Raw genomic sequence first — 57,671 nt, forward strand, 5'->3', positions numbered from 1 at the left:
ATCAATGATACTGTCGGCTGTGCGTCTCTGGGTAAATGTTTGAGAATTTGTAGCTCTACATCCATTGCCCTGCCTACCTTGTAGAGATTCAAGAGATTTGTTTCTTTATTCTAATTCTCGGAGAGTGACAGAAGAGGGATATGTCCGTTACGAATAAACAAGTCTTGTTCGCCTGTAAATAAAGCTGCCGGACGCGGATCGATAAATACGACACCAGGCTTACCAATTAAGGTTTTGACGCGATCTAGGGAAACGCGAATTGCTGGGTTATCCTCGACGGTGAATTGCCCTAACTCATATCGGGGAAAGGCTTTAGTCGTGGGGAGTTGCGCGGCTTTATATTGGTTAAATCCCCCGTCCAGAATTGCCACATTCGCAGCCCGTCCGCTGCGTTCCAACAGGTAGGCAACCATTGTGGCACCGAGTAAATCTGGGCCGTCGGAGTAAATTAAAACGTTGCTGTTGTTGGTGACTCCCGCCTGGGTAAACAGGGATTGTAATTTCGACGTTTCCCAGTATTGGATGGGCAATTGTCCGTTAGGGCCGCGAAAGGTGTTATCGGCAATGTGAACGGCGTTGGGAATATGACCGTTGATGTAATCAAGGGGATTGATTCGCACATCTAAGATCCGCAGATTCGGGTCTTGTTGATGTTGGGCAACCCAAGCGGGCGAAACAAATTGAATGCGTGCTGGGGTTGTCGCTTGGGCGTGGAAGAAGGGAGAGAGCGGAATGACAATGGCGAAGGCGAGTAAAGAGGCAAAAAATGCAAACCACTTCGATTGCCAAAACTGGATTCCTTTAAACAGACGGGGCGCGTGTCTCGGTTTAATTCTCATGCTGAGTATCCTTCAAGGTGCAAAACTTGTAGCTGTTGCAGGACGATGGGTTGCCTCATGGTTTTCGGGGCTTGTGAGGCAGACCCAACTTTAATCTACGGTAAGTCAATCGGGATATGTAATTTCTTTGAAGCTCATCATGACATACTTACGCGATCGCGGCAATCTAAAAACACCGAAATTTCGGTAAAGATTTCGGATATTTTCTTTTAAGGCTTGTCAGATAAGGATTTGAGCCTATAAATCGCGTCAGGATTTCCTAATTTCTTCGGTTTCCCTCTTGTCCTTTACTAAATTCTACGGTAAGTTGATCGGCATATCGTATTTATCGCTGCATGAACCGCCCCTAACCTGATGTTCTAGGGGGGTCAAACTTCTGTTTCATGAATTTCAAGGATTTAAGATGGCAATCGTCATTAAGAACATTTCCAAGCATTTTGGTAGCTTTCGCGCCCTGGACAGTGTGAACTTAGAGATTGAGGCGGGGTCTTTAGTCGCGCTCTTAGGCCCGTCTGGGTCGGGAAAATCTACGTTACTGCGCTTAATTGCAGGCTTGGAAACCCCGGATACTGGAGCCATTTGGCTGCGCGATCGCAATGTCACCTATCAGAACGTGCAAGAGCGGAATATTGGGTTTGTCTTTCAGCACTACGCCCTGTTTAAGCATCTAACGGTGCGTAAAAACATCGCCTTTGGACTGGAGATTAACAAAGTTCCGCCCAGAGAAGTCAAAGCCAGAGTCGAAGAACTCCTCGATCTGATTCAATTAACCGGATTAGGCGATCGCTATCCCTCGCAACTCTCCGGCGGACAAAGACAACGGGTTGCGCTGGCGAGAGCTTTAGCTTCTCAACCGCAAGTTCTCTTACTCGATGAACCCTTCGGCGCGTTGGATGCCAAAGTCCGCAAGGATCTGCGGGCCTGGTTGCGGCGCTTGCACCAACAAGTCCACGTCACCACCATCTTTGTCACCCACGATCAACAAGAAGCAATGGAAGTGGCGGATGAGATTGTGGTGATGAACAAAGGACGCATTGAACAAGTGGGAACCCCCGATGAAATTTACGATTCCCCCGCAACGCCGTTTGTCATGAGTTTTATTGGCCCGGTGAATGTTTTACCCAGCAATTTACGCTTATTTCGGGTCAATGGTGACGCTTCACCCGACGGTAATTCTCAAGTGTTCTTTCGTCCCCACGATCTGTTGATTGAAACCTCCCCCAATGCTGCGGGTACTGCGGCCAAAATTGGCTATCTGGTTAACCTGGGTTGGCAAATTGAAGCTGAATTGATTTTGGAAGGGGGTTATACCTTGCAAGCGATTCTGAGCCGTCCCCAGTTTGAAAAACTCAAGCTCAAAACGGGTCAACAAGTTTACATAACGCCAAAAGCGGTTAAATCTTTTCCCCAAACCCATCAATTAGCGGCCGTGGGTCTTTAAAATCTCTATTTTGCTCTTCCTCCATGCAAACTTCTATTTCTACACCGTTGCAGATTCAAACTCTCCTCCCCCAATCCTTTTCTCGTCGTTCGTTAATTCCCCTGTATCACCAAAGAGCCTGGAAAATTGAGGTTGGTATTGTCCGCACTCTAACTTGGCTAGAGGATGGGACGGTTGTCCCCCTGGGAATTTGGGGCAGCGAGGATATTGTTGGGGGTAGCTTATCTCAAACCAGTCCTTATCAAATTGAAGCCTTAACAGATGTAAAAGTTAGGCCGCTCTTGCTCAAAGATTGGCAGCCCTCCCAAGAGATGTTTTTAAATTATCTGCAACATACGCAAGAATTAATGATGATTCGCTCCAACCGTAGGGCGGAAGATACTTTATTAAAACTGTTGAATTGGCTGGCCAATAAGTTTGGCTCGGAAGTGGGAAATGGTTATTTAATTAACTGCAAGTTAACGCATCAAGACCTAGCGGAGTTTAGCGGTTTAACGCGGGTAACGGTGACGCGCATTTTAAGCCAACTCGAACAGCAAGGCCTGATTCATCGCACGTCTCGCCAGTTGGTTGTCATCAAAGATGAGGAGGTTTGGCACTATCAGATTTAGGAGGCGATCCAAAACTGCCAAGCCAGCGCCAGAACAATCGCCGCGATCGCGCCAATTAGGGTATTAATGATATTGACGACTTCATTGGTCAACCAACTCACCTGAGTTTGCAAGGTGGCCCCAATCAGGCTTTCTAGGTTCGTGGCGATCAACGCCGCCACCAGACAGAATAGAACGCCGCCCCCGGTAATTAAACCTGCTCCCCAGCCGACGAGCGCGATCGCCGCAGAACCCGCAACCCCGGCTAGCGTCCCTTCCAAACTCACCGCCCCTTCTGTGCCACGGGCAACCGGCTGTAAGGTGGTAATTAGAAACGTCCGCTTCCCGTAAGCTTTGCCCACCTCGCTCGCGCAGGTATCCGAGAGTTTGGTACTGAAACTCGCCACATAACCTAATAGCAATAAACTTAAGATTTGGGGAGTATTCGCCGTTGGAATTAAGGTGCCTAGCGCGCATAAGGCAGCCGTTAGCGCCGATCCCCAGACATTTTCCGGCCCTCTGGCCCCCGATCGCTTTTCGGCAATGCCTGCGGCTTCCTTCTCGGCCATCCCAATGCGGGTAACGCCGGAACCCACGATAAAATAGAATGCCACCACTAAATAGCCCGGCCATCCCAAGGTTCCCCAGATGATTACCCCCAAGATCCAAGCATGGAGATATCCCGCTGGGGTGAGTAACTTTTTGGGGACTAAAGCCGCAATACCGAGTAAGAGGGTATTGAGAATTGCGCCAAAAGGCCAAGGATTGAGCGACAAAATCAGAGATAGCATGATATATAGTGAATCGCTAGCCTATTTTTAGCATTAGCGACGAACAACTCACAATCATTAATTTATAAAAACCATGACTTCTGTTATTTTTCACCTAGCTATTCCGATTAACAACATAGAAACCGCTAGAGACTTTTATGTGGATGGCTTGGGATGCGAAGTGGGGCGAGAATCCCGCCATGCCATGATCCTCAATCTCTACGGGCATCAACTGGTAGCCCACATGACTAGCGATCCGCTGGTGCCGCAAAAGGGCATTTATCCGCGTCACTTTGGGTTGATCTTTCCGCGAGAGTCTGAGTGGGAACAGATGCTGCACAGAGCCATTGATAACCAACTGATGTTTTACGAACAACCCAAGCACCGTTTTCCGGGTCAAGTTGCCGAACACCGCACCTTCTTTTTACAAGATCCGTTTTACAATCTGATGGAGATGAAGTTCTATCGCCATGCAGACGCTATCTTTGGCGGGCGGGAACTGGCAGAAGTGGGCGATCGCTAATCCTCGGCTGCTAGCGGTTCGATCTCTAAAGCGCCTGTGGGTGTAAAGCGAACCTCAAACCAAGCCACCTCGGAATAAGGCGCGGGGTTGGGCGAAACCAACTGCGCCAAGGGGGTTTGTTCTCGATATTCCGTGGCGGCAGCATCCATTGGGCGATCGCGCACAATTTCGCCGTCGGGAGTGACTGCTACACCATAAACTAACGGTTGGTTAGCAGTCATTTCAGCTTCCCAAGCTTTATCGAGGCGTTCGTAAAGGCTGGCTTGCAGTTGCCGAAGCTGCGATCGCTCTGTTATCCGCCGGACATTCTCTTCTTCGACATTAGGTAAAGCGATCCGGTTGCGCCGCAATCTCAGGAACAAAGCCGCCAGGATCGCATTGACGATGAACCCTGCAATAACCTCAATCCCCACTAGGGTATAGGGTGCGACGGGAAGTTGGGGGACAATCATCAGCAGTAAAAAGCCCAGGCGCAATAGATTTCCGGCTAATAGGGCAAGCGGCGGAACGAAAATCCATTGCCAAGCGTTTCGCACCCGTTTTCGCAGAATCAGCCACTGGGCTAGCCCTAACCAAATATAGGCGATCGCGCCGAACAATCCCCCAATAGCCGGACGCCAAGCCAAAGCCACCAAGGAACTGATTACAAAGCCACCCGCCGTATTAAATATCCACAATGTCTTTAACCGATAGCGGCGCAGGATAAACCATTGGGCCGTTCCGATTAAGCTGCCGCGAATTAAGCTGTAGAAGAACTCTCGGAAAATCAGATTAAACGAGACAATCGGAAAATTATACTGAATTAAAGCGGCAAGCAGTCCTCCAACCATCCAAGCCAGCGTTGTTAGGAGGGTAAACTGCCAGAAAAAGGCGCGACGGCGATTTTCAGGGACTAAGGGTAAAAAAGAGGCAGAAGAAGAATCGCTCACAAGTTACTTTGGAGGGCGTTAGCTACTGCTTTTAAAGCTACAGGATGTCTGACCATCATGGCATGAGCCACCACAGAAAGGCGGATTTGTTCGCCGACTGCTACCTGGGAACTACTTCCTGGAACGATAATAAAGTCGTAGGGCGTCCACAGGGATGTAAATTGGACTTGATTGAGAATTTCAATATCCTGGTTTAAGTCTTGCAGAAAAGGACTGCCCGGTCGCATTTGAAAGCAAGCTTTGAGGGGTAAAGCATAGGCCATCCAAGTGCCATTATGCGGTGAGGCGATGGTGATGAAGCGTTCAACGCGATCGATCCCTCCAAGACGCTGCACGTAGTAACGGCTAACCAACCCCCCCATACTTAATCCTACTAAGTCGATTTTTTGCTCTGGGGGGAAGGTTCTATCGACATACTCAACGATCTGCGAGGCTAATCGTTCTATACCTAACGTTGCATTCGCCGGGTTGAGATCGAAGCGATGCACTTGCCAGTGGTGTTGGGTGAGATAGGCGTGCAGGCGATTAAATACCTTGCTCTTGATAAAGATACCGTGGACTAACAGGACGGGGTTGGGGGGTTTTTGCATGGTTCTGTCTGAGGGGTTCGGCTAGCACTTGGGCAACTTGGGCAATGCAGCGCGGGTCAGTTAACATCCAACTATGCAGGAGTATGGGTAGGATAATTTCTCGACCCACCGATATGCAAGAGCTATGGGCAGGGACGATCATCAGGTCGTAGGGCGTCCAAATTGAGGTAAAGTCAATTTTGTCTAAAATATGAATATCGCGCTTGAGGTCATTCAAGAAGCGGCTATTGGGACGCATTTGCTGACACCCGATGTTGTGTCTGGCATAACCCACCCAACTGCCGCAGTGGGGCGAGGAGATGGTGACAAAGCGCTGAACGCGTTGAATTCCGCCGAGGCGCTGCACGTAATAGCGGCTGATGATGCCCCCCATGCTGAAACCGACCAGATCGAAGGGTTGGTTTTCTTTGAAGGTTAAGGAGACATAATCAGCAATTTGTTGAGCCAGACGATCGAGTCCAATTTCGCCGTTGCTGGGCGTTAAACTCAGACTGTGAACGTCCCAACCTTGACGGCTGAGTTGCTGGGACATGGTTTGAAAGACGAGGGCGGTATCGTCAATTCCGTGAATTAAGATAACCGGATTTGGCTGAATGGATTTCATACAGGGATGGTTGTGTTTGAGCGAGATGGAGAGGTAACAGCTTTAAATTAGGCGATCGCGCCCCAGGCGATTTCGCACGCTATGACAGCTTACGGGCTGGCTTGTGCGATCGTCGTTACACTTCCTGAATCAATTGTAAACAATTGCAAATTAACCGCGAGGGTTTACTTGATTTCAACAACGAATTAATCGGGGTTCTAGGCTTTTTTGCCTGCAAACAATTAAAATTTGTTAAGAAATATCGATAAATCTTGCATCTTTCCCCCGGAGAATTTCATAATTGACCCTGCGTGCCGCGTTTCATGCAAAGGCGATCGTTAAGATAATCGAAAGAAAAATTTCTTAGGAGCATTAGTATTATGGGCTTTATCAAAAAACTGTTCGGTGGAATTTTAGGCTTCCTGCAAGGTCTATTTGGAGGCAAAAAGAGCGAAGCACCTGCGGTTAAACCGGCAAAAAGTAACGGGTACTTCCTAGAATTTGACGATTCTGCCAATGGCAAATCCCCAGAAGCCAAACCGGCAGCACCCGCGAAAGAACCTGTCGCCGTCGGCGCGCCTGCAAAAGCAGCCCCCGAACCCGCAGCAGAACCCGCCAAAGCGGAAAAAACTGAATCGGCCTCTGCTAGCAAAAAGACCTCCATTAAGGCAAAGAAAGCCCAAAGCAGTTCGGCAAACGCCCAACCCGCAGAAGTGAAGCAACCCGAAGCGCAACCTCAACCCGTTGCTGCCGCAACGAAAACCAAAGTTTCCAAAATCGAAACCCCCTCTACCTTTGCCCCAACCTACGTTAGCCCAACAGTTGCGAGCGCTAGCCGTCGCCGTCCCGGACCGAGCATGAACCCCTTTATGGAAATGGCTCGTCAAGTCAAAACCCCGAAAGCTAGAGCGTAGAATCCTTTTTCAGGAATAGAGGCGTGCTGAGGCACGCCTTTATTGTTTTAAGCTGGAGTCTGCAACGACTGGTTTCGCAAAAAGACTAGCCCGCTGTATAGCTGAAAAGCCGGGTCCCAGTCGGTTTCGGCCCGACGCGAAAGCCGAATATGAGAATCAAATCCTCCTAAAAAATGGGTGGTATCGACCACTGTTTTGGATTGTTCTAGTACCATCTCGCCAAAGACCGTAAAATCTGACCAGGTTGGCGTCTGGGCTAAGGGTTGATTAAGCTGCTGGAGCAGGTGATTCCAGTTCAGCCGGTTGCTCTGTTGGTTAAGAGCCTGGGAGGTGGCGAGTGCAGTTATCCCTTCTTGGTATTGGTAGCTACTTTCGCACAGGCGCAAAATGCAATTGCGACTGGGTAAATGGAGGTCGTGAATTTGAATATAATCTTGCGTTTTCTCTTTACGTTCTTGGCGGCCGCGAAAATCAAGATCGATCACAGACTCAAAAATCGGCAGCCTACCCTCTACACGTTGCGCCACATCTGACCAGTTAAAGGTTAAAGTCCCCACCTGATTCGCTTCATCTTGACAAATAACGGTAGGTTGGGGGGACAAGGCGGAGAAATACTGGACTTGAAAGACGCGAATTCGCGCAATATCCGCTAGCGTACCCAAAAACAGGCAATTCCGACATCTTGCAATTCTTGAGCATAAACTTGCAACTCGCCAATAGAACCGAGGCGATGCAGCCGCCAGAAACGAGCGGGAAGCTGTCTTTGGGCGGTGTAGGCGTCTATATTCATTAAACGGGCGAAGTTTTGCACGATTTTGGTTCGCATTTCGCCGCTGACGGGTTCTAAGATCAGCAAGCCCGGTTTATTATTATCGGGGATGGCTTTCGCTTGGGCGATCGCAGTTTCTCGCTGTTGCTTAATCCGATTTTCTAAACGTTGCAAACCCGTTCTAGCTTGGGTGGCAATTCGAGTATTCAATGTGGGTTGGCGCAGCAGTTGACGATACACATCCTCTGCTAGCTCAAATTTCCCGGTTTCTTCGTACAAACGTCCAACATACAAGCGTCCCCAGAGATTTTGGGGTTCTTGTTTCAATAGCTTTTTGATCAGATTTGCCGCCGTTTTATAATCTTGGCGTTCAAATGCACTGGCAATTTGTTCAAGCATAAGCGCGTGTTAACGCATTGTTCTTTATTCTCGCGCTTGTTGAGACTCTAGAACACCTGTCACAAGGGATAAGGCAACAATGGGGGCGGTAATGGCGCGGAGAATGCGCGATCCTAGGGTAACGGGTTGAAAGCCTGTTGCGATCGCCATTTCTACTTCTGCTGCACTCCATCCGCCTTCTGGGCCAATCGCAATCTGAATAGCAGATGGCCTAGAATCAGCAGCAACCGCCGTTAATAGGTGGGGCCAGGTACCGCGAGCAACCGCGATAAACGAACGAGTATCGGGGCGATGAGCGAGGCTTTTGGCAAAGGGGATGGGTTCGAGAATAGGGGGAATGGTTTGACGTTCCGACTGTTCGGCGGCTTCTGTGGCAATGCGTCGCCAGCGTTCGAGTTTTTGCGGACTGGGTTTGAGCAAGCTGCGATCGCTGATGACAGGCATCATACAACTGACGCCCAATTCCGTACAAGCCCGCACCACATCATCAAAGCCATTTTTGGGCAACGCCAGAATCAGGCTAACATCTAGGGGTAACTCGGTTTGCAGGATGTAGGGTTCGAGAATTGTCGCCGTTGCGCCCTCTTGCAGCGCCGCTAACCAGGCTTGACCCTGACCGTTAAGGAGGATAATGCGATCGCCAGTTTGCAAGCGTAGAACCCGTCTGAGATAGTGCTGTTGGGACGCGCTCAAGCTAACTTGTTCATTTTGCAATTGAGTGGGGGCGATCGCAAGGCGTTGCAAGCTCATGAAAATTTAGGGTAAATTCGCGATAACCGCAGGTCAACTTCTTCCCTAGACTAGAGCAATTCTCTTCTAGAGCAAAGTGCTGAGTGGGTTCAAGAGTGCTGAGTGTAAAGTCGTGAGTGCTGAGTGGGTTCAAAAGTGCTGAGTGTAAAGTGCTGAGTGCTGAGTGGGTTCAAGAGTGCTGAGTGCTGAGTTAAAACCGAGTGAGTCTCATTCTTTGAACAGTTCAGTCTGTCCTAAGCTGTTAACTGCTTAAATTGGGAAGCAGAAAAATATGAAGCCTTTGTAGTGCGAGTATCTTGCTCGCTAACAGTACCCAATTTAAATGCTGAACAGCTTAACCTTACTGAGTACAGCTATAGAGCGCAAAGTTCTCAGGGGGTCAGAGTTTCCAGAGTTTGCACAGATTGGGCGACGAGTCGGGTAAAATTCTCTTGGGATTCTTGCCAGAACTGAGAAAAATGGTAGCTGCTGGCCCGATAAACGGGGAGATGATCGAACCAGACAATCAGGAGAACCAGCGAATAAAAGCAGCGATGGACTAAGTTCGTCAACCTTTGAGATAAGATGGAGCGATTTTGACGAATTTGCTGGAGAAGAAAGACCTGAAAATGCGTGTGGGCTAACTCATCTTTTTGAATTTGCTGGCACAGGGCATTCAGTAAAGGCGATCGCGTGGCTTTTCCTAAAGCTTTATAATAGACCAGCGCGACCAATTCAGCCGTTAATAACATAATGACGGCTATTTCTAGATCCGTTAACTTTCGCAAGCGCCGAAATAGACTATCCGTCCAATCTTTCTTTGCCCAAACAATCCCCTGCTGCTGCATAAATCGCCCTAAATCTCTGGCGTGACGCTGCTCTTCTCCAATAAATCGTTTAATCGTTTCAACAAAAGAGCGATCGCCGCAGCGGGTTGCATAATCTCGCGCTAATTTCATTAAATGCGCGCCTTCGGAACTTTCACCCAACTGAAACTTTTGAATCGATCGCGAAATCGCCTGCTTTTCTTTCTCCGTCAGTTGATAGCGATCTTGCCAAGGTAACGCCTGAAGATGGTTTTGGTTCCAACCAAAATAATCGTGCCAATTGAGTATAGTATTCCCTGAAACAGAACGGCTAGCGTCCTGCTCTGCTAAAGTAGGATTCATACTGAGGAAAGCTTGGATGATGGACTAAAAAGGGATTCACAAGCCCATCTAGAGAATCCAGAAATCCTAGTCAATGAAATTTGTCACCTTGTACCGATCGATGAGCCAATCATTAGTAGTTCGGACTGGATCGCTAATCGTTTCTGTATTATTTATTGTGGTTGCGATCCTTTTAGCGGGGGCTTCTCCCCTAGAAGTCGCTACTGCAATGTGGAATGGGGCTTTCGGTACCCCCAATCAATTCGCCCGTCTTCTGGCTACCCTTGCACCCTTGTTACTCTGTGCTTGCGGTTTAGTGTTTACCTTCGCCACAGGCTTATATAACTTAGGGATAGAAGGACAGATAATTGCAGGTGCGATCGCCACCACCTTCATCTTACGGCTGACCCAAGAGATCCTACCCGCCCCCCTGGTTATCTTACTCGGACTGGGGGCTGGAATTGCAGGCGGCCTGATTTGGGGTTTACTCATCGGCTTTCTCAACGTTTACGCCAGAGTTAACGAGATTTTCGCCGGACTGGGTTTAAACTTCGTCGCCCAAGGGTTAGCCTTATATCTCATTTTCGGTCCTTGGAAGCGTCCCGGCGTTGCATCCATGAGTGGAACCGAATTATTCAACCGCAATTTGTGGCTACCCAATTTTGGCAATACCGAAGCTAGTCCTATTGCGTTACTGCTGGCTGTAGTGGGCTTAGTTGTCACCCTCAGCGTGATGCGGGGGACTTACTTTGGCTTGCAGTTACAGGCGGTGGGGCGAAACTTGCGGGCTTCCTACATTCAAGGCATTCCAGCAATTGAGTATCTGATGAGTAGCTTTGCCCTTTGCGGAATCTTTGCTGGGTTAGCAGGGGCGTTGCAAGTCTTAGCCGTGTTTCATCGTCTGATTCCCAATATCTCCAGTAACTTAGGCTTTTTGGCGTTGCTGGTGGTGATGTTGGTGAACTTTAATCCCCTGGGGTTATTACCCGTTGCTTTCTTCTTTAGTGCCTTAAATATTGGCAGCCTGCAACTCCCCTTAAGCCTCCAACTAGAATCTTCCCTAGCAGGTGTCATTCAGGGAACGCTGGTGTTATTTGCCCTTTTAGGTCAAAGTTTAAGCGATCGCCTCCCCAAAACGACCCCCGGTAGAATTTGAAGCTTCAAAATCTTCCAACCTGATAGAATCCGCTACAAAACTCAGGCTTCGTCCTAGTCTCTATGGAAACTGCACAACTGATTGCCATTTAGCCACTGCGATCGCCACCGCTACTCCTCTGGTTTACGCTGCAATTGGCGAAACGATTACCGAAAAAGCAGGCGTCATTAACCTGTCTGCGGAAGGAACCATCATGCTATCAGCGATGGTGGCCTTTGCGATCGCCCAAACCACCAACAACCTCTTCCTGGGCTTTGCGGGGGCTGCCACAATGGGCGCTCTAATCGCCCTGATCGTCGCTTTCAGCACCATTACCCTCAAACAATCCCAAATTGCAATCGGCTTCGTTCTCGCCCTGCTGTGCAGCGATTTATCGACCTTTTTAGGCAACCCCTTCGTCAGAATTCCGGGTCCCACCGTACCGAGTTGGAGAATTCCCCTATTGCAAGATATCCCCATTCTCGGCCCGCTTCTGTTTCGCAGCGACCTCTTAGTGTATTCCAGTTTTGCGTTAATTTTCTTGAGTTGGTTCTTTTTCTATCGCACCCGCAACGGCTTACTTTTACGGGCGATTGGCGAACAACCCGCCGCCGCTTTTGCTAGGGGTGCCAATGTGATTTTCCTGCGCTACTTCTATACGCTATTCGGAGGGGCTTTAATGGGGATTGCCGGGGCTGCTTTTTCCCTAGACTTTAAAGCAGGCTGGAGCTATCGTCACACGGCAGGTTATGGTTGGATTGCGCTCGCAATTGTGATTTTTGGCGGTTGGAATCCTTTAAAAGTAGCACTAGGGGCTTATTTATTTGGGATTCTGCAATCTTTAGCCAGTCTTGCTCAAAGTGCCATTCCTCAGATTCCCACCCAGGTTTTCTCCGTCGCCCCATTTGTGCTAATGATTCTTGTATTAGCCCTAACAGGAGGAGATTGGATCGATCGCTTGCTTGCGCCTCTCCCCCTAAGCTGGCGGCGTCCCCTCGCCCAAGCCTTGCAAGCCACGCCCCCTGCTTCTTTAGGCAAAGCGTTTGAACAGGATTAGGGAAGATTTTCCCATCCCTGGTGCAAGGCAAGAACGGCAGCAGAAGTGCGATCGCGAACTCCTAATTTTTGTAGAATCGCATGAACGTGAACCCTTACTGTCCCGATGGCAATGTGCAAAGTTTCAGCAATTTCTTGGTTATTTTTACCGGCTGCAATCAAAGCCAGAATTTCCTGTTCCCGGCGCGTGAGAGTATGGATTAAGCTTACGTCAACCTCTGGTACGGGAATGACTTGACGCGACATCACCGCCCGAATTTCTGCCGTTACGGTGCGATCCCACCAGGAAGCCCCCGCCGCCACCGAACGCAAGGCTAAAATTAAAGCTTCCGCTTCAATCCCTTTGAGGCAATAACCCGAAGCCCCCGCTGCAATTAAGCGTTCGATTAAAGTCTTTTGGGAATGGGAAGTCAGAATCAAAATAGGAATTTGGGGATGTTGTTGTTTAATCTGGCGACAGGCTTCAACGCCGCCAATTCCGGGAAGTCCCACATCTAATAAGACGACATCGGGTTGATAGTGCTGGGTGAATTCAATGGCGGTTTCCCCATCGACGGCTTCTGCAATAATTTCAATTCCGGCTTCCGTTTGCAAGCGCGTTTGCAAACCTAAACGAAAGAGTTCGTCGTCTTCTACCAATAAAACTCGCAGGTTTGCCATTTCAACCTTCATCAAACTGAAGACAATAGGGGTGAAATTGCGGGTAGACGAAACGCAAATAGCGCTCCGGTGGGCTGGCGATTTTCTGCCCAAATGATTCCTTCATGGGCTTGAACAATCTGTCGAGTTAAGTATAAGCCTAAACCCGATCCTTTGGCTTGGCGATCGCTATGACCTTGGTAAAATCGCTCAAACAGGAGCGGGATCTCGTCGGCACTCATCCCTGGCCCGCGATCGCCAACTTTAACAACGTGGGTGCTACCATCGGATTCGAGGATAATTTCGACTTTACTCCCGCGCGGGGCATGGTTGATGGCATTAGCGATTAAGTTAGCAAAGACGCGCTGAAGTTGCAAGGAGTCGCCCTTTGTCCAGAAGTGTTGGCGAAAATCGGATGCTCCATAATTGAGAACTATGTAGACGTTGCGCGATCGCCCTAATTCGGTTAAAGTTGCGATCGCTTCATCGGCGAGGGTTGCTAAGTTGACGGCTGAGAGATTGAGATGCAAGCCTTCGGTATCGTTGCGATAGACATCGAGTAAGGTTTCAACTAATTGCACGGAGGAACTGTGGGATTTCTGCATCATCCCTAAAACGCGCTGTTGTATGGGGGTAATGTCGCCAAATTGCCCTTTTTCAAAGGATTTTAAGGTTTCAATAGCACCAAGAAGGGGCGTTTTTAAATCGTGGGTGAGGGTGGAAACAAAGTTTTCGCGAATGCTGGCGAGTTGGGCTTGGGCTTGGAGTTGCGCTTGCTGGCGGGCGATGGCTTCTTCGTAGCGACGATTGCGATCGCTTAACCAGGCAGTCACAATTAATGCTAAGGTCGCGATTAACCGATTGGCAAGGGTCGGTACGGCAGAAAGGTGAACTTCTGGAACCCATAAGTTCAGCAATGTCAGAAAGACGGCTAATAAGGTGACTTGATAAGCGGTAATGCGTTTTAGCCGAGAATGCACCAGTAAAATAATGCCGCTGTAAAGGTAGCCAAAAACATACTCGGAAGGGGTTAAATATTCTAAGGCAATGACGATCAAACATAAGCCTGTCACGATTATTTGGGCTTGCCAGACGGAAGGATTAAACCGCTTATCCTGTTTCATGAAATTTTCCCTTTGTTTACTCTTGGCGAAGCAATCATTTATCAAAGCTTATGCGATTTAACTTGTCATTTTACTTTGGGTTACGAGATTAATCTGCAAGCTCTTTTATTCAATAATCTATACAAAAAGTTTAGCTTCTATATCTCTAAGTATAGATAGAGAATTTATTCAAAATAGATTGCCCGATCGATGGCAAACCTTGGCGCTTCGTTAACAATATAGAAGTCATTAAATGCTTCAGATCTCTCAAGCAGAGACTTTCTAGAATCTTTTGACCTAAGAATGCCATTTTATGCCCGATAAACTTCTATGTTTTTAAACCTTTTATCGATTGGAATCGTGTTACTGATTTTAGTCGCAATCTTTGCGCCATTTGGAGGGTACATGGCACGGGTTTTTCAAGGCGAGAAAACCTGGCTAGACCCCCTCATGAGTCCTCTAGAGTCCGGATTTTTACAGCTTTTCGGGATTCGTCCCCATCGGAGTATGACTGGGTGGCAGTACGCCCGCGCCGTGCTATATAGCAATCTGGCAATGGGGATTTTTGTATTTCTGATTCTGATGTTTCAAGGCTTTCTTCCCCTCAATCCGACCGGCTTAACGGCCCCTAGTTGGGATTTAGCCTTGCACACCACAATCTCGTTTGTCACCAACACCAACCAACAACATTATTCAGGCGAAACCACCTATACCTATGCCTCGCAAATGTGGGGATTGGGATATTTAATGTTTACTTCGGCAGCGACCGGAATTGCAGTTGCGATCGCCTTTATTCGCGGCTTAAGCGGCAAACCTCTGGGCAACTTCTATCTTGACCTCACCCTGGCAATTACTCGCATCCTCTTACCAATTTCCCTAGTCGGGGCAATTGTTCTGCTAGGGCTGGGCGTCCCGGAAACCTTAGCGGGGCCTGCGATCGCCACAACCTTAGAAGGTCAAACTCAGTATATCGCTCGCGGCCCGGTTGCCCACTTTGAAATCATCAAAGAACTCGGAGAAAACGGGGGTGGCTTCTTTGGGATTAACTCCGCCCATCCTTACGAGAACCCCAACAACCTCACCAACCTGATTGAAAACGTCATTATGCTGTGCATCCCCGTAGGGCTAATTTATACCTATGGCGCGATCGCAGGCAACAAAAAACAAGGATGGCTGATTTTCTGGATGGTGTGGATTCTGTTTGCCATCTTAGTCGGAATCAGCGCGATCGCCGAATATCAAGGCAACCCCGAAATTAACGCCCTCCTCGGTTCCTCCCAACCCAACCTTGAAGGCAAAGAAACCCGCTTTGGCTGGGCTTTAACCGCCCTGTGGGCCGTCAGCACCACCGGAACCATGTGCGGTGCAGTCAACGGAATGCACGACTCCCTGATGCCCCTCGGCGGCTTTTCCACCCTATCGAACCTCTTCTTGCAAATTGTTTGGGGAGGTCAAGGCACCGGAACCGCCTACCTATTCGTATACCTGATTTTAACCGTCTTCCTCACCGGATTAATGGTAGGGCGTACCCCAGAACTATTCGGCCGCAAAATTGAAAAACGCGAAATCGTCCTTGCTAGCATTATCCTCCTGGTTCACCCGATCGCCATCTTAATTCCGGGTGCCATTACCCTCGCCTTCCCCGAAACCCTCGCCGGAATTACCAACCCAGGCTTTCACGGCCTCTCGCAAGTCGTCTACGAATACGCCTCCGCCGCCGCCAATAACGGTTCCGGCTTTGAAGGTCTTGATGACGATACCCTCTGGTGGAACCTCAGCACTAGTTTTAGCTTGCTTGCAGGTCGCTATATCCCGATTATTGCCCTGCTGCTGCTAGCCGATAGCCTCTCGCGCAAGCAACCCGTCCCTGAAACTCCAGGAACCTTGCGAACCGATAGCATCCTCTTCACCAGCGTCACGGCAGGGGCCATCATCATTCTCGGCGCTTTAACCTTTTTCCCCGTCCTCACCCTTGGCCCCATTGCGGAAGGCTTTCAACTCGCCACAGGTCTATAACCCATGAATACCAAAAAACGACATAAACCCCAAGTTGACACCACCGGATTGTATCAACGAGCGATTCGCCAAGCCTTTGTTAAACTCCATCCCCGCCAGATGGCCAAAAATCCCGTCATGTTTCTGGTGTGGGTGGGAACGCTGATTTGCGCGCTTTTAACCCTGTTTCCCGCCCTATTTGGCCCGGTTCCCGGAGAAAACCCACGGCTATTTAATGGCTTAGTCACCGTCATTTTGCTGTTTACCCTGCTGTTTGCCAACTTTGCTGAAGCCGTCGCCGAAGGACGCGGAAAAGCCCAAGCCGACTCCTTGCGGGCCACCAAGGCTGATACAAAAGCCTGCAAAGTCCTCGATGATGGGGACACTCAATTCGTGAGTTCCACAGAACTCCGTCAAGGCGACCTGATTAAAGTTGTGGCAGGTGAAATGATTCCCGTCGATGGAGAAGTCATCGATGGGGTTGCTTCAGTTGACGAGTCAGCCATTACTGGAGAGTCGGCCCCGGTTTTAAAAGAACCGGGTTCCGATATGGCCAGTTCCGTGACGGGGGGAACGCGCATTGTCTCCGATGAACTGGTGATTCGCGTCACCGCAGACCCCGGAAAAGGTTTCCTCGACCGGATGATTGCCTTAGTTGAAGGGGCCCAGAGAACAAAAACCCCCAATGAAATTGCCCTAACGGTTCTTTTGGCCGTACTAACCCAAGTTTTCTTAATTGTGGTGGTAACTTTACCCCCATTTGCCGATTACGTGCAAAACCCGGTGGGAGTAGTGATACTGATTGCTTTACTGGTGGCATTGATTCCGACAACAATTGGCGGATTGCTGAGTGCTATTGGGATTGCGGGGATGGATAGGGTTGCCCAGTTTAATGTGGTGGCGACTTCAGGGCGGGCGGTGGAAGCCTGCGGAGATGTGAATACCCTCGTTTTAGATAAGACCGGAACCATTACTCTAGGGAACCGCTTGGCGGAGGAGTTTATCCCCGTTAACGGTTATTCGCTGCAAGAGGTGGCGAATGTGGCCTTAGCCGCCAGTCTTTTTGACCAAACGCCAGAGGGCAAGTCTATTGTCCGTTTGGCTGAAAAGATGAATGCTCAGTTAAATTTTGGCAGAAACGCCGCCGAAGGGGTGGAGTTTTCCGCAAGAACGCGGATGAGTGGCACAAATTTACCGGATGGGGGAGAAGTTCGCAAAGGGGCGGTGGATGCGATTAAGGGGTTTGTCCGTTCCCGTGGCGGCCAGTTATGCCCAGAATTGGATGCTGCTTACGAAAGCGTTTCTCATCTGGGGGGAACGCCTTTGGCGGTTGCCTATGAAAGCGAAATTTATGGGGTGATTTATCTTAAGGACATAATTAAGCCGGGAATGCGCGAACGCTTCGATCAGTTACGCCGCATGGGGGTTCGGACGGTGATGCTGACGGGGGATAACCGGATTACGGCGCGAGTGATTGCGAAAGAAGCCGGGGTGGATGATTTTATTGCCGAAGCGACCCCGGAGGATAAGATTCAGGCGATTAAGGACGAACAAGCCCAAGGGAAGTTAGTAGCAATGACGGGGGATGGCACTAATGACGCCCCGGCTTTAGCCCAAGCCAATGTCGGGTTAGCAATGAATTCGGGAACTCAGGCGGCGAAGGAAGCGGCGAATATGGTGGATTTGGATTCTGACCCCACGAAGCTGATCGATTTGGTGACGATTGGCAAGCAGTTGTTGATTACTCGCGGGGCGTTAACGACGTTTTCGTTAGCGAATGATATTGCTAAGTATTTCGCGATTTTACCCGCGATGTTTGCCGGGGTGGGGATTGGCAGTCTCAATATTATGGGTCTTGCTAGCGCCCAATCGGCGGTGTTATCAGCCCTGCTTTATAACGCTTTGATTATTCCGGCGTTGATTCCCTTGGCGTTAAAAGGAGTCAAGTTTAGACCGTTAAGCGCTAATCAGTTACTTCAGCGCAATATTTTGATCTACGGCTTGGGAGGTGCGATCGCGCCCTTTATTGCCATTAAGTTACTCGATGTTTTGATTGCAGCCGTAGGACTGGCGTAAATCTTGGAGGCGAACTCAACTATGCAGTTATTGAATTTTCGAGAACTCCGCAAGCCCAAATCCTTTGCAATGCAGTTATTTTTAGCGATGTGCTTGAATGGGGCGATCGCGCTATCGTCTACGCAGCAACGGGCGATGAGGTGACGCGCCGCGCTGCCTATGCCTTGGGCTTTTTGGGGTTCGTTGTTTTGGGGCTATCGATTTATTTATGGGTTGCGATCCTTCAACCCGAACGTTTTTAACAAGGTCAGGATTTTTAACCATGAGAGAATTTTTAATCGGTCTTAAAGCCACTGTGGTGTTTTGGGTTTTGACTGCTTTGATTTATCCGTTCATCATTATTGGGCTTGGCTTCCTATTGCCCTATCAAGCCAATGGCAGTTTAATTCAAAACGACCAAGGGCAAATCGTGGGTTCGGCATTGATTGGACAAACCTTTCAGGCTGATAACTACTTTTGGAGTCGCCCTTCTGCGATCGCCTACAGCGAAACCGCCGAAGCCGGGCCGACAGGACTGTCTGGGGCCAGTAATTTAGCCCCTGGCAACCCAGAACTGATTGAACGAGTACAAGCCGATATCCAGCGCTTAGGGGCGGCTCAAATTCAACCCGCTGCGGATTTAATCTACACTTCTGGATCGGGTCTAGATCCGCATATTAGCCCGGATGCTGCGATCGGACAAATCGATCGAGTTTCCCAAGCCCGAAATCTGCCCCCCAATCAACTGACTTCTTTGATTGAGGAATACACAGAAGGTCGATTTTTAGGAATCTTTGGCGAACCTGGGGTCAATGTTTTGCAGTTAAATTTAGCCTTGGATCGCCTCCGTTAGAACTGCTTTCGGAGGTTGGGTTTTTCTATCTTTTTCCCCAACCTCCCCACATAGAGGCGATCGCATTTTATCTATCTTTCTACCCAACCTTGTATATGGGTCAATTTTTATGATTAACAACGCCACCTACCTGACTTCGCGACGGGGTAAGCATAAAATCTTCGTTGGGATGGCTCCGGGTGTGGGTAAAACGTTTAAGATGCTTGAGGAAGCTCATCTCCTTAAACAAGAAGGAATTGATGTGGCCATTGGTTTGCTAGAAACGCATGGGCGTAAGGAAACCGCAGAGAAAGCAGAAGGCTTAGAAATTATTCCCAGAAAAGAAATGATTCGCGGGGAAAAGTCTTTAACCGAGATGGATGTTAATGCCATCCTGAACCGTCAACCCCAACTGGTTTTAGTAGATGAATTGGCGCACACCAATATTCCGGGCGATGGGCGCGAAAAGCGATATCAAGATGTAGAAGCAATTTTAGATGCCGGAATTGATGTCTACTCTACGGTTAATATTCAACATCTAGAAAGTCTCAATGATATTGTGGCGCGGATTACAGGGGTAGTGGTGCGCGAACGCATTCCCGATCGGGTTTTAGATGAAGCCGATGAAGTGGTTGTAGTTGATGTGACTCCAGAAACCCTTGAGGAAAGATTGCGCGAGGGTAAGATTTACGCGCCTCATAAGATTCAACAAGCCCTAAGTAATTTCTTTCAGCGCCGTCATTTAGTAGCGCTGCGAGAGTTAGCCCTGCGCGAGGTGGCAGATAATCTCGAAGAAGTTGCGATCGCCACTACGCCTGCTGGAGAAGTCTGCAATATTCAAGAACGGGTGTTAGTGTGCGTTTCGACTTATCCCAACTCTTTGCAATTATTGCGGCGAGGGGCGCGACTTGCGAGTTATATGAATGCCCCTTTGTTTGTAGTGTTTGTGGCAAATCCCGATCGCTTTTTGACGAGGGCTGAAACCTTGCATATCGAGAATTGCGAACGGTTGACGGGGGAATTTGAAGGCAAATTTATTCGACTCGATCGAGTAGATGTGGTGAAGGCGATCGCCCAGGTGGCGACGCAGTACCGCGCGACTCAAGTGGTTGTTGGTACAACCCGGCGTTCTCGCTGGCAGGTTTTGCTGCAAGGTTCGTTTATTGAGAAGTTAATGCGATCGCTGGCAAATATCGATCTGCACGTCATTGCAACGGATCGAGACAAAGGCTGAAGCGACAATCAACTCTGGGATAGACTTGAGGTTATTTCGTTTGATAGATAGGTTTGCGAGTGCAGGATTGATATTCTTAAATTGTTAGAGCGAACAGATTCAAACACACAAAGAAAAACCTAATTACAGGAGACAGATATGGATATTATTGCTTGGTTAGTTCTCGGTTTAATTGCAGGTGCTTTAGCAAAACTCATCTACCCCGGTCATCAAGGTGGCGGAATTATCGCAACGATTGGTTTAGGGATTCTTGGCGCGCTGCTGGGCGGTTGGTTAGGACAAACCTTCTTAGGGACAGGTGGAGCCGCAGCCGCAGGTGTTCTCAGCATTCCTAGCATCATTTTTGCAGTGTTAGGCGCTATGTTGCTGATCTTCATTTGGGGCTTGTTGACTCGCCGTACAGCTTAATCCTCAATTGTAGAGTTCACGCGGATGAGACAACTGAATCTAGCAATTGTGGGGGCGATGATAGAGCATCGCTCCTCTTTATCTCTAGGGCTACTCTTTGGTAGAAAACATTTGCCAGGTAACGCCCACTGCTGCCCCTGCACCCGCTAGTAAACCCACGCTCATTCCTTCAACAGTTTTCAGGATGGGGTCTTGGGTTAAACACTCATTGCTCGGTTGCACGGCACTAAAGCATTGGTTAATTTCTGCTTGGCTTGAAGCTGCGCCTAGGAGAACGCCTGCTGCACTGCAACTGAGAACAAAGATCCAAAAACGGTTCATTTTTCTATCCATAGATAGATGTTTTCTTGATTAAGAAAGAGGTGATGAATTCCGTTCAATTGTGCGATTTTATCCTCGTTCTCGACAATCGTATTTATACGGAAATTAAGAGGTCGTAAAATATGAAGCCCATTGACCTCGCTAGAGCGATCGCGATTTGGGAATGGAACAACCTAAATGATTAGAGGATTGTTGACTTTCGCTCTGGTTGGCCCGGCAAAACACCCCCCAAGCGTGGCGCGATCGCCCTCCGTCCCTTCAAGGGAAAATAGGGCATTATTTTATACTTATCCCCCCAATAAAGAACGGTGCAAACCGCTAGGCTAGCGGTAAATCAATTAAAAATTCAGCCCCTTGTCCTGGTGCGGAGAGACACTGCAAACGCCCGCCGTGACGTTCCTCAACAATTTGGCGAGAAATCGATAAACCTAAACCCGTTCCCGTTCCAACCGCCTTAGTGGTAAACAGACGATTGAAGATTTTTTGCAAGACTTCCGGAGTCATCCCCGGCCCATTATCCTGAATCCGAATGGTGACATAGGGTTGAAGCGAACCTGTTTCCGGTTGCCAGAGGGCTGTGCTAATCGCGATCGTGCTGGGGCGAGTATGATTTTGTTCGTAAGTCCGCGTTTGGCAGAATTCATCAATCGCCTCAATCGCATTAGCAATAATATTCATAAACACCTGATTGAGTTGGCCGGGATAGCAATACACTTCTGGTAGGGGGCCATAGTTTTTCAAAATTGCGATCGCAGGGCGCACCTCATTCGCCTTCAGACGATGCTTGAGAATCATCAACGTGCTATCTAGCCCCTCGTGGAGATCGAACGCCACCTTATGGGTTGTATCCGCCCGCGAAAAGGTTCGCAGAGAAGCGCTAATTTGATAGATGCGTTCCGTCCCCTCCGTCATCGAAGAAATCAGCTTTGGTAAATCCTCCGCTAGGTAATCGATCTCAATCTCTTCAGATAAATCCACAATATCCTCTCCAGGCTGAGGAAACTGTATTTGATAGAGTCGCAACAGTTCCAACAATTGCTCGATATATTCTGAGGCATACTTTAAATTACCCGAAATAAATCCCACCGGATTATTGATTTCATGGGCAATTCCAGCCACTAGCTGCCCTAGGGTAGACATTTTCTCGCTTTGCACCAGTTGTAATTGCGCCTCTTCTAAGTCTCGCAAAGACGCTTCTAGTTGGGTTGCTTTCTGGCGTTCCCGCAATTCTGAGTTTTGCAAGGTTTGGTAAAGACGGGCATTTTCTAGAGAAATCGCCGCTTGCGAACATAATAGTTGCAAAATCTCCAAGCGGCTTCCTAGAGTTTCATTTTGCGGATCGCTGGCAAATGCCCCCTCAATTAAGTTATTTTCCAAGTAGAGCATCCCCAAAAGCTCGCCTTGTTTGAGGATCGGAGTACACAGCAGCGATCGCGGTTGGTGCAGTTGAATGTAAGGATCGTGACTAAACTGAGCATCCTCTGTGGCATTCTGCAAAACTACCGATTCGTGAGTTCTAGCCACGTAATAAACCACAGAATGAGGTAAAGCCTGAGTTTCGCTGACTGGCATCGACTCTAACACCCTCACCTCAGACATTTCCACAGAACCCGCCGCCTCAATTAGCAATTCTCCCTCTCGTTCGAGAATTAAAAAGCCAAACTGCGCCCCTGCACTTTCTAGCACAATTTTCATGAGTTGATTTAACAGCTTCTCTAGGACAATTTCGCTCGATAATGCCTGAGAAGCTTTCATCACTGCTGCTAAATCTAGAACTACCCCTGAATTGGTTGTGGTTGAAAAATGGGTTGAGTTGAGGGTGGCATGAACGGCAGGGGCGGGGGAAAATACAGTTGCTAGTAATTGGGGATATTGTCTTTGTAGTAAGCCTAGCTTGGATTGTGCCCCCCAACACTGATACCCATGATAGGCATCGCGTAAATAGACTTGAGCAAGTCTATCTTTGCCAAGTTCTAATAGAAATCGGGCGGTGAGTTCGTTGGCTAGGGCTTCATTGTAGCTAAATTCAGGATCTTTAGCGGCTGCGATCGCGCGATCGTAAAGATCGATTGTCTCTATCCCTTTTTCAGAAATTCGCCCGATTTCTGCTTCTACTAAAAGGTATTTATCGAGACAGTTTTCAGGACAATTTTCTGCCCAAAGTTGAAGCTGTTTTTGATTCTCGATCAGAACTTGCCAAGATTGGCATTGCTCGGCTTCAGTCTGCTGTCGGTACAGGGCAATAAGGCATAGAGACTGATAAAAGTTATAGTTGATTAAGGCAATACTTCCAGAAATATAATCTAAATAGGGCTGGGCTTTTGCCAAGCAATCTAAAGCCAATTGAAACCGATCGTAAATATACAGGGTTTGAGATTTCAGAATTAAATAAGTACAGTTTGCAAACAAGCAAGAGAGGGCTGATTCTTCCGATAAATAATCAGCTTCTGAAATCAAGTCGGTATCGAAATTTAATTCATCTTCGCTGGCACCACTCAGGTTATAAGTTACTAAGTAAGTTGCAAGTAAGGTCGTTTTTGACCAATGATTTTGGGTGGTTTCGGCAAAGTGCAGATAATTGGGAATTTGTTGTAGAATTTTGCCTAGCGTCTCGCCTTGATAAAATTGATTAAAGACTTTCCACATTAAAATGTAGCCAGCCCATTGAAATTGTCCCGATTCTAAGCCAGCATGATAGAAACTTTCGTTTAAAGATTGAATATAACGAATTGGCTTTGTCCAAGAAAAGACCCAATTACAATTCGCCCCACTCTGGCATTTTTGGGAGAGATTATGATATTTTTCGGCCACCTGTAAGGAGAGTTCGGCAAAGGCGGTTCCCAGTTGATAATCTTGGCGATAAACACCTAAAATCACGCCATAGTTTGAATAGGCTGCTGACGCTTCTGGTAAATGTCCGTACTGAAGCAGTAAATGAACCACTTTAGCGCTAACAAACAGCCACAGTTCTTGATTGTAAACATAGAGAGCAGCGTCAATATTGGCGAGTAAGCTGAGAATAATCTTATGTTCGGGTTGCGCGACATCTGGAGATTTAATTAAGGAGGTAACGCTTTTACCTTCTAACAATCGATCGATTTTGGCCATCTCTTGCTCAAATTCTGCTTTAAGATGACGTTCGGGTAGATCGATACCGACTAAAGATAAAGCTTTTTTACCAGCTTGAATCGCTGCTTCACCATCTCCTTTCAAGGTGTATTGTACAATTAGCAATCGGCAAATTTCAGCTTTTTCTAGTAAGGTTTTTGCTCGTTGTAAAATCAATTGAATCAGCGCTTCAGATTTTTCAAAGCAACCATTCAAATATTCGGCTTCAGCCCACTCTTTATATAAGGCTAGGGTTAATTTATAGTAGTTTTTCCAGCAATCTTCAGGAAGGCAGTTAGCCCCATTTTGACTGTAGATTAAGGTGGCAGCATAGGCAGCAGAAATCTTAGCTTTTTGAGCTGCTTCTAAGTTCAATTGAGCCAGTTGAATTTTCTCGACTTCAGAACTCGCTAAAGTTTGTCCTAAATTGAGGTGATCGACAATTTGAAATAATAAGTCTGGCGGCGCATTGACGGGTGTATTTGTCAATAGTCGCTGTCCTATTTGCCAATGAACTTTTTGCTTTTTAGTATCCTCAATTAAAGTATAAGCCGCTTGTTGAACGCGATCGTGTAAAAATTTATAGGATAGAATAATAGGTTGAGATGCAAAGAGATCGCGATCGGGTAATTCTAAATCGGAAAGGGGTTGAATGAGGTGAGTTTCGATAGCAGGAAGTAACTGTTGAAATAGAAAGGAACTCTCTTGCTGGCAGATGGAAGAGAGGGTGTTGAGTTCAAAGCGATCGCCAATACAAGCGGCAAGTTTTATAATCTTCTGAGTTGCATCGGGAAGTCGCTGCAAACTCTGAATGGTTAGTTCAATCACATTATCGGCGATATCTCGCGCTTTAATCTGTTCAATATCCCAATTCCAACCGCTTCTTACATCAAAACTGAGCAATTTTTCAGCATAGAGATTTTTGAGAAATTCACTCACAAAAAATGCATTCCCATGCGTTTTTTCCATCACCAAGTTTGCGAGTGGTTCAACCTGTTCTAGCGCTGCGTGCAAGGTGTCTGAAATTAGCTCTCTCACGTGCTCAAATGCCAGAGAATTCAGATGAATCTGACTAATTCTAACCTGTTGTTTTTGCAGCGTTTCTATGAGCGAACTAAGGGGATGTGTTGCCGATACTTCGTTATCTCGATAGGCTCCAATCAAGAATAAGTATTGACTGTCTTCTTGAGACAAAATTGATTCTAATAATTTTAGAGTTGCTAAATCTGCCCATTGCAGATCGTCAATAAATAGAACTAAGGGATGCTCTTTTTGAGCAAACACTCGAATAAAGTTTTGACAGGTTAAATTAAACCGATTTTGGGCTTCTATCCCGCCTAATTCCTGAATTTTGGGCTGTTCGCCAACAATGAGTTCTAATTCAGGAATCACCTCAATCATTACTTGACCATTAGAACCAAAGGCGGTGAGTAACTTTTCTCGCCAAACTTGTAATTCTTCTGGACTTTCACTGAGAATTTGACGAACTAGGGATTGAAAAGCTGAGACTAAAGCAGAGTAGGGAAGGTTGCGCTGGAGTTGATCGAATTTTCCTGCAATAAAATATCCACGTTGCTGCGTAATCGGTTTGTAAATCTCTTGAACTAAGGAAGATTTACCCACTCCAGAGTAACCCGAAATCAAAAAGAGTTCTGAAGCCCCTTGACTGGTTCGTTCAAAGGTGGAAAGTAGGGTTTGAATTTCGGCGGTTCGACCGTACAGTTTTTGCGGAATTTGAAATTTATCTGTAAAATCGTATTGACCGGGAGTAAAGGCAATAATTGTGCCATTTTTCTCGACTTGCTGCCAGCATTCTGCTAAATCTGTATAAATTCCCCAAGCACTTTGATAGCGGTCTTCAGCATTTTTTGCTAACAACTTCATGACAATATCAGAAACGATCTGGGGGACTTCAGGATTGATTTGAGACAAGGAAACAGGCTGTTTGGCGATATGACAATGCACCCACTCCATTGCATCCGTTGCCACAAACAGCGGACTTCCGCTAAAGAGTTCGTAAAGGGTTGCGCCCAGGGAATAAAAATCAGTCCGATAATCGAGAAAACGATTCATTCGCCCCGTTTGTTCGGGCGACATATAGGGAAGCGTTCCTTCTAAACTGAGGGGGGGTTTAAGTGCAGGATTTTCTAGGCTGAGAGCAGTAGAAATCCCAAAATCAATCAGTTTAAGGGTATGGGTAACGCCGTTGTAAACGATATTAGAAGGATTAATATCCTTGTGAATGACTTGGTGGGTGTGAATATCGGCGAGCGTTCTTGCCAGTTCTAGAGCTACTTTTAAAAGTTGAACGATGCTTAAGGTTTGCCCTTCTACAAAATGCCTGAGCGATTCACCGCCAAAATCTTCAAAGACGATCGCTAAGGTATTCTTAACCTTAATTAGCTCGTAGGTAGCGATCGCGCCTGTTGCAGAGAGCGATCGCGTAATCTCATATTCTTGCTTATAGCGAGTCAGTTCTGCCGGGGTGGGGTAATCTCGTTTAAGGAGCTTTAGCACAACCGGCAAGTTATCGCTTTGGCGGAGTCCCCGATAAACAACAGACGCATCTCCCTCAGAAATTTTGGTGAGGATCTGGTAGTTTGCAAGAGCTTTCATTGCAGCATAGAGAAAAAAAGAGCCAGCCAGTTGCCTAACCGAGAATCATGCAGCAGAGAACAGCCGCAAGCCTAAAAACGCCCCAATTCCATCGCTCGCTTAGTTTTACGACCTTAGATAGAAGAGGGTTGTAATCCTTGTTACCTCTTGAGATAGAGATTAAGAGAGACTTTCTCTGAAACTTGCCTGCACCCCAATCGCTCAAGTTCAAGCCTGCTCTCGTACCCATGATACCGATCCGATCGAATCAGCGTAAACTGAGGAAATCTCGGTTTTTTACGTTTTTTTAAGCAATGCTCTAAATTAGAAACCAGTAGAGCCTTAAACCTTTTTGGCTTTCCACGAGTCTAAACGATTATCAGGCAACACGAGAGATTTTATGAGGCAACTCAGTCAAGTTCATCCGTGGCTGCAACATCCACCGCATCTTAGCATTTGGAAATCTGCTAGCTTATCCCTATTGCTGCTGACCCTAACCGGATGCGGTTGGCTGCCGCGCCAACAAGCAGACGCTCAACCCAGGCCCCCCCAAGGCGGTGCGGCCCAAGGCACCCCTTCTGTAGAAGTGGCGATCGCGCGCGCTGAGTCCCTCAGACCCCCCTTAGAATATACGGGGACAACCGAACCCCTCCAGCGCGTCTCGGTGCGATCGCAAACCGAAGGTCAACTCCTCAACCTCAGCGCCGATATTGGCGACACCGTGAGTCGCGGCGACTTACTGGCGCAAATCGATAGTACCCTGAGTACCTCCGAAGTCACTCAAGCCGAAGCCGAACTTGCTGCCCGTTCCCTAGAAGTTGCCCAAGCCCAAACCCAAGTCAGCGAAGTGCGATCGCGTCTCGAACAAGCCCGTCTAGAACTGCAACAAGCTCAAAACGACGCCGAACGCCAGCAGCAGCTTTTTCGTCAAGGGGCCGTCTCTCAACAGCAAGCTGAAGTTGCCCAAACCGAAGCCCGCACCCGCCAGCAAGTGGTGCGTTCCTTAGAAGAACAAGTCCGCACCCAACAACAAGCCGTTAGCGTCGCCCAAGAAAGAGTTGCCGCCCAAAGAGCGATCGTTAACCAAGCCCAAGAACGCCAAAGCTTTGCCCAACTCACCTCGCCCCTATCGGGAGCCGTTTTAGAGCGAATCCTCGAACCCGGAAACCTCGTGCGCCCCGGAGACGAAATCCTCAGACTCGGCGACTTCAGCCAAGTCAAAGTTGCCGTACAAATCTCCGAACTCGAACTTAGCAACATCCGCACGGGGCAGTCCGTAGAAGTTCGCCTCGACGCCTTCCCCAACAACACCTTTAACGGCGTCGTCAGCCGCATTTCCCCCGCCGCCGATCCCGTCGGTCGTCTCGTCCCGGTTGAAGTCACCATCCCCAATGATAATAATCGCCTGGGTAGCGGTTTGCTGGCCCGCGTCCGCTTTATTGCCGACGATCGCGATAGCCTGATTGTCCCCCAAAGCGCCCTCTCTAAAGGCGACAATGGAGGCCAGAGCAGGGGGCGAGGTTCAGCCCCCTGCTTTAACCCAGGCGAACAAGCCACCGTCTTTATCCTAGAATCGACCGGAGAGGCCCAAACCGTCAGCGCCCGTACCGTCACCCTCGGTCAACAAATTGACGATCGCATTGAAATTCGCTCCGGTTTGCAGCCCGGAGAGCGGTTCGTCCGTCGCAGCAGCCGCCCCTTAGAAGATGGGGAGGCAGTGAGATTAAGCATTTTGTCAGAACAATGATCTCTAGTCCCGGTGTCGTCTGGCACGGGAACTGATGACGAATGAGAATGCCTGTCCTATGACTCGCGAGCGATCGCCCATGACTACCAACAACAAAACTGTCCCCAAGCCTAAAGCCAGCATCAGTGCTACAGCCATTCGCCGCCATATCGGCACCCTGATGATTACCCTGGCGATTATTGCGATCGGCGTATTCTACGTCAATCGATTGCCCGTCGATTTGCTGCCCGCGATTACCTATCCTCGGATTGGGGTACGCCTCAGCGCGCCGGGAATTTCGCCCGAAGTGGCCGTCGATGAAATTACTCGCCCCTTAGAAGAAGCCCTCTCCGCAACTGAAGGGGTGATTCAGGTTTATTCTCAAACCCGCGAAGGACAAGTCAGCGTCGATCTATACTTTGAACCGGGGGGCAATATTGACCAGGCATTAAACGAAGCCACCGCCGCTTTTAACCGTTCTCGCGGTCGCTTGCCCGATACGATTGAAGACCCGCGCCTGTTTAAGGTCGATCCGTCTCAACTGCCGGTTTATGAGTTTGCCCTCACCTCAGACACCTTGCGCGGCGTGGATTTGCGGGTATTTGCCGACGAAGAACTGGCTAGAGAACTCAATGTCGTACCGGGGGTTGCCTCGGTGGATGTGTCGGGAGGCGTGCGCGAAGAAGTCCGGGTGAATTTGGATCTCAACCGGATGCAATCTTTGGGCGTCAGCATCAATCAGGTGTTGAATACCTTGCGATCGCGCAACACGGATATCTCCGGCGGACGCTTGCGAGAAGCGGAATCTGAACCCCTTACCCGTACCGTTGGCCGCTTTAGCAGCGCGGCAGAAATTCGCGACCTCTCTTTTGACGTGGCAACCGCTAGCGGCGACTCTGGCCCGACCCGGCGCGTCTTTTTGCGCGATTTTGCTCAAGTCGTGGATGGCACCGAAGACGAACGGGTTCTGGTTTCCCTCAACGGTCAAAGCGCCGTTAAAGTTAGCATCCAAAAGCAGCCAGACGCTAATACGATTGAGGTGGTTGAGGGCGTGAAGCGGCAGATCGAAACCCTGAGACGATCGGGTCTGCTCTTAGACGATATCACCCTAATTACTACCCTCGATGAATCGCGCTTTATCCAAAACTCGATTAATAACGTGGTGATGGCAGGTTTAACCGGATCGGCTTTAGCGGCGATCGCGGTTTTGATGTTCCTCGGTTCCCTGCGTCAAACTCTAATTATCCTCATTGCCATTCCCCTCGCAACGATGACCGCCGTTATCCTCATGGGGGTGTTTGGATTATCGATTAATATATTCAGTTTGGGCGGTCTAGCGCTGGGCGTGGGGATTGTCGTAGACAACTCCATCGTCATGCTAGAGAACATTGTCGATGGCGTGGAAAAAATGCCGCATCGCAATGGCAATCGTTCGCGCAATACTCAACAAATTATTCAGCAATCGGAACATAGCGCCCAAGAACTCGAATCGGCGCTTTTAGCCTCCACCACGACGAACCTCGTGGCGGTGATGCCCTTCTTGCTGATTGGCGGGTTTATTGCCTTACTGTTTAATGAGTTAATTCTGACCATTAGTTTTGCCGTCGCCGCCTCCCTCGTCATTGGGATTACCGTCGTTCCGGCTTTAACTTCCCGCCTGCTGGCCGTCTCTTGGTCTAGCCGCATCCGCGAGTTTTGGGCGTTGCGCGAATTTAATCGCCGCTTTGAACAAGCCACCGCCGGTTATGCCTGGTTCTTAAGGCAGGTGTTGCGCTGGCGGCTGTTGGCGATCGCCCTCGCCTTTGTTATCCTCGGTGGCGGTAGCTTCCTGATGGTGGGGCATATTCCCCAAGAAATTCTGCCGCGCATCAATACGGGACAAGCGCGTCTGATTGCTCAATTTCCCCCCGGTACGGACTTAAATACCAACCGCACCGTGATGGCAGAGATTGACCGCATTCTCCAAGAACAGCCAGAAACGGAGTATGTCTTCTCCACCGTTGGCGGCTTCTTGTTTGGGGCGAATACCAACGAAAACCTCCTCCGCGCTAGCAGTACCATTACCCTAAAACCCGGAACCAACGTCGCGGCGTTTGCAGAACGCGTCACCCCGGAGTTTAACCAACTTAACTTAATCGACACCCGCATCCGCTTAGTTCCCGAATCCGTTCGGGGTCTAATTCTGAATAACTCTCCCGTTCGGGGGGCAGAAATTGACCTGGCGCTGCAAGGAAACGATAGCCAAAGCTTGCGAGAAGCCGAACGCCTGGTGATGAGGGCATTAGATGAGAATGTTACCTTAGCGCGATTCCGACCGGATGGCGACCCCAACCAACCAGAGGTGCAAATTCTCCCCGACTGGGAACGACTCGCCCAGGTGGGATTAACCGCGCAGGATATTGGCGATACTCTCGCAACGGCTATCCAAGGTTCAACGCCCACCCAATTGCAACGGGGCAACCGCTTAATCAATATTCGGGTACAGTTGCAAGATGGGGCCGTGCGCCAAGTCCAACAATTACAACGCCTACCTTTATTTGCGGCTAACCGCCAACAAATTCGCCTAGGGGATGTCTCCCGGATTGAACCCGGACAAGCGCCTGGAGAAATTCGGCGGATTAATCAGCGTCAAGTTGCCTTAATTGCTGGAAACTTAGTAGAAGGGGCAAGCTTAGGGGATGCGATCGCGCAAATGGAAAATGCGATCGCGCCTCTCGATTTACCTGAAGGCGTTTCAATTCTCCCCAGTTCTTCAGCCCAAGCTACCCAAGAGTTACAGAGTGCGTTAAGAGTGTTAGGAGGGTTAGCGGCGTTCCTCGTGTTTGTGGTCATGGCCGTGCAGTATAACTCCTTAATCGATCCGCTGGTGATTATGCTGACGGTTCCCTTAGCCTTAGCTGGGGGGATTTTTGGTCTATTTATCACCCAAACGGCGATCGGTGCTACGGTGATTGTCGGCGCAGTCCTGTTGGTAGGGATTGTGGTCAACAACGCGATTATTATGGTGGAGTTGGCCAACCAGATTTACGAACAAGCTGGGGGTGAATCAGCCAGTCGCCTGTCAGCGATTCTTAAAGCTGCCCCCCAACGCCTCCGCCCAATTATGATGACGACCATTACCACGGTTTTAGGTCTATTCCCCCTCGCGTTAGGGGTGGGTGAAGGGTCAGAATTTCTGCAACCGCTAGGCGTGGTTGTCTTTTCAGGTCTTTCTCTAGCAACCCTGCTGACGTTGTTTATTATTCCCTGTTTCTACGTCCTCCTCCACGAACTCTTCGGCGGTGGCGGGCCTAAGACACTCAAGGGTCAAATTCACCAAATCAAATCTCTGCGAACTCGCGAAACGACCAAGGTAGAAGCCAAATAATACCCGGTTTGGGGCTAGTTTTAAGGCGAGGGGCTTCAACTCCCCTCGCCTTAATTTATGGTCTAATGCTTGGTTGACTGACAAAACTCCCAAAACCTTGATTCTTTGGTAGGTTGGGTTAGCCTTAGCGTAACCCAACGAAACCGCTAAAAGATTTGTCAGTCAATTAGGGTCTAATGCATATCGTAGCCAAACACATTGGGGTCAACTTCCCCTAGGGCGACATCGGCTAATCCATATTCTGCCCAACGTCGATCCACCATTGCTGCAACATCTGCATCGGATTTTAACGGTGCGCCCCATTCATGTTGGGTTTCTGGATAAACTTTAGTGGTGGCATCAATGCCCATTCTGCCGCCTAAACCGATTTTTTCGCTAGCAAAATCTAGGGTATCAAAGGGCGTTTCGGGCAAGATAAAGACATCTCGACAGGGGTCTACCTTAGAAGAAATTGCCCAAACCACTTGACGCGGATCGCGGATGTTAATCTCTTTATCCACGACAATCACAAACTTGGTATAGGTGAATTGCGGTAACGCACTCCAAAAAGCCAGGGCGGCGCGACGGGCTTGTCCGGGATAAGCTTTATCAATGGAGACGATCGCCGCTTTGTAACTTAGCGCTTCCATTGGTAGGAAGAAATCAACAATTTCCGAGACTTGTTGGCGCAGAATGGGGGTATAAATGCGGTTAAGCGCGATCGCCATCATCGCTTCTTCCTTGGGAGGCCGACCGCTAAAGGTGGTGAGATAGATTGGATCTTGACGATGGGTCATGCAGTGGAAGCGAACTAACGGCGAATCTTCCACGCCGCCGTAATATCCCATGTGATCGCCAAACGGCCCATCGGGTAATACCTCCCCTGGGGTAATCGTCCCTTCTAAGACAATTTCTGAGTCTGCGGGAACCTCTAAATCCACCGTTTTGCATTTTGCGAGGTTAACGCCAGAACCGCCATATAAGCCCGCAAATAGCCATTCTGAGAGGTCTACAGGAATTGGGGTAGCAGCGGCCATAATAATTAAGGGGTCTACGCCCAGCGCGATCGCCACTTCTAACTTTTTCCCCCGTTCCGCCGCTTTCCGCAAGTGCCTCGCCCCCCCACGCACGGATAGCCAATGCACGGTCATGGTATTTTTGGATTGCAATTGCAAGCGGTACACCCCAACGTTGGGAATTCCCGTTTCGCAATCCTTGGTAATCACTAAACCGAGGGTGATAATCTTGCCTGCATCCCCACAATACGGGCGAATCATGGGAATCGTATTCAAGTCTAACTCTTCCCCTTGACTGACCGTTTGCTGACAGGCCGGAAAAAAGTCTCGTCCCGGTTTCGCCTTCACCACATCAAACAAGACCTTACCAAAATCAATCGCTTGGGACAGCTTTTTCGGAGGTTTGGGTTGCTGTAACATTCCCAACTTTTTCCCCAGTTCTTCGAGTTCCTGGGGATGTTGCATATTCATCGCCCAACAGATCCGTTCTACTGTCCCCATCAGGTTAACGGCTACGGGGAAGGGCGATCCTTTGACATTCTCAAAGATTAATCCAGGGCCGCCTGCTTGCAACATCCGGTTAGAAATCTCAGCAATTTCTAAGTCGGGATCGACCAAAGCCTTGATACGCTTCAGTTGTCCGCGTTCTTCTAAAAGTTTGATAAATCCCCGTAAGTCTCTGGCCATGATCTTAAACAATGATGAAGTCACTGCCTTTATTATGGGCTGAACCGCCACAGGTCAGGAAAGGGGCGATCGCGCGTTGTATTGAAAAATGCTGACGATCGCGATCGAAGTCAGTATCATTAACTACATCCTGGCTTCAGGACTTATCATCAAGAGAAGGAAAGAATGAAACAAAGAACGCTGATTGGATTGATGTTAGGTTACACCGTTTTGGGAACCTCCATTTCAAAAGTAGCGGCCCAAACTGCTGCACCTAAAAGCGATACCTACACCAATAGTCAATGTCAAAGAAATCAAAATCTCCCGCAACGCGATCGCTTTACCGTCTTCTATCAAGAAGAATTTGTCGCCCAAAACCAACGCCACTGGCTCTATGCTAGCCGTGCTTTAGATGGCAGTGCAATCTTCTGTCTTTCTCGCCCCAATTTTGAGCAACCGCGCCTATTGAGGTTTAGGGAAATTCAAAATCAGTTTACCGAGAATGTTCGCCGCGATCGCCGCCAAAATACTAGCTTTGTCATCACGATCCGCAATGGAAACGGAATGAATGTCCCGATCAATGCTTATCGGCTAGATTTGGCAAATCCCGCAGAAGCTAAAATTCTTTCCCTCTCAGTTCTCCAAAGAAACGCAGTCTTAAAAGATGGCGATCCTCGCCTTTCTTCTGACGGGAGTTTATACCACACCCATACCTTTACCGGACAAGCCAATCAATCTATTTCTCTTAATCTGCAAAGTCGATCCTTCGATCATTATGTTGCAGTTTTCGATCCCAATGGTCAAAAAATTGCGGAAAGCTATGGCAGAAGAAGCGATGATTTCAGGAGAAATAGAATCTCCGATCTCGTTATCAATCTACCAACCGCTGGTCGCTATCAAGTGGTTGTCAATGGAAGCGATCGCACTAGCGAAGGCGAGTATAGCCTCAACATTAATCGCAATTAGCAACTGTCCTTAAACCGATTTGAAGATCGGGTGTCCTCTCGGTGGGTACTCTTCCTCTTCTTACTCTACATCACACCCCGGAGGATAAATGAAACTCAAACATTTTTTGACGATATTCAGCTTGGCTTTGTTAATTGGATTTCCATCAATTAGGATTAATAAAGCTGCAAATCCCCCAATTGAAAATTTACCCGACGGGATTTATCTTTATGGTGAAACTGCCGAACCCAATCAAGCTGGAGAGCATTACATTGTCTTTCGTAAATCTAACGATCGGTTAATGGGACTCAGTTATTACAGAAATACCAGCGAATACTTTTGCTTTAGTGGAGTAGTGACAGGAAATGTCCTAAGTAATGTCACTTTCTCTGAAACATCTGTACCCGATCCCGACCGTCCTCTCACCGTTTCATTATCGACTGGACATTCCTGGGATCTCAGCAAATTTATACCTGTTAATGGTACTGATAGCCAAGTGAATGCTGAGACGGAAATTGAACGTTGCACTCAATTGTTACAGGGTTCTGTCACCCAATGATACTCTAACTGGAATTCAGTAGGGCTGAGGGCGATCGCTACAATAAAAACACCGCTTGCAATTTCGCGAGGCTTGTCATGACTCCGCAGACTTCCACCGCAGAAAAAACTGAGATTATCTACCCCTCCAGCGACGGACAGCCAATGGCCGACAGTACCATTCAATACCAGTGGATTATTAAAATACAAGGGGGCATTGATGCCCTATTTCGCGAAGATCCCAACGTCTTCGTCGCAGGTGACTTGCTATGGTATCCCGTGGAAGGTAGGCCCGATATCTGCCAAGCACCCGATACAATGGTAGTCTTTGGTAGACCTAAAGGCGATAGGCGTTCTTACCTCCAGTGGCGAGAAGATAACATTACTCCCCAAGTCGTCTTTGAAATTCGTTCCCACAGCGACTCGCAGCGCAAACTCGATAAAAAATTGCCTTCTACAACCGCTACCCCGTTGAAGAATATTACCTCTACGATCCAGAGGATCGCGAGTTAAGGGGATGGTTGCGAACCGAAGGACTTTTAGAAGTCATCGATCCCATTCAAGGTTGGGTAAGCCCTCGCTTAGGCGTTCGCTTTGAGTTAGGCGAGGATGGCTTAGAATTATATCGTCCGGATGGACAGCGGTTTTTGTCTTATCTAGAATTAGACGAACAGCGTCAATCTTTCGCACAACGCGCCGAACAGGAAGCGCAACGCGCCGAACGGTTAGCGGCTAAACTGCGAGAATTGAATATCGATCCCGATAGTCTTTAACGTCTAGAAAGGTGGCGTCGCGCCAGTTGGGGCAAGAGTGTAACCTAAGATACAAATATCTAAGGTGAACTTGCGCGATTCTCTTGCCATAATGAGGAACAACGACTCGATTAGAAGCCAACAGTGCGATCGCCATCTTCATCCAAGATGCAATGTCCTAAATGTCAGTCTACAGAAACTCGGAAAAATGGTCGCGTCAGCGGTAAGCAGCGATACTACTGTAAAAGCTGTCAGCGTTCCTTTCTCCAGGCTGAACTTCTCCCGGTATCAGCATCTATCCAAAATTCTCTCCCCTTGGAACCCGATATTCAAGCCAATGTCTTACCACTCATTGAATATCTTCTTAAACTTCAACCTTCTGAAGGAATTGAAACAACCGTTCGCCAAGTTCTCCAAGCCCTCCATTATTTAAATTCTTTAGATACGCATTCCTGTTCTAACCATTCCTCTCACCCAGAACCTCAAGGACTTTCCTTACTCCTTCTCGATGCAGAGAATATTAAATTCGATCCTCATTTAGAAACCTTTCTCGCCCAGCTTTCCCCTTATCCCCTTAACGTTAAAATTGCCTTTGCAAATTGGAAAAACACCGCAGGCGATAGCGAGTTATACGAACGGGGATATCAGATGATTCACGTTCCTTTAGGGAAAAATAGTGCTGATGCTCAAATGCTAGCAATGGGTTCTGCCATTCGTCTGCATTATCCTCAAGTGAAAGAAGCGTTTATCTGTTCTTCTGATTGGTTGCTGAATCATTTGTGCAACGAACTGCAAAATCAAGGCTTAACCGTTTATCGAGTTCGCCGAGAAGACGATAATTTTAGAATTGAAAATCGCCAAACTGGAGAAGTTCGCTATTATTCAACAACGTATAATGTTGAAGTTCCCACTCCGCTTGATTTAATGCAGAGTATTGAACAATTGATTCAAGCCGAACATCAATCCCTAACAGAACGCTTGGTACAATTGTCAACAGTCATGAATTTAGTTCAACAAAGAGCCGCAATTGAGAAACAGGAAAAAGCCCGAATCTCTCCTAGTCTTGATGGATTATCATCAGCAGACAAGCCTATAGAGTCCCAGTCATTACCCGAACCCCCGCCCGAAAATATTGTTCATCCAGAGATTAAAACGCGTGCAGAATTAGAGAAAGCCCTAATTAAAATTGTGGCAAATCTCACAGCAGAATCGCCAGGACAATACATTAGTATCTCTAAGCTAAGTAGCGAGTTTCATCAGCAGTACGGAAAAACCTACAAAGAAATGAGCGGAACTCTAGGAATCAAAAATAAATTCCTCAATTTCCTCCAGGCTTGCAGCGCTTTAATTATCAAAAAACAGGGTACGGTTTACGAGGTTGCAATTCGCCTAAATGAAGTTGCTCAAAACAATGGTGATTCTGCATAAAAAATATATAGGCTTTCCTGACTTTGTAGAGAACGTCCCTACTCTATTCATAGATATCCTAACTGCCTTGGCGGTTGCTATATCTCTATGTCGTCTGTATATCCTCCTCAAAGCCGATCTGTTATTCTCAAAAATTAGGGTACGTCGGTTTCGTTAACAAGCTGTAAAATACTGTTGCATAAAGGTTCTGATATCCAAAAGCCAGCATCATTAATCAGCGCCTTCAATAAAGGTTTTACTTCAGCGATCAATCCCTGGCTTTTTGCTTCAACTAAAACACCTAAAATTCCTATGTATCGGAGGTTCAGCTTGGTTGCTACTAGCCTACCACGACGTTCATCAATCAAAACTCGATCGGATTGGATTTCAACTGCTAAGGCGATCGCTTCTGCTTCTCCAATATCTAGTTCATTACTTAGGGCTTCCACAAGCGTGCGATCGCTAACAGCACGAGTTTGAATCCAGTCAAAAGTTTGTACTTCAGTCGCACCTGCAACCGGAAAATTAGGATCGGTAAGTTCTCGATAAACAGCTTCAGGGATCAGAACTGTTCCGTACAGTTGATGAAGAAGATGAAGATAATTGATTGCAGCAAGGTTATTGATAGGCGATGTGTCACTGACAATAATCACAATCTGCCTATCTCCCGCAGATTTTGAATGTCCTGTTCAAAATCTTCTACCCCATAATGTACCGGAATGTGGCGGCTAGCCAGTAGGTGTTGAAATGCGACGCGATGCATCCCTGCAAATCGACTAGCTTGAGCAAGGGTAAGCTTGTCCCTTTGAAAGAGCATGACAGCAATTTCTTGACGCATTTCAGCCTCAGTCATGCGAGTTACGGTTAAAATTTCGTCAGGGACAACAACACTCATGTATTAATCTCTCGCTACTTTTACTATTTTATGATTCTGAGTCAGCAAATGCCTATGTTCCGCCCGAACTCGATAACACGGCGTTGGTACAGATAGTCGCGTAGGTTGGGGTGAGGTACGAAACCCAACACAACCCTTGCTGCTGTTGGGTTTCGCAAGGCTCAACCCAACCTACCACAGCTAGATAGAAATAGATTTATTCACCTGCGATTTTGGTTTAAGTCCCGTTAACAACGCCGCAGGCGGCTGAGAACTAAAACAATTTCATCAATGGCTTGTCGAGTATTTGCCTGTGGGAGAATTGAGTGATTGCTGAGAATGCTAAAGGCGAGGGGTTCAAAATCGGGAATTTCTAAATAACCTGATAATGCCATGACACCCCCTAGAGAACCCGTTTTTCCTTGCAGGTTTCCGGCGACTGGGGTTTGGCGAAAACGGTTGCGTAGGGTGCCGTTTTCGGCTGCAACGGCTAAAGAATTCCGGTAGACTTGGGCGTAGGGCGATCGCGCCATCAATTGCAGCGATCGCACAATGGCTTCGGGAGAGGCTAAATTTTGCCGCGATAACCCGGAAGCATCTGCGAGTTGGTAGCTATTGGGATCGACACCCAGTTGCGTCAGAACCGCTTCCACCTGGCTTAATGCGTTCCTATCGGGTTCTCCCAGTTGGCGCACTAACGCTTCTGCATAAATATTATTACTCCACCGATTCGTTTCAACCAGTAACTCCGATAAGGGTGGCGAGTCTACAAAGGCGAGAGGGGGGTTTGACAAGGGAGTGAACTGTGCAGTTAGGGAGGTTTGTTGAACGGTTATCCCCGATGCTTGTAAGATTTGCTGGAAGCGGCTTAAGAAGCGGTTCGCCGGATCGGTGACAGCAATTGAGGTGGTTTCTGAGTCGGAACCCACGTGCAATTGTCCCCTTACTCGTAAAATGGGTTGGCTGAGATCGCGTCCAACCTGAATAAACTCGCGTTCTGTGGTGGCGACGGTTGCAGACTGGTTCTCAATTTGCCAAGTTTCGTTATCTTGAGGGTCTTCCCACTCGACGCGCAAGGGTTCGCCTAATGCTTGGGGAACTAAGCGGAAGCTAATCGCATTTTGATTTAAGATTAACCGATTAATGGGCGCACCGTAACCGGCTTGAACGTCTTCCCAGTCCCAAGTAGGGTTAACGGTTTCCTCTTGGGGTGCAAAGTCGTCGCCGATGAGTTGGGAAACTTGCTGAATTCCCTGCTGTTGTAGTTGTTGCGCGAGTTGTTGCAGTTGGGTATCGCTGAAACTTGGATCGCTGCGTCCGCTGACTGTAATTTGAGTGCGATCGCTACTACCATACACAGCAGTACGGATGCGATAGGTTGGGGTGAGGCGCTGCAAAACTGCGGCGGTGGTGAGGAGTTTAACGTTGGAGGCGGGAATAAAGTATTTTTCGGCGTCGCGACGGTAGAGGGTATCTGAAGTATTCAAAGAACTCACTAAGATTCCCCAACGCGATCGCGCAAACTCCGGTCGGGAGATAATGGCGTTAATCTCTGTCGATAAGTTCGCCACACAAACTCCTGGAGAAGATGCACTCGCAGAATTACCTGCGCTTAAACTACTCAACCCAAGCAGCAAACTCAAGAAGGTCTTTTTAATAAACGCCGTTGACTTCTTCTGAATACTCAGCACTCACTTCCCCCCATCTCCCCATCCTCTTCCGTACTCAGACTACGGTTACAGTCTGACCCATTTGGGCGGATTTTTGTGCCGCATTAGCCACTTTGAGACTATATAAGCTGGCTTGCGGGGTGACATAAAGCGGGGTGCCTTCACTGAGGTAGTCTAATACCCGTTGCGTGTCTTGGACAAATAATCCCCGACGGCCCCCAACTTCAATGGGGGTGGTGGTTTCACCTTGCACTAAGGTTCCCGTATCGCCATCAAAGATTAGGGTACCGCGATCGCCGTAGACTTCAAATAAGCGCACGGAACTTGAAAAGACTTCCCCTTTACCATAGGCGACTTCTGCGATCGCGCCGCTATTTAAATGAAATTGTCCCACGCACAGGCACGCCGTAAAGCGCGGTAGGTCTCCCCAGTAACGTTCTTGACAGTTGACGCTTTTAACGGAACCAAACGCATCGGTGAGGCGATGCAGCCGAGACAGCGCCGCCGCGAAGGGAAAGCCAAATAACTCTTGATGGTACGTCCAGCGCTGCGGGGCCGGATTTTGCGGGTTAATGGTAGAGTAGCGCAGATAAACGGGGGTACCAATTTGAGGCAGATGTTGTTTTAAAGATTGATGCACGCCTCCTAAGAGTTCAATATGTTCGACGTGCAAGAGTTTTCCCCGTGCGGCGGCTAAGTCGATCAGTTCGGCGGCTTCTGTGGCGTTTAGGGAGAGGGGATACTCTACAATGACGTGCTTATCGTGGTTCAACGCGGCGCGGGTGATTTCGCCATGATCGCGGTTAATGGTGCAAATACAAACGAGATCGATTTCGGGATGCTTAGCCAGATCTTGCCAGCTTTCAACGACCTGTGTATTCAAGCTACGAGCAAATTCTTGGGTTTTTTCTACTGTATGACCTGCAATGGCGAAAAGTTGCGATCGCTCATCGTCTCTGAAGGCTTGCGATCGCAGTTTTGCTGCAAAACCTGTTCCGACAATCCCAACGCGAAGCGGTTGTTGCATATTGGCTCCCTTACACCTTTTTGTTTGTTTCATCCTACAGCAACTCGGTTTTGCCATTTATTGAGAATAATTAGCATTTGAATCTCAATTTCACGAACTCAGATCTGGGTCAATTTCTGAATTATTCAGAAAATATTTTGATTTCTAGAGCCAAGAATCTGCAACAATTTGGAGCAACCGTAGCGCGATCGCCCAAGCTTGTACGCCAGCTATTTGCAGCGTTTAAATTCTTAATTTTATAACACTGAGGGAGAATTCCCCACTAGCTCAAGAGGGGGGGAACGAACAACCCCTTGATTTTCCGAAACAGATATAAGCAATCAAGATAAAATTAGGAAAATTTATAATAAATCCCGTTCGTTCTCCGCCTTAAACAAGTGTAAAAATTCCGGTTTTTTCCCCTAATATCAAAGATGAAGCAAACCTGATGCAAAACAAATAAGCTGATATAGACCGCTGATTTGTATTAGGTAAGCTTATACCAAAGATTGGACCATTGAGAGGACTGCTACATGGCAACGTACAAAGTCACCCTGATTAACGAGGCTGAAGGGCTGAACACGACCATCGAGGTTGACGAAGATACTTACATTCTTGACGCTGCGGAAGAACAAGGTCTGGATCTGCCCTATTCTTGCCGTGCAGGTGCTTGTTCTACCTGTGCAGGTAAAGTGGCTGAAGGCGGAATCGACGCGATCGATCAATCCGATCAATCCTTCTTGGATGACGATCAAATCAACGAAGGATATGTTCTCACCTGTGTAGCTTATCCCCGTTCCGACTGCACGATCCTGACCCACCAAGAAGAAAACCTCTACTAAGAGGAAATCTATAGCAACCCAAAAATTGCCCTTGAGGATTGCTATAAATTCCTACAAAAGGAGAGATGCACGCCCCTGACCTGGGTGAAATGCACTCTCCTTTTTCTAGTTTAACGAACAACCCTAAATTCGAGCTTCTAAGGAGCCACTTGGCTGGCCACCGGAGAGGGATTTTGCCAAAAGACAATAGAGTCATTCAGCGGTTGAACTTGGGTTCCGGGGAAGTAGAAATTGAGAATTTGCTGACTAGACCATCCCAATTTCCCTAAGCGATAGGAACCGCTTTGACTTAAGCCAACCCCGTGACCAAATCCGCCTCCGACAAACGCGTAACCCTTCAAACTTCTATCGGGATTGTAGATCGGATCGAGATAAAAGAGCGTGCTAATCGGCGGATAGAAGGCATTGCGGATGTCATCCTTGAACACCTCAACCACCCCCACATCGGTTTGGACTTCCATTTTCAGGACGCGTCCAGCAGGCGATCGCTCTGTCACCCGAACTTGCTGTACCGTTTTCATCTTCGCCATCGGGTGATTGCGGCGTTGCAAGAATTTTGCAAAACATCAGCAATCCCCTGGAGGGTTGCTTCTTCGCGCCACCGGAATAACTCCCAGTCATCCTCATTAAATCCCTTTTTGAGATTCATAAAGGCGCGGAAATTCTGCTCGTTCTGGAGGGGACGGCTGGATAAGTCCCAGGAATTCGCCACCGAATCCACAACCGCCCTTAAATAGGGTCGTTCCGGGCCATCCCACACATCATTAAACGGAGCCGTCACGCCACCGGCGTTAGAGGAATAGAGCGCATCTACCAATTCGTTGTTATAGGTCAAAACTTCGCCGCGCGTGGCAGCAATGGCGCGATCGCTAACTGCGAAGACCTCCGTTAACCCCTTATACACCTGACAATCGGTACTCGCGCAAATCTCATAATTGTCAATCGTAAACCGTCGCAGATTTCGCAGCGCATAGGTTCTCGCCAAAATCGCCTGAGCCTCAATCGCCGTTGGAGGGGCGCTAATGCCAATTTCGTGCGGGACAACCCCCCGTAAATAAGTCTCTAGCGGCACATCGTTAACTAGCGTATAACTGCCGTAGGCATTGAGTTGCAAGCGCAATCTCCCCCCGTACAAGCGGCTATTGTTAGCGCGATCGCCCTCCTGCACCTGGATCGCATTATTGCCGCTCGTCACCTCTAGCTGATGCCGATTGTAGCGGTAGCCATTGAGAATCCAGTAGGCTTGGGGCATTTGCCGCAAAACGCGGGTTTGGATATGCGTTGTTGTATCTCCTTGGGCCTGCAAACTTTGCAGCAGCAAACGTCTGAGTAGCGGCGTATTATAAACATCCCGCTTCGCCCACACTTGCCAGCGGTCGGGGTTGGCAACCTCGGTTTCAATGCCTCTGGCTTGCCATTCCAAAGCACTCGCCTCAGCACTTTCAAAACTGCGATGGGTGCTTAAAACCACGCGCTCGTCTACTAACGGGACGGGGAGAGGACGTTCGGCCACTTGCAGCTTAATGCTATCGGTGGTTAGGGTTGCCGGGCCGTCTACCGTCGCGTAATTGATCGTTAAGCGATCGCCTCCCGTCGCCTTCAGCGTTAGCGTATCCGTCGGCTTTTCGCCAAACCGTTGCACCACGCCCACCTTTAGCACGCGATCCGCATTACTTTGCCCCCAAGCGGTTGTCGCTGCTACGCCCACCCAGCACGCTGACATCAAGGCTGCACTTGCCCAGGTTTTGAGCGTTTGACGGGTCAAGTCAGAAAACAGTTGGAGGGGATTACCACTTTGCTGCATCTGTAGTCTCATGAAGATTGCCAATCGCAAACACTATAGCTTAATTGAATCGGGGGAATCCGCGAGTAGATTTGAGAAAATTTAACTTGCAACTCGAAGTCATAATGAGTATGATTAAGGAAGTGAAGCCATAATCCGATCGTCGCCATGCTCAGAGTCGAAGAAATCCCCCTCAACCAAATTCGTCGTCCCTTACCTAGACAAACAGACTCCACAAAAGTTGCGGCCCTGATGGAATCCATTCAAGCCGAAGGACTCCGCGAACCCATCGACGTTCTGGAAGTCGAGGGCCAATACTACGGCTTCTCCGGCTGCCACCGTTACGAGGCTCACCAACGCCTCGGCAAAGAAACCATCCGCTGTCGCATTCGCCGCGCCCCCCGCGCCGTCTTGCAGAAGCATCTAGCCTAATCTCCCAAAGGGATTAACTGATTAAACTTTAGGCCCCAAGGATGATTCAGGTCGCGGAGGTTATTCGATACAACAAAACATGGAACGTCCCTGAAACAAACCCAGATTTAGTAACTAAACACGAGAGGAACTATGCAAACTCTAGATCAAGTCCAAAAAGTAGATATCGGAATTGACGAAAACAGTCGTCAGCAAATTTCAGAAGGGTTATCTCGCGTCTTAGCAGACACCTACACCCTTTATCTGAAAACCCATAACTTCCACTGGAACGTTACAGGGCCGATGTTCCAAACACTACACATGATGTTTGAAGAACAATACACCGAACTGGCAACTGCCGTAGATGACATTGCAGAACGGATTAGAGCCTTGGGATATAGCGCCCCCGCAACTTACAGCGAATTTAACCGCTTGACTTCTATTCCCGAAACCCCTGGCGTTCCCAAAGCCGAAGAGATGATCCGCTTGTTGGTTGAAGGTAACGAAGCCGTTGTGAAAACGGTTCGCCAAGCTTTCCCCGCCGCCGAAGATGCACGCGACGAATCCACCGCCGACTTGTTAGTCGAACGGATGCGGATTCACGAAAAAACCGCTTGGATGCTGAGAAGCTTGTTGCAATAATTGACCCTCATGGGGAATCCTCTGCGGGGGGGTTCCCCCCTCACAGATTTGGCTGTATCCGGTTGCTTGGCAAAACGATACAGCCAAATTCTCGTATTTCCTAGAGAATAGAAGACAGACCTGCTCTATTAGGACTGAAGCTCTATGGGAAAGAATAATAATCACAAGCAAACGCTCTACCCCAGTCGTATAGACTTGCCTGAAAATACGAGAGCGAAAGTTGTTGGACTGCTCAACGAAACCTTAGCCAGTACCCTAGACCTTAAAACCCAGGTGAAGCAAGCGCACTGGAACGTTAAGGGCATGGATTTTTACCAACTGCACGAACTGTTTGACGAAATGGCTGGCGAACTTGAAGAGTTTGTGGATATGGTTGCCGAACGGGCAACCGCTTTGGGTGGGTTAGCCAAAGGGACAGCCAGAGTTGCCGCCCAAGACTCAATCTTGCCAGAGTATCCCTTTGATATTCTTGATGGTAAGAGTCACGTTACCGCACTGGCCGATCGCTACGCCCCCTACGCCAAACACATTCGCGAAGCGATTGATAAGAGCGATCGCTGGGAAGATAAAGATACCGCCGACTTGTACACCGAAATCTCCCGCGCCATTGACAAGCGCCTGTGGTTCCTAGAAGCCCATCTCCAAGCGGCTGAAGTCGCCGCCGCACCCGAAAAAGAGAAAGTCAAAGGCTAATGTCTCAGGATGCAACCCACTCGTTATTAGAGTTGATGCAACGGGTGGGAATTTCTAGCTTCAAGGCTTTAAGTCGCGTGTCTGGCGTCTCCGAACGCCAGTTACTTTATTTACGACGCGCCCAAGTTCAACGCTTGCGCCTAGAAGTGTTTTTTAAACTAGCCCCCGTTTTACAAGTCCCTGTTGGCGAGTTATTAGCAACGTTTGCGGGTGTGGGAGAGGCTTCTGGAGAGTTGCGCCAAGCTTACGAACGTTTAGAAGCCCAACTTCAGGTACAGCGTCAGGAACTGTTACAGGAGTTTCAGCAGGCGAGTTTAGATACCTTAGAAACCTGGCTGAGAAATTGGCCGATAGCCGTTGCTAAGGTAAAAGAGGGGACTTTAAATGACCCGATGACGCTGGTGCGCTTGGTGCAGCCTGTCGAAAAGCTGATGCAACAATGGGGGGTAGAACCGCTAGCCCAGGTGGGCGATGAGGTGGCTTACGATCCGCAATGGCATACTTTGAATGAGGGTAGCGCTCAACCGGGCGATCGCGCTATCGTGAAACGACCCGGCTTCCGCCAAGCTGACAAACTCCTCCATCGTTCTCTGGTCGTTCCCTTAAAGGATTGAAACTGGTGTTTAGTGCAACTTTGTCAACGCAAGATAGTTTTGCCATTACATTTGCGCCCCTTTCCCTGGACGAAATCTACGCGTTAGCAGACGATCCGGCGAATGGGGCAATTGTGGTGATGAGCGGAACCGTACGCCACCAAACGGACGGTAAGCCTGTGGTTGCCTTAGACTACCAAGCTTATGAGCCAATGGCGATAGAAGTGTTTCGCCAAATTGCTGCCCAAATTCGCACCACCTGGCCGGATGTTAATCGCGTTGCCATTCACCACCGGGTGGGTAAATTGAAGATTGGCGAAATTAGCGTATTAGTGGCGGTTGGCTGCCCCCATCGGGGAGAAGCGTTTGCAGCCTGTCAATATGCGATTGATACGCTTAAACATAATGCCCCGATTTGGAAAAAAGAGCATTGGGCGGATGGTTCTAGCACCTGGGTGAGTATTGGGGCTTGCGAAACGGGGGAGAACAATTGCTAGCGGTAGGGAATTTGCAGGGTAAATTCTGTTCCTTTTCCGGGGGTGGAATGACAATTGAGTTCGCCGCCGTGATGTTCGACAACAATGGAATAACAAATGGCTAACCCTAAACCTGTCCCGGAACCGACGGGTTTGGTGGTAAAGAAGGGATCGAAAATTTTGGCGAGAACGGTAGGGGACATGCCCACCCCATTGTCGGAAATTTGAATTTGAATCGTTTTGGGGATACCTTCAATGACCCGATCTTCTAACAATTCAGTCCGGATCGCAATCTGAGGTTCTGGGACGGCAACCGCTAGATGATATTTTTCATCTAAGGTGTCGATGGCATTGCTGAGAATGTGCATAAACACTTGATTGAGCTGACCCGCATAGCATTCTACCTGGGGAAGGGTTCCATAGTCTTTAATCACTTGGATAGCCGGTCGATGCTTTTGCTCTCGCAGACGGCTTTGCAAAATGGCTAGGGTGCTTTCTATGCCTTCGTGAATATCAACGGGTTTTTTCTGGGCTTGATCCAGTCGGGAGAAACTTCGCAGCGCTTTGACAATTTGAGAGATCCGTTCTGCCCCTACCTGCATAGACTCTAAGATTTTGGGTAAGTCAGCAACCAAAAATTCTAGATCGATGTTGTCTTTTTGGGCTTCAATTTCGGGTAGGGGATGGGAATAGTGACGATCGTATAGGGCTAACAGGTGCAGCAGGTCTTCGGTGTAGCGAGAAACATGGGAGACATTGCCATAGATAAAGTTAATTGGGTTGTTGATTTCGTGGGCGATACCTGCCACTAACTGACCGAGACTCGACATTTTTTCAGTTTGGATCAGTTGGGCTTGGGTGCGGCGGAGTTGTTGCAGGGTTTGTTCTAATTCGTGGGCTTTTTGTTCTAGGCTGTCGCTGTAGGCTTGAGATTGATTGCGGGAAAGTTTGAGTTGGCGGAGCATTTGGTTGAAGTTATGCGCCAAAATCCCGATTTCATCTTCCGTTAAAATGGGGGCTTCTCGATCGAGTTCTCCGGCGGCAATTTGGGTGCTGGTTTCGGCGATCGCTAAAATGGGTTTAGTAATTTGGCGCGATAGCCAATAGACGCCGACCGAAAGCGCGATCGCAGAGAACGCACCAATTAACGCGATGGTGACGGCTAATTGTCGGGCGGGTGCAAGGGCTTCGGCTTGCGCCATTTCCACTAAAAGGGCTAAGTCGCGATTGTTCAGCCAGCGATACACCCCAATCACCGGAACCCCGGCATAGTTGAGATACAGCCCCGAACCATTTTGTCCGAGCATTGCTTGTTCAATGGCAAAGCTGGTGACGGATTCAGTAGGAGATTCGGGAAGGGGAGACGCGCCAGAAATAAAGGCATTGCCAGTCACCATAAACCCCACCAGATAAGCTTCCCCGGTTTTCCCCAAGCGATTCCCTTCGCGGATAATTCGATCGATGCGTTCTAAATCGAGTTGAGTGGCCAATAAGCCGATGCGATCGCCATTGGCATTGCGAATGGGGGTAGCCAGAGTAATTGCCGGTTTCCGAGTCCTTGGAGAAATATAAAAAATGGGGGCAAAGTCGGCACCGATGGCGACTTTTTCGAGAAAGGTAATATTGGCTGCAATCTCATAGGTTCTTTCCCGTTCGGGTTGAGACGACAATAAGACGCGGCTGCTGCCATCTAACACATAAATCTCTTGCAGATTGGGTTTTAGACGAATGACCCTTTGCAGATAAGCGTCAAGATCCGCTTTCGCTTGTTGATGTTGGGGGGTAGTTGAAGCCGTCTCCAGTAAGATTTGCAAGCGCGTTTGCACGTCCGGAAGATGCGTGGTAAGCAGAAAATCGCGTTGCTGATCCTCAAACCAACGGGCAAGTTCGCCTTCTTTGAGGGTGGCGGTAATACTGAGTTGATTGAATGCAGATTCCTTTAAAGATTGGCGGGCCTGCAAATACGCAACGCAACTGATGGTACTCACCGTCAGCAGAGACAGGAGTAGAAAGTAACTTGCAAGTCGGCTGGTGAGGTGCTGCTTCCAAAACTTCATCACAAATTTTGAGTTTAAAACCTCATCTGGCAACAGCTTTGTCTTAACGTTGAAAATTGGAGTCCCGCAGGGCTTGCAGGAGGGCTAAAGCGAAAAGTCTGTGCCAACATACAACTCCTTACAGGGTGGAAGCGTAGGGATCGCCAGGATTTTAGCAGCCTCAACTATTGCCATTGTGCAAAAATCTCTTGGATGCGGGCGATCGCTTCTGCGGCGGCTTGTTCGGGGGAAACGCCTTCTACGATAACCCGATGCAATGCTTTTCCCCAAACATAATCTTCTTGGACTTGGCTGTAAGCTGGATTAATTGCCGTATAAAACGTGCGGGTTGGCTTTTCTAGTAAGGTTTTAGTGACAGCGCTGATATGAGGATCGGCCCGATCTTGCCAAAAAGGGTCTTTCCAGACGGGAGAGAGAACGGGAAAATACCGTCCCCCAGATTGTTTGAGAAATTCGGCTAGGGTTTCCGGCTGGCTGATGTATCTTAAAAAGTCTTTAGCCAGTTCGGATTGTCTGGCATTTTTAAATACAATGACCTGACGCACAGAAGTGAGGTGGCGCATGGGTTCGCCGCTTGGTTTTTTAGGGAAATCTACGGTTCCTAACTGGTTTAAGTAAATTTCGCGATTTTGACGCTGCGATCCGGGAATGGATAGGGTGGCATTGGGGGTCATCAAAACCGTGCGGTTGAGCAGATGGATGTTATTGTCAGGACTGAGCCATTCAATCGCATCTGGGGCGATCGCACCCTGTCGGTAATGTTGGGCATACCAGGTGAGGAGGTTGGCGAGGTTTTGGCGCAGTTTAGGATCGTTGGCTAAAACTTGACCTTGAGCATCTAACAGTTCTACGTCAAACGCCTCTAGCATTTGTTCAAATAGAAAGTTAGTATCGGCCGATCCGACAGACAGGGTAAGACCTAACGCTTCAATATCCAAGTTTTGGGTATTGCGGAGTTGGGTTTTGGCGGTTTCCCAAACTTGCCAGAACCCCTGCCAATCTTCGGGAATTGTGGTAATTCCGGCTTGCTGAAGGAGGTCGCGCCAGTAAAAGATGTGGATGCTAGATTGCTGAATGGGGATGGCGTAGTAGCTGCGTTTTTTCTCGACGTTGTTATAGAGGTGAACGGCATCAAGTACGCTTTGGGGGTAGAGGGCTTTTTGCGGTTCGATGATGTCGGAGAGATCGAGGAGTTTTCCTTCCCAAGCAAAGCGGGGAAATAAGGTGCCGCTACCGAGATCGGAGTAGAGTACGTCAGGGGGGGTTCCCGCTTGGATGGCGCGTTGGGCTTTGGAAAGCAAGTCGTCAGGGGTTTGTAAAAAGAGTTGGACTTTGACGCCGCTTTGGGCTTCCCAGTTTTTGATAATTCGGTTTAAAGCTTCATCTTCGTCTTGGTTAAAGCCTTTATCCCACCAAACTTGTAGGGTGGGGAGTTCGCTAGTCGGTTGGTTGGAGACTGAGGAGACTGTAGGGGTGGAACGAAGGTTACAGGCGATCGCACTTAAGCTAACCAGAACGATCGCGATCGCCATTTTCAACCACCGCTTGTACCGGCTTCTTAGCTTCGGAAGTCTGGGGAATGTCTGAAATTTAACCTTCATGGGGCATACTTTGAGGTTTTGTCTAGCGAGATCGACTGAGGCTTACCCTATTCAAGCGGTGTAATTTCGTGAAATTACGGGACTGCATTTAGGAGAATATCTCATTTTAAGTAAGAGACGTTGTATTTTAGACATCTCCTGAGAAAAGTTAAAATTTCTTTTTACTGGATTCAATGAGCAAAGCTGGATTTACCCCGATCGCCAGCCTCAATCCACTATCAACTGAAGTCTTTTTTCAACACTCAGACATTTGTTGTTGAAAAGGAGTGTAGGAGATAACAATCTAACTTTAAATTCAAAGATGAAACCGCTTTCATTCCCCTCGCCCTAGGGATGAGGAGAAGTTTCGCTACCCGCACCCTCCCTCAGTACCGCATTTCAATCAACGATTCAATGTTTAATAAATTCAGTAATTTCTCGGTTGGATTTCCCTGATGTAAGCGCTTACTCTAGAAAAGAATGTCTCAAATTACCATGACTCAATAAATTGAGATCTGGAAATAACTTGCATCGCCGATTCATGTCACGCTGAAAGACATTTTATTCTTTCTCAAGAAATGGATTCCCACGCAATCGGGAAATCAGGGTTTTTGCAAATACCATTCAATCTTTAAGGCTTTCTTCTGAAGGGAAAGCATGATTGAAATCTACCCCAAATATTGAAATCAGGTTTATCAAATTAGATCGAGTGTTATGGGTTACTTTCAACCCATAACCCAGTTGCTGCTGTCAAGATTCAATCAACCCCGATCCAGCGGATGCATCTACCCTATTGCATTCATTGGAGTGGTTTAAGTGCTTACCCCTTATTTACCTCAATCTTCCCCTACGAGATTAGCCTTAATTGATGCTAATCTAGACCATTATCAGGAGTTGGCTGAACTGGTTTCTCAGCACGTTGAAACCCTGATTATTCGGCGCGATCGCAATGGCATTGAGCAAGTTAGCGAAATTCTCAATTCTCTTCAATTAGTTAACCATAAACTCCAAGCCTTATATTGGTTTGCACATGGCGCGCCTGGAGAAATACTTTTAGGGAATAATTCCTTAAACCAAGCCTCTCTCAGTCAATATTCTAACCAAATCAAAGCTTGGAGATCGGCTTTAGACAGAACAGCCAATCTCTTTATTTATAGTTGCAACCTCGCTCAAAATACAGGCAGCCATTTCTTACAGTCTTTTAGCCGTATTTTAGGAATTAATATTTCAGCCTCTTCTCATCGGGTTGGAGACAGCAACCGAGGGGGAACCTGGCAACTAGACTTTAACACGCATTCAGAATATAGTTCTCATTTAAGCTTACAGCCCTCCTTATTTTCCTCGTATTCGGGTCTTTTAGCAACCGCGATCGTTACGACAACGGCTGATAGTGGTGCGGGTTCCTTGCGGAATGCGATCGCCACCGCAAATCCCGGCGATACAATCATTTTTAGCGCGAGTTTAGCCAATCAAACCATCACCCTCACCAGCGGACAATTAGAGATCAATAAAAATCTTACCATTGATGGTTCTGCGGCAGCTAATTTAATCCTGAGTGGGAATAATGCCTCGCGAGTAATTAATCTCCATTCTTACCAAACCCTCAATATTCAAAACCTCACCATTGCGAATGGAAGAGTCACCAGTACCGACTTAATTGAAGGGGCGGGTGCAGGGATCAAAACAGGAGAAGGCAGCAATTTATCAGTTAACAACGTCCAGTTTAGAGATAATATTGCTCGACTGGGAGCTGGTATTTTTGCTTTTAATAAAAGTACCGCCACGATTACCAATAGCACCTTTGACAATAACGACGCAACCTCCGGTTTAGCCTTAGACTACAAAGAACAAAGCGGCGGCGCAATTGTAGGATTTGTTGCCAATAGCCTCACGGTTAAGGATAGCAAATTTACCAATAACAAAGGCTTGAATGGGGGAGCCATTAACAACCTGCTAACTCCCCTTACCATTGAAAACTCAATCTTTATTAACAACGACTCAACGCCAGGTAAAAATGCCGGGGCTGTCGTAGGTTATGGCGGCGCAGTGTATAGCGATGGTTCCAGTAGCGTCAACAATGACAATATTGGGGGCGATATTATTATCCGGAATAGCCGCTTTGAAGGCAACACCGGATCGGGGCAAGGCGGCGGCATTTACCTTTATGTTTATCCCCCTGATAAAGTCACCCTAGAAGACTCAACCTTGCTTAACAACTCAGTGGTGAACAATGCGGAAGGCGTTGCCCAAGGTGGGGGATTTTTCTATGCGGCAAAAACTGGACTCGCACCCGGTAATAGTCCGTTAGTCATTTCGCGAACCACATTTGCAAATAATGTTTCCGCCGATCAAGGTGGGGGGCTGTGGGTGGGAGAAAATGCCCCATTAATCATTACAAATAGCACCTTTTCAGGGAACGAAGCCCAAGCGGTAAACGGGAATGGCTTTGGCGGTGCGTTAACGGTGTTTAATCAATCCAACCCAACAACGATTATTAACACCACCTTTGCTTACAATAAGGCAGCAAAACTCGCCGGGGCGATCTTTCATGGAGACGAGCAGAAAATAACGGTTCAAAATACAATATTTTATGAGAATATTGCCAGTAATGCCCTAAAAAATCAACAGCATGTTTCCCGCTCGCTGATTGACGCGGGGGGAAATATCCAGTATCCGCCCAAACTCACGGATATTCCCTTTCCGGGCGATCTTAATGTTACCGATAAAGTTACCCTTGCCGATCCGAAATTAGGCCCGTTGCAAAGTATCAATGGTGTCTTAGTTCATCCCCTACTCGCGGGAAGTGCCGCCATTGATGCCGGGGTGAATGCGGGGGTTGCTAGCGTAGATCAAACGGGTAATCCGCGCATTGTGGATGGAGTCGCAGATAGTGGGGCTTATGAAGCAACTGGAACCCTCCTTCCCCCACCCCCGAATAATCCACCCACCCTCGTTACGCCGATTCCCGATCGAACGGCTACGGAAGCAACGCCGTTTAATCTCAATATTGCTAGCAATTTTACCGATATTGATGGGGATGCGCTGGTATTTTCAGCCGTGGGTTTGCCAGAAGGGTTAGTCTTAAATTCAGGTACGGGCATCATTTCAGGAACTCCTACCCGTAATGCAGTAGGCACGCGTTCAGTTACTGTCACGGTTTCTGATGGTAAGGGAGGTGTGGTAAGCGATGTTTTCGATCTCGCTGTCACTGCTGCTACGCCAACTCCAACGCCGCAACCCACTCCGACTCCAACACCGCAACCCACTCCGACACCGACACCGCAACCTACGCCGACTCCAACACCCGAACCGATCCCTCAAGATCAAGGGGGTAACAGTTTAGAGTTGGCAGCAGACTTAGGCGTTTTAACGGGTTCCCAAAGCGTTGATGACTTTATCGGAAATGCAGATACCGATGATTTTTATAGCTTTCGCTTAGAAACAGAAAGCTTGCTGAATCTTGATTTACAGGGATTAACAGGGAATGCTTACATTCAACTGTTAGATAGCCAAGGGAACCTGATTCAAGAGATTGCGGCGGCGGATCTCGCTTTAGACGAGTTTGCCGTTTCCCTAGCGGCGGGTGATTATTTTGTGCGCGTCTTCAGCACAAATCCCGAAAATACAGCCTATACCTTAACCCTTTCTACCCAAAGTACCGCTACCCCCGATCTGGATGAGTGTGGGGGCGGGGGTAATTGTCAAACGACTATTTCTGGCACGAGTGGCAATGATGTATTGATGGGCGATGAGTGCCGTAACGTCATGTTAGGAGAAGCGGGGAATGATGTGTTGATGGGCAACCAAGGCAGCGATACCTTGTTGGGCGGTATGGGTGCAGATACGCTTTATGGCGGCAAAGGGAAGGATTCTCTGTTGGGAGGAGAAGGGGATGACTCGTTAATGGGCAACCGTTGCAATGATACGCTGTACGGCGGGAAAGGCAATGATGTGCTGTGGGGAGGAAAAGGAGATGATTATCTAGAGGGGGGTGAAGGGGATGATACCTTAAGCGGCGATCGCGGATCGGATACGCTTGTGGGTGGAGAAGGGCGCGATCTATTTATCTTGAGAACCGAAACGGCGTCTACACAGATGAGCGAAGCGGATCTCATTCTAGATTTTGAAGTGGGTGTGGATACGATCGGCTTAACTGATGGGGTGACTCCCGAAGACTTGATTTTAGAAGCTGTTGAAGGGAACACGTTAATTCGGGTGGCAGGTTCTAATCAAGTGTTAGGAATCGTCGTCGGAATTGCTCCACAGCAGCTTCCTAGGAGTTTTGTGAGTGTAGAGATGGCGATCGGCTAACGCGATCGCTCTGGGGGGCTAAGACAAGGCGATCGCGCCCCTGTTCCTTTGCCTGATACAAGGCGCGATCGGCAGCCGCAATCAATGTATCGGGCAAATCGGTATCTAGGGGAACGCTACTGGCAACGCCGATACTCACGGTGACAAATTCATTGACTTGGGAAGTGCGGTGAGGAATTCGCAGTTGTTGCACGGCTTGGCGCAACTGTTCGGCAATCTCTAAGGCTTGGGTAACGGGCGTATTCGGCAAAACTGCGACAAATTCTTCTCCACCGTAACGGGCAACGAGATCTGCGGGTTGGTTAATAGCTTGTCTGGCGGCGATGCTCAACTGTTGCAAGCACTCATCCCCCGCTTGATGCCCATAAAAGTCGTTATAGGGTTTGAAGTAATCGACATCAAACAAAATAATTGAGAGGGGTTGGCGATCGCAGCAGTGGCTTTGCCATTGTTGCCTGAAGTAGACATCAAAGCGGCGGCGGTTGGCGAGTTGCGTTAAACCGTCTAGGTTCGCAAGGCGTTCGAGTTCCCAGTTGGCTTGTCTGAGGGCGTCTTCGGCTTTCTTGCGTTGAATCATCGAACCCAATTGGGTGGCGATCGCTTTGAATAGCTGAAGCGATCGCTCATCAGGTGCTAATTCTTGATGGTGAAAAAACACTAAAACGGCTAATACCTGCCCATCTAGAACAATAGGCACCCCTAGAACGCTCTTTAAACTCGCTTGCTCTGCTGCTAGCGAGCGGATATTCATTAAACAGGGTTGTTCGGCTAAATCTGCAATCCACTCAATCTGCTGAGATGCCCAAACCCATCCGGGAAACCCTTGAGCATAGGCAAAATGCAAGCTTTCACTTTGGTGCTGAAATTCTAGTAAGTTGGGCAGATCGGTTCGCCAAGCGCAACAATATTCCAGATGGGTGGCTTCTGAATTTGGCATCCAAGCCTCACCAAAATCCCAACCAATGGTTTGGCAAACGGTACTGAGAATCGCTAAAAGGGCTTCCTCTGCATCTGCGGTTTCGCTAATAGCCTGAGCGGTTGCGAGCAGCAGTTGTAACTGGGCATTTTGTGCTTGGAGTTGTAACTGAAACTCATGCAAGCGCAATTGATTTTCGATGCGAGCAATCACTTCAATTGATTCAAACGGTTTGGTAATGTAATCAACGCCTCCTAGGGTAAATGCTGTTACCTTATCGAGGGCATCATCTAGGGCGCTCATAAAAATCACCGGAATATCGCGGGTTGAAGGTTGCGCTTTGAGCTGGCGACACACTTGATAACCGTTGAGGTCGGGCATTTTAACATCCAGTAAAATCAGATCGGGCACCACAAACTGAACGGACTTGAGGGCTAATTTTCCACTCGGCGCAACCCGCACCTTATAACCCTGATTGGACAAAATCTGAGTCAGTAAGGTAATGTTAGCCGGAGTATCATCAACGACTAAAATATTGGCTTTACCGAGAAAAATACTGGGGTCTTGGTTCATAGAATTATCTCTAGGCTTTTCGACCTCGGAGTAAAAATGTTGTCATTTCTCCCTTACCTTTGATTTGTACCGTACCGCGCTTTTCAAACTTAAAGGTGTCTTTTAATCGCTCGTAGACAATTTCAGTCACTTGAGTTTCGCCAGGAATTCCACTAGACTCCATGCGAGACGCAACATTGACGGTATCTCCCCACAGATCGTAAATAAATTTGGTTAAGCCAATCACGCCTGCAACCACAGGGCCAATATTAATCCCAATTCGCAGACAAAAATTGTTCTGAGTTCTGGCATTAAAGCGATCTAAAGCCGCGTGCATATCGAGAGACATTTGCGCGATCGCGATCGCTCGATCTTCTTGTAAAGGCAATCCACCTACTACCATATAAGCATCTCCGATTGTCTTGATTTTCTCTAAGCCATGATATTGAGAAAGTTGATCGAACTCGCTAAAAATCTGATTGAGAACTTCAACTAACTCGGTGGGTTGTTGATGAGACGCAAAGTCTGTAAAACCCACTAAATCAGCGAATAAAACGCTTACATCGGCAAAGCTATCCGCAATGACTTGCGATTTCTTCTGCAAGCGTTCTGCCACAGGTTTGGGTAAAATATTGAGTAACAGTTTTTCCGTTTGCTGTTGAGCCAGTTTCCGCGCCGTAATGTCTGAAACAGTCCCTTCATAATATAACAAACGTTCTTTGGAATCGCGGACAGCTCTAGCATTTTCCGAAATCCAGATAATTTCCCCATCTTTGCGGTAAACTTGCGACTCAAATCCTAATACCGCATTATGGGTTTCTATCGCTTCCTTAAATTCCTGGCGACGCAACGCTTTAACATACAATTGTTGCTCGATGTTCTCTAAACTCGCAATCAACTCTTCTGGAGAACTGTAACCATAAATTTTGGCAAGGGCTAAATTAGCGCTTAAGTATCGCCCTGAAGGGGTTGTTTGATAAATGCCTTCCACCGCATTTTCAACGATGCTGTGGTAGCGTTCTTGTGTAATCCTTAAGATTTCTTCAGTTTGCTTGCGCTGAATTAAGGTTCCCAATTGCGTCGCGACAGCCGTGACTAAATCAATAATTCTCTCGCTAGCAGAGGTTGCTTTACAAGAGTAGAAGACGAGAATAGCTAGTACCTGTTGTTCCAATAAAATGGGAACGGCAAATGCTGATTTCAATCTCACCTTTTGAATGTGAGAATACAAGAAAAATAGGTCTTTGTCGCAATCAATATCCTCAATCCATTCTGTTCTTTTAGAAATCCAAGCTTTTCCTTGCAAGCCAATATTCGGCGAGAAAGTGACTTGCAAACTTTGTTCTCTAAACTGTAGAAAACTCGATTGACTGCCATACCAGCCTTGACTGCACTCTAGAATTTTTCGTTCTTCGTCGGGAATCCAAGCTTCACCGTAATCCCACTGAATGGTGATACAAACTAATTGTAAAACAGCCTGCAATGCCGAGTGAACATCTCGACGATGGCTAATGGCTTGAGTCGTTGCTAAGAGCAAGCGCAATTCAATTTCAGCTTGACGCCGAGCTTCTAAGTTTTGTTGAAGCAGTGTATTTTGATGCACCAGTTGTAATTGAAGTTGGCGCAGGCGCAATTGATTTTCAATTCTGGCTTGAACTTCTAACGGTTCAATGGGTTTGGTAATATAGTCAACTCCACCGGCTGTAAAGGCATTCACCTTATTTAACGGCTCGTCCAAAGCACTCACAAAAATAACCGGAATTTCCCGCGTATGGGCGCTTGCTTTTAGCTTATGACAGACCGTATAGCCATCCATATCGGGCATATTAACATCCAGCAAAATCAGATCGGGAGGAGTTGCTTCCACAGACTTTAATGCTAAATTTCCATTGGGAGCAACGCGTACCTTATACCCTTCTTTGGTTAAAAGTTGAGTCAGAAGCTTCAAATTTCCTGGATTATCATCGACGACTAAAATATGGGCTTTCGGCTCAGAAGAAGTCTCAAGGTTCATAAAGTGTTGACAGCTTGAATAAGGTTAAGAATTTGCTCAAATTGGTATCGATCGGCAAGCTGAGAAATGGCGTTAGCAATTTCTTGAAATTCAGGTTTGATTTTATCAAGGTGAGCTGTAATTTCCTCTAAATCTCCTTCAATGACCGCTT

At 48.1% G+C, this 57,671-nt stretch carries 45 protein-coding genes and 4 pseudogenes (1 of these 49 running past the window's edge); 25 read left to right on the forward strand and 24 right to left on the reverse strand.

What is annotated here, in order from left to right; translation table 11 throughout:
• Positions 1-134: 134 nt before the first annotated feature.
• Positions 135-839, reverse strand: a pseudogene (locus QQ055_RS01470) (sulfurtransferase); the annotation flags it as partial.
• Positions 840-1,242: 403 nt separating this feature from the next.
• Here QQ055_RS01470 and QQ055_RS01475 point away from each other — a divergent pair.
• Both QQ055_RS01475 and QQ055_RS01480 read left to right on the forward strand, forming a co-directional pair.
• Positions 1,243-2,280 (forward strand): sulfate/molybdate ABC transporter ATP-binding protein, encoded by a 1,038-nt coding sequence (locus tag QQ055_RS01475; protein ID WP_284475855.1) that lies wholly within the window; start codon positions 1,243-1,245, stop codon positions 2,278-2,280.
• 23 nt (positions 2,281-2,303) lie between these two features.
• Entirely contained in the window at positions 2,304-2,891 is a 588-nt protein-coding gene (locus QQ055_RS01480; protein ID WP_284475856.1) for a Crp/Fnr family transcriptional regulator, read from the forward strand.
• Here the strand turns inward: QQ055_RS01480 and QQ055_RS01485 are convergent.
• Complete coding sequence (locus QQ055_RS01485) at positions 2,888-3,661, reverse strand: TIGR00297 family protein (protein WP_284475857.1); 774 nt, start codon at positions 3,659-3,661, stop codon at positions 2,888-2,890. The two genes, QQ055_RS01480 and QQ055_RS01485, sit on opposite strands and share 4 nt — an antisense overlap.
• Before the next feature lie 73 nt (positions 3,662-3,734).
• On the opposite strand from QQ055_RS01485, the gene QQ055_RS01490 reads away from it, so the two are divergent.
• A complete protein-coding gene (locus QQ055_RS01490; protein WP_283357406.1) occupies positions 3,735-4,163 on the forward strand; it encodes a VOC family protein in 429 nt (142 codons plus the stop codon).
• Here the strand turns inward: QQ055_RS01490 and QQ055_RS01495 are convergent.
• Genes QQ055_RS01495 through QQ055_RS01505 form a run of 3 tightly spaced genes read right to left on the reverse strand, consistent with a single transcriptional unit; the run spans position 4,160 to position 6,286 of the window.
• Complete coding sequence (locus QQ055_RS01495; protein ID WP_284475858.1) at positions 4,160-5,092, reverse strand: hypothetical protein; 933 nt, start codon at positions 5,090-5,092, stop codon at positions 4,160-4,162. The two genes, QQ055_RS01490 and QQ055_RS01495, sit on opposite strands and share 4 nt — an antisense overlap.
• Positions 5,089-5,682 carry an esterase/lipase family protein gene (locus QQ055_RS01500; protein WP_283357404.1) on the reverse strand — a complete coding sequence of 198 codons (594 nt, stop codon included), beginning with the start codon at positions 5,680-5,682 and terminating at the stop codon, positions 5,089-5,091. Before QQ055_RS01500 ends, QQ055_RS01495 begins: the two co-directional genes overlap by 4 nt.
• A complete protein-coding gene (locus QQ055_RS01505) occupies positions 5,618-6,286 on the reverse strand; it encodes an esterase/lipase family protein (RefSeq protein ID WP_283357403.1) in 669 nt (222 codons plus the stop codon). The genes QQ055_RS01500 and QQ055_RS01505 overlap by 65 nt, the downstream gene beginning before the upstream one ends.
• A gap of 359 nt (positions 6,287-6,645) precedes the next feature.
• Between QQ055_RS01505 and QQ055_RS01510 the strand changes: the two genes are divergently transcribed.
• Positions 6,646-7,179: a hypothetical protein gene (locus QQ055_RS01510; RefSeq protein ID WP_283357402.1), complete on the forward strand. Its 534-nt coding sequence runs from the start codon at positions 6,646-6,648 to the stop codon at positions 7,177-7,179.
• 47 nt (positions 7,180-7,226) lie between these two features.
• On the opposite strand, the gene QQ055_RS10755 is transcribed toward QQ055_RS01510, so the two are convergent.
• The 4 genes from QQ055_RS10755 to QQ055_RS01525 form a co-directional block, all read right to left on the reverse strand.
• Positions 7,227-7,841, reverse strand: a complete 615-nt coding sequence (locus QQ055_RS10755; protein WP_349775304.1) for a hypothetical protein — start codon at positions 7,839-7,841, stop codon at positions 7,227-7,229.
• Positions 7,829-8,347 carry a tetratricopeptide repeat protein gene (locus tag QQ055_RS10760; RefSeq protein WP_349775305.1) on the reverse strand — a complete coding sequence of 173 codons (519 nt, stop codon included), beginning with the start codon at positions 8,345-8,347 and terminating at the stop codon, positions 7,829-7,831. Before QQ055_RS10760 ends, QQ055_RS10755 begins: the two co-directional genes overlap by 13 nt.
• A 24-nt stretch (positions 8,348-8,371) precedes the next feature.
• Positions 8,372-9,097, reverse strand: coding sequence for a 16S rRNA (uracil(1498)-N(3))-methyltransferase (locus QQ055_RS01520; RefSeq protein WP_284475859.1), 726 nt, complete (start codon positions 9,095-9,097; stop codon positions 8,372-8,374).
• A gap of 371 nt (positions 9,098-9,468) precedes the next feature.
• On the reverse strand, positions 9,469-10,245 hold the full coding sequence (locus QQ055_RS01525; RefSeq protein ID WP_284475860.1) for a ferritin-like domain-containing protein: 777 nt from the start codon (positions 10,243-10,245) through the stop codon (positions 9,469-9,471).
• 100 nt (positions 10,246-10,345) lie between these two features.
• Between QQ055_RS01525 and QQ055_RS01530 the strand changes: the two genes are divergently transcribed.
• Together QQ055_RS01530 and QQ055_RS01535 are read left to right on the forward strand one after the other, a co-directional pair.
• Positions 10,346-11,380: an ABC transporter permease gene (locus QQ055_RS01530; protein ID WP_286004111.1), complete on the forward strand. Its 1,035-nt coding sequence runs from the start codon at positions 10,346-10,348 to the stop codon at positions 11,378-11,380.
• Positions 11,381-11,498: 118 nt separating this feature from the next.
• On the forward strand, positions 11,499-12,416 hold the full coding sequence (locus tag QQ055_RS01535; protein WP_283357421.1) for an ABC transporter permease: 918 nt from the start codon (positions 11,499-11,501) through the stop codon (positions 12,414-12,416).
• Here QQ055_RS01535 and QQ055_RS01540 read toward each other — a convergent pair.
• Positions 12,413-13,075: a response regulator transcription factor gene (locus QQ055_RS01540; RefSeq protein ID WP_284475863.1), complete on the reverse strand. Its 663-nt coding sequence runs from the start codon at positions 13,073-13,075 to the stop codon at positions 12,413-12,415. The two genes, QQ055_RS01535 and QQ055_RS01540, sit on opposite strands and share 4 nt — an antisense overlap.
• 11 nt (positions 13,076-13,086) lie before the next feature.
• Positions 13,087-14,178 carry a sensor histidine kinase gene (locus QQ055_RS01545; RefSeq protein ID WP_284475864.1) on the reverse strand — a complete coding sequence of 364 codons (1,092 nt, stop codon included), beginning with the start codon at positions 14,176-14,178 and terminating at the stop codon, positions 13,087-13,089.
• A gap of 309 nt (positions 14,179-14,487) precedes the next feature.
• On the opposite strand from QQ055_RS01545, the gene kdpA reads away from it, so the two are divergent.
• The 6 genes from kdpA (at position 14,488) to QQ055_RS01575 (ending at position 20,681) form a co-directional block, all read left to right on the forward strand.
• Positions 14,488-16,173: a potassium-transporting ATPase subunit KdpA gene (kdpA, locus tag QQ055_RS01550; RefSeq protein WP_284475865.1), complete on the forward strand. Its 1,686-nt coding sequence runs from the start codon at positions 14,488-14,490 to the stop codon at positions 16,171-16,173.
• Positions 16,174-16,176: 3 nt separating this feature from the next.
• Positions 16,177-18,228: a potassium-transporting ATPase subunit KdpB gene (gene kdpB / locus QQ055_RS01555; RefSeq protein ID WP_284475866.1), complete on the forward strand. Its 2,052-nt coding sequence runs from the start codon at positions 16,177-16,179 to the stop codon at positions 18,226-18,228.
• Positions 18,229-18,317: 89 nt separating this feature from the next.
• On the forward strand, positions 18,318-18,470 hold the full coding sequence (locus QQ055_RS01560) for a potassium-transporting ATPase subunit F (RefSeq protein WP_286004112.1): 153 nt from the start codon (positions 18,318-18,320) through the stop codon (positions 18,468-18,470).
• A gap of 20 nt (positions 18,471-18,490) precedes the next feature.
• A complete protein-coding gene (kdpC, locus tag QQ055_RS01565; protein WP_284475868.1) occupies positions 18,491-19,060 on the forward strand; it encodes a K(+)-transporting ATPase subunit C in 570 nt (189 codons plus the stop codon).
• A gap of 109 nt (positions 19,061-19,169) precedes the next feature.
• The gene (locus QQ055_RS01570) at positions 19,170-20,273 is read left to right on the forward strand and encodes a universal stress protein (RefSeq protein WP_284475869.1); all 1,104 of its coding nucleotides are present in this window, start codon (positions 19,170-19,172) and stop codon (positions 20,271-20,273) included.
• 138 nt (positions 20,274-20,411) lie between these two features.
• Positions 20,412-20,681, forward strand: coding sequence for a GlsB/YeaQ/YmgE family stress response membrane protein (locus QQ055_RS01575; RefSeq protein ID WP_069966139.1), 270 nt, complete (start codon positions 20,412-20,414; stop codon positions 20,679-20,681).
• A gap of 90 nt (positions 20,682-20,771) precedes the next feature.
• Here the strand turns inward: QQ055_RS01575 and QQ055_RS01580 are convergent, their stop codons facing one another.
• Together QQ055_RS01580 and QQ055_RS01585 are read right to left on the reverse strand one after the other, a co-directional pair.
• Positions 20,772-21,002: a hypothetical protein gene (locus QQ055_RS01580; protein ID WP_306469577.1), complete on the reverse strand. Its 231-nt coding sequence runs from the start codon at positions 21,000-21,002 to the stop codon at positions 20,772-20,774.
• A 318-nt stretch (positions 21,003-21,320) separates the two neighbouring features.
• On the reverse strand, positions 21,321-26,726 hold the full coding sequence (locus tag QQ055_RS01585) for a trifunctional serine/threonine-protein kinase/ATP-binding protein/sensor histidine kinase (RefSeq protein WP_284475870.1): 5,406 nt from the start codon (positions 26,724-26,726) through the stop codon (positions 21,321-21,323).
• 379 nt (positions 26,727-27,105) lie between these two features.
• Between QQ055_RS01585 and QQ055_RS01590 the strand changes: the two genes are divergently transcribed.
• Positions 27,106-28,452 carry an efflux RND transporter periplasmic adaptor subunit gene (locus QQ055_RS01590; RefSeq protein WP_284475871.1) on the forward strand — a complete coding sequence of 449 codons (1,347 nt, stop codon included), beginning with the start codon at positions 27,106-27,108 and terminating at the stop codon, positions 28,450-28,452.
• A 79-nt stretch (positions 28,453-28,531) separates the two neighbouring features.
• A complete protein-coding gene (locus tag QQ055_RS01595; protein WP_283357420.1) occupies positions 28,532-31,798 on the forward strand; it encodes an efflux RND transporter permease subunit in 3,267 nt (1,088 codons plus the stop codon).
• 173 nt (positions 31,799-31,971) lie between these two features.
• Here the strand turns inward: QQ055_RS01595 and QQ055_RS01600 are convergent, their stop codons facing one another.
• Positions 31,972-33,480, reverse strand: coding sequence for a UbiD family decarboxylase (locus tag QQ055_RS01600; RefSeq protein ID WP_284475872.1), 1,509 nt, complete (start codon positions 33,478-33,480; stop codon positions 31,972-31,974).
• A 165-nt stretch (positions 33,481-33,645) separates the two neighbouring features.
• Here QQ055_RS01600 and QQ055_RS01605 point away from each other — a divergent pair, with 165 nt between their 5' ends.
• The 4 genes and pseudogenes from QQ055_RS01605 to QQ055_RS01620 form a co-directional block, all read left to right on the forward strand.
• Positions 33,646-34,425 carry a PPC domain-containing protein gene (locus QQ055_RS01605; protein ID WP_284475873.1) on the forward strand — a complete coding sequence of 260 codons (780 nt, stop codon included), beginning with the start codon at positions 33,646-33,648 and terminating at the stop codon, positions 34,423-34,425.
• Between the two features lie 88 nt (positions 34,426-34,513).
• Positions 34,514-34,963, forward strand: a complete 450-nt coding sequence (locus tag QQ055_RS01610; RefSeq protein ID WP_284475874.1) for a hypothetical protein — start codon at positions 34,514-34,516, stop codon at positions 34,961-34,963.
• Between the two features lie 77 nt (positions 34,964-35,040).
• Positions 35,041-35,714: pseudogene (locus QQ055_RS01615) on the forward strand (Uma2 family endonuclease).
• A gap of 147 nt (positions 35,715-35,861) precedes the next feature.
• A pseudogene (locus tag QQ055_RS01620) lies at positions 35,862-35,957 on the forward strand (transposase-like zinc-binding domain-containing protein); the annotation flags it as partial.
• 1,298 nt (positions 35,958-37,255) lie between these two features.
• Here QQ055_RS01620 and QQ055_RS01625 read toward each other — a convergent pair.
• The 4 genes from QQ055_RS01625 to QQ055_RS01640 all read right to left on the reverse strand — a co-directional run bounded on the left by QQ055_RS01625 (position 37,256) and on the right by QQ055_RS01640 (position 40,671).
• Positions 37,256-37,753, reverse strand: coding sequence for a PIN domain-containing protein (locus QQ055_RS01625; RefSeq protein WP_283357385.1), 498 nt, complete (start codon positions 37,751-37,753; stop codon positions 37,256-37,258).
• On the reverse strand, positions 37,750-37,995 hold the full coding sequence (locus QQ055_RS01630; protein WP_283357384.1) for a UPF0175 family protein: 246 nt from the start codon (positions 37,993-37,995) through the stop codon (positions 37,750-37,752). The genes QQ055_RS01625 and QQ055_RS01630 overlap by 4 nt, the downstream gene beginning before the upstream one ends.
• Positions 37,996-38,222: 227 nt before the next feature.
• Positions 38,223-39,545: a D-alanyl-D-alanine carboxypeptidase/D-alanyl-D-alanine endopeptidase gene (dacB, locus tag QQ055_RS01635; protein WP_284475876.1), complete on the reverse strand. Its 1,323-nt coding sequence runs from the start codon at positions 39,543-39,545 to the stop codon at positions 38,223-38,225.
• Positions 39,546-39,699: 154 nt separating this feature from the next.
• Positions 39,700-40,671 carry a Gfo/Idh/MocA family protein gene (locus QQ055_RS01640; RefSeq protein ID WP_283357382.1) on the reverse strand — a complete coding sequence of 324 codons (972 nt, stop codon included), beginning with the start codon at positions 40,669-40,671 and terminating at the stop codon, positions 39,700-39,702.
• A gap of 512 nt (positions 40,672-41,183) precedes the next feature.
• Between QQ055_RS01640 and QQ055_RS01645 the strand changes: the two genes are divergently transcribed.
• Complete coding sequence (locus QQ055_RS01645) at positions 41,184-41,492, forward strand: ferredoxin (protein ID WP_069966152.1); 309 nt, start codon at positions 41,184-41,186, stop codon at positions 41,490-41,492.
• A gap of 137 nt (positions 41,493-41,629) precedes the next feature.
• Here QQ055_RS01645 and QQ055_RS01650 read toward each other — a convergent pair.
• Positions 41,630-43,308: pseudogene (locus QQ055_RS01650) on the reverse strand (SpoIID/LytB domain-containing protein).
• A gap of 135 nt (positions 43,309-43,443) precedes the next feature.
• On the opposite strand from QQ055_RS01650, the gene QQ055_RS01655 reads away from it, so the two are divergent.
• The 5 genes from QQ055_RS01655 (at position 43,444) to QQ055_RS01675 (ending at position 46,111) form a co-directional block, all read left to right on the forward strand.
• Positions 43,444-43,707, forward strand: coding sequence for a ParB N-terminal domain-containing protein (locus QQ055_RS01655; RefSeq protein WP_069966154.1), 264 nt, complete (start codon positions 43,444-43,446; stop codon positions 43,705-43,707).
• A gap of 132 nt (positions 43,708-43,839) precedes the next feature.
• A complete protein-coding gene (locus tag QQ055_RS01660) occupies positions 43,840-44,328 on the forward strand; it encodes a Dps family protein (protein WP_069966155.1) in 489 nt (162 codons plus the stop codon).
• A gap of 144 nt (positions 44,329-44,472) precedes the next feature.
• A complete protein-coding gene (gene dps / locus QQ055_RS01665; protein ID WP_069966156.1) occupies positions 44,473-45,021 on the forward strand; it encodes a DNA starvation/stationary phase protection protein Dps in 549 nt (182 codons plus the stop codon).
• Positions 45,021-45,635 carry a helix-turn-helix domain-containing protein gene (locus QQ055_RS01670; protein ID WP_284475878.1) on the forward strand — a complete coding sequence of 205 codons (615 nt, stop codon included), beginning with the start codon at positions 45,021-45,023 and terminating at the stop codon, positions 45,633-45,635. Before dps ends, QQ055_RS01670 begins: the two co-directional genes overlap by 1 nt.
• A gap of 5 nt (positions 45,636-45,640) precedes the next feature.
• Positions 45,641-46,111, forward strand: a complete 471-nt coding sequence (locus QQ055_RS01675; protein WP_283357380.1) for a molybdenum cofactor biosynthesis protein MoaE — start codon at positions 45,641-45,643, stop codon at positions 46,109-46,111.
• Here QQ055_RS01675 and QQ055_RS01680 read toward each other — a convergent pair.
• Both QQ055_RS01680 and QQ055_RS01685 read right to left on the reverse strand, forming a co-directional pair.
• Complete coding sequence (locus tag QQ055_RS01680) at positions 46,108-48,147, reverse strand: sensor histidine kinase (RefSeq protein WP_284475879.1); 2,040 nt, start codon at positions 48,145-48,147, stop codon at positions 46,108-46,110. The genes QQ055_RS01675 and QQ055_RS01680 overlap by 4 nt on opposite strands.
• Positions 48,148-48,311: 164 nt before the next feature.
• Positions 48,312-49,679, reverse strand: a complete 1,368-nt coding sequence (locus QQ055_RS01685) for an ABC transporter substrate-binding protein (RefSeq protein WP_141724293.1) — start codon at positions 49,677-49,679, stop codon at positions 48,312-48,314.
• Positions 49,680-50,543: 864 nt separating this feature from the next.
• Here QQ055_RS01685 and QQ055_RS01690 point away from each other — a divergent pair.
• The gene (locus QQ055_RS01690) at positions 50,544-54,038 is read left to right on the forward strand and encodes a DUF4347 domain-containing protein (RefSeq protein WP_284475880.1); all 3,495 of its coding nucleotides are present in this window, start codon (positions 50,544-50,546) and stop codon (positions 54,036-54,038) included.
• Here QQ055_RS01690 and QQ055_RS01695 read toward each other — a convergent pair.
• The 3 genes in view from QQ055_RS01695 to QQ055_RS01705 are tightly spaced (at most 10 nt apart) and all read right to left on the reverse strand, a layout consistent with a single transcriptional unit that may run on beyond the window.
• Positions 54,001-55,527 (reverse strand): diguanylate cyclase domain-containing protein, encoded by a 1,527-nt coding sequence (locus tag QQ055_RS01695; RefSeq protein WP_284475881.1) that lies wholly within the window; start codon positions 55,525-55,527, stop codon positions 54,001-54,003. The two genes, QQ055_RS01690 and QQ055_RS01695, sit on opposite strands and share 38 nt — an antisense overlap.
• Before the next feature lie 10 nt (positions 55,528-55,537).
• A complete protein-coding gene (locus QQ055_RS01700) occupies positions 55,538-57,520 on the reverse strand; it encodes an adenylate/guanylate cyclase domain-containing protein (RefSeq protein ID WP_284475882.1) in 1,983 nt (660 codons plus the stop codon).
• On the reverse strand, positions 57,517-57,671 hold the final stretch of the coding sequence (locus QQ055_RS01705; RefSeq protein WP_284475883.1) for a PAS domain S-box protein. The gene runs 4,654 nt beyond the window's last position; the window shows 155 of its 4,809 coding nt (coding positions 4,655-4,809); its start codon lies beyond the right edge, outside the window; it ends in the stop codon at positions 57,517-57,519. The genes QQ055_RS01700 and QQ055_RS01705 overlap by 4 nt, the downstream gene beginning before the upstream one ends.

It is taken from the genome of Geitlerinema calcuttense NRMC-F 0142 (assembly GCF_030285425.1).

Bases quoted from the DNA above. Each gene is read 5' to 3' on its own strand.
- QQ055_RS01685 (WP_141724293.1), bottom strand. From the start codon at position 49,679: ATGGCGATCGCGATCGTTCTGGTTAGCTTAAGTGCGATCGCCTGTAAC.
- QQ055_RS01540 (WP_284475863.1), bottom strand. From the start codon at position 13,075: ATGGCAAACCTGCGAGTTTTATTGGTAGAAGACGACGAACTCTTTCGT.
- QQ055_RS01505 (WP_283357403.1), bottom strand. From the start codon at position 6,286: ATGAAATCCATTCAGCCAAATCCGGTTATCTTAATTCACGGAATTGAC.
- QQ055_RS01645 (WP_069966152.1), top strand. From the start codon at position 41,184: ATGGCAACGTACAAAGTCACCCTGATTAACGAGGCTGAAGGGCTGAAC.
- QQ055_RS01500 (WP_283357404.1), bottom strand. From the start codon at position 5,682: ATGCAAAAACCCCCCAACCCCGTCCTGTTAGTCCACGGTATCTTTATC.
- QQ055_RS01475 (WP_284475855.1), top strand. From the start codon at position 1,243: ATGGCAATCGTCATTAAGAACATTTCCAAGCATTTTGGTAGCTTTCGC.
- QQ055_RS01600 (WP_284475872.1), bottom strand. From the start codon at position 33,480: ATGGCCAGAGACTTACGGGGATTTATCAAACTTTTAGAAGAACGCGGA.
- QQ055_RS01595 (WP_283357420.1), top strand. From the start codon at position 28,532: ATGACTACCAACAACAAAACTGTCCCCAAGCCTAAAGCCAGCATCAGT.
- QQ055_RS01655 (WP_069966154.1), top strand. From the start codon at position 43,444: ATGCTCAGAGTCGAAGAAATCCCCCTCAACCAAATTCGTCGTCCCTTA.
- QQ055_RS01640 (WP_283357382.1), bottom strand. From the start codon at position 40,671: ATGCAACAACCGCTTCGCGTTGGGATTGTCGGAACAGGTTTTGCAGCA.
- QQ055_RS01585 (WP_284475870.1), bottom strand. From the start codon at position 26,726: ATGAAAGCTCTTGCAAACTACCAGATCCTCACCAAAATTTCTGAGGGA.
- kdpC (WP_284475868.1), top strand. From the start codon at position 18,491: ATGAGAGAATTTTTAATCGGTCTTAAAGCCACTGTGGTGTTTTGGGTT.
- QQ055_RS01580 (WP_306469577.1), bottom strand. From the start codon at position 21,002: ATGAACCGTTTTTGGATCTTTGTTCTCAGTTGCAGTGCAGCAGGCGTT.
- kdpA (WP_284475865.1), top strand. From the start codon at position 14,488: ATGTTTTTAAACCTTTTATCGATTGGAATCGTGTTACTGATTTTAGTC.
- QQ055_RS01480 (WP_284475856.1), top strand. From the start codon at position 2,304: ATGCAAACTTCTATTTCTACACCGTTGCAGATTCAAACTCTCCTCCCC.
- QQ055_RS01545 (WP_284475864.1), bottom strand. From the start codon at position 14,178: ATGAAACAGGATAAGCGGTTTAATCCTTCCGTCTGGCAAGCCCAAATA.
- QQ055_RS01490 (WP_283357406.1), top strand. From the start codon at position 3,735: ATGACTTCTGTTATTTTTCACCTAGCTATTCCGATTAACAACATAGAA.
- QQ055_RS01485 (WP_284475857.1), bottom strand. From the start codon at position 3,661: ATGCTATCTCTGATTTTGTCGCTCAATCCTTGGCCTTTTGGCGCAATT.
- QQ055_RS01605 (WP_284475873.1), top strand. From the start codon at position 33,646: ATGAAACAAAGAACGCTGATTGGATTGATGTTAGGTTACACCGTTTTG.
- dps (WP_069966156.1), top strand. From the start codon at position 44,473: ATGGGAAAGAATAATAATCACAAGCAAACGCTCTACCCCAGTCGTATA.
- QQ055_RS01610 (WP_284475874.1), top strand. From the start codon at position 34,514: ATGAAACTCAAACATTTTTTGACGATATTCAGCTTGGCTTTGTTAATT.
- kdpB (WP_284475866.1), top strand. From the start codon at position 16,177: ATGAATACCAAAAAACGACATAAACCCCAAGTTGACACCACCGGATTG.
- QQ055_RS01570 (WP_284475869.1), top strand. From the start codon at position 19,170: ATGATTAACAACGCCACCTACCTGACTTCGCGACGGGGTAAGCATAAA.
- QQ055_RS01700 (WP_284475882.1), bottom strand. From the start codon at position 57,520: ATGAACCTTGAGACTTCTTCTGAGCCGAAAGCCCATATTTTAGTCGTC.
- QQ055_RS01670 (WP_284475878.1), top strand. From the start codon at position 45,021: ATGTCTCAGGATGCAACCCACTCGTTATTAGAGTTGATGCAACGGGTG.
- QQ055_RS01520 (WP_284475859.1), bottom strand. From the start codon at position 9,097: ATGAGCTTGCAACGCCTTGCGATCGCCCCCACTCAATTGCAAAATGAA.
- QQ055_RS01530 (WP_286004111.1), top strand. From the start codon at position 10,346: ATGAGCCAATCATTAGTAGTTCGGACTGGATCGCTAATCGTTTCTGTA.
- QQ055_RS01575 (WP_069966139.1), top strand. From the start codon at position 20,412: ATGGATATTATTGCTTGGTTAGTTCTCGGTTTAATTGCAGGTGCTTTA.
- QQ055_RS01680 (WP_284475879.1), bottom strand. From the start codon at position 48,147: ATGAAGTTTTGGAAGCAGCACCTCACCAGCCGACTTGCAAGTTACTTT.
- QQ055_RS01510 (WP_283357402.1), top strand. From the start codon at position 6,646: ATGGGCTTTATCAAAAAACTGTTCGGTGGAATTTTAGGCTTCCTGCAA.
- QQ055_RS01660 (WP_069966155.1), top strand. From the start codon at position 43,840: ATGCAAACTCTAGATCAAGTCCAAAAAGTAGATATCGGAATTGACGAA.
- QQ055_RS01525 (WP_284475860.1), bottom strand. From the start codon at position 10,245: ATGAATCCTACTTTAGCAGAGCAGGACGCTAGCCGTTCTGTTTCAGGG.
- QQ055_RS01590 (WP_284475871.1), top strand. From the start codon at position 27,106: ATGAGGCAACTCAGTCAAGTTCATCCGTGGCTGCAACATCCACCGCAT.
- QQ055_RS10760 (WP_349775305.1), bottom strand. From the start codon at position 8,347: ATGCTTGAACAAATTGCCAGTGCATTTGAACGCCAAGATTATAAAACG.
- QQ055_RS01630 (WP_283357384.1), bottom strand. From the start codon at position 37,995: ATGAGTGTTGTTGTCCCTGACGAAATTTTAACCGTAACTCGCATGACT.
- QQ055_RS01695 (WP_284475881.1), bottom strand. From the start codon at position 55,527: ATGAACCAAGACCCCAGTATTTTTCTCGGTAAAGCCAATATTTTAGTC.